Origin of the sequence: Pseudomonas sp. BTN1, assembly GCF_001907715.1 — a bacterium.
Taxonomy (GTDB): domain Bacteria; phylum Pseudomonadota; class Gammaproteobacteria; order Pseudomonadales; family Pseudomonadaceae; genus Aquipseudomonas; species Aquipseudomonas paracarnis.
The window spans coordinates 53,226-109,568 of sequence record NZ_MPBM01000024.1 but is presented as its reverse complement, the minus strand read 5'-3'; the positions used below and the strand labels follow the sequence as shown (position 1 = coordinate 109,568).

At 60.2% G+C, this 56,343-nt stretch carries 55 protein-coding genes and 1 pseudogene (2 of these 56 running past the window's edge); 34 read left to right on the top strand and 22 right to left on the bottom strand.

The annotated features are described in order from the left end of the window. The 3 genes in view from nirD to cobA are tightly spaced (at most 10 nt apart) and all read left to right on the top strand, a layout consistent with a single transcriptional unit that may run on beyond the window. A protein-coding gene (gene nirD, locus BMH52_RS11010) for a nitrite reductase small subunit NirD (protein ID WP_014719483.1) crosses the window boundary here: on the top strand, positions 1-206 show its 3' portion. 112 nt of this gene lie to the left of the window's left edge; 206 of the gene's 318 nt are visible here — the last part of the coding sequence; its start codon lies off the left edge, out of view; its stop codon occupies positions 204-206. Continuing rightward, positions 206-2,914: a nitrate reductase gene (locus tag BMH52_RS11005; RefSeq protein WP_073843700.1), complete on the top strand. Its 2,709-nt coding sequence runs from the start codon at positions 206-208 to the stop codon at positions 2,912-2,914. Before nirD ends, BMH52_RS11005 begins: the two co-directional genes overlap by 1 nt. A gap of 10 nt (positions 2,915-2,924) precedes the next feature. Next, positions 2,925-3,668 (top strand): uroporphyrinogen-III C-methyltransferase, encoded by a 744-nt coding sequence (cobA, locus tag BMH52_RS11000; protein WP_019820539.1) that lies wholly within the window; start codon positions 2,925-2,927, stop codon positions 3,666-3,668. A 60-nt stretch (positions 3,669-3,728) separates the two neighbouring features. Here the strand turns inward: cobA and BMH52_RS10995 are convergent, their stop codons facing one another. The 8 genes from BMH52_RS10995 to ppsA all read right to left on the bottom strand — a co-directional run bounded on the left by BMH52_RS10995 (position 3,729) and on the right by ppsA (position 11,867). Then, a complete protein-coding gene (locus tag BMH52_RS10995) occupies positions 3,729-4,709 on the bottom strand; it encodes an OmpA family protein (protein ID WP_019820540.1) in 981 nt (326 codons plus the stop codon). A 107-nt stretch (positions 4,710-4,816) separates the two neighbouring features. Beyond that, on the bottom strand, positions 4,817-5,407 hold the full coding sequence (gene sigX / locus BMH52_RS10990; RefSeq protein ID WP_003193286.1) for an RNA polymerase sigma factor SigX: 591 nt from the start codon (positions 5,405-5,407) through the stop codon (positions 4,817-4,819). A gap of 87 nt (positions 5,408-5,494) precedes the next feature. Beyond that, positions 5,495-6,319, bottom strand: a complete 825-nt coding sequence (locus tag BMH52_RS10985; RefSeq protein WP_003193288.1) for a mechanosensitive ion channel domain-containing protein — start codon at positions 6,317-6,319, stop codon at positions 5,495-5,497. Positions 6,320-6,321: 2 nt separating this feature from the next. Then, positions 6,322-6,567 carry a hypothetical protein gene (locus BMH52_RS10980; protein WP_014719486.1) on the bottom strand — a complete coding sequence of 82 codons (246 nt, stop codon included), beginning with the start codon at positions 6,565-6,567 and terminating at the stop codon, positions 6,322-6,324. A gap of 86 nt (positions 6,568-6,653) precedes the next feature. Further along, positions 6,654-7,649: a zinc transporter ZntB gene (locus tag BMH52_RS10975; protein ID WP_073843698.1), complete on the bottom strand. Its 996-nt coding sequence runs from the start codon at positions 7,647-7,649 to the stop codon at positions 6,654-6,656. Between the two features lie 25 nt (positions 7,650-7,674). Continuing rightward, the gene (gene rraA, locus BMH52_RS10970) at positions 7,675-8,166 is read right to left on the bottom strand and encodes a ribonuclease E activity regulator RraA (protein ID WP_019820544.1); all 492 of its coding nucleotides are present in this window, start codon (positions 8,164-8,166) and stop codon (positions 7,675-7,677) included. 229 nt (positions 8,167-8,395) lie between these two features. After that, positions 8,396-9,385 carry an alpha/beta fold hydrolase gene (locus tag BMH52_RS10965; protein WP_073843695.1) on the bottom strand — a complete coding sequence of 330 codons (990 nt, stop codon included), beginning with the start codon at positions 9,383-9,385 and terminating at the stop codon, positions 8,396-8,398. Between the two features lie 106 nt (positions 9,386-9,491). Then, complete coding sequence (gene ppsA, locus BMH52_RS10960) at positions 9,492-11,867, bottom strand: phosphoenolpyruvate synthase (protein ID WP_003193296.1); 2,376 nt, start codon at positions 11,865-11,867, stop codon at positions 9,492-9,494. Between the two features lie 178 nt (positions 11,868-12,045). On the opposite strand from ppsA, the gene BMH52_RS10955 reads away from it, so the two are divergent. After that, positions 12,046-12,864, top strand: coding sequence for a pyruvate, water dikinase regulatory protein (locus BMH52_RS10955; RefSeq protein WP_003193298.1), 819 nt, complete (start codon positions 12,046-12,048; stop codon positions 12,862-12,864). Between the two features lie 140 nt (positions 12,865-13,004). Here BMH52_RS10955 and BMH52_RS10950 read toward each other — a convergent pair whose 3' ends face one another. Beyond that, the gene (locus BMH52_RS10950) at positions 13,005-14,429 is read right to left on the bottom strand and encodes a PLP-dependent aminotransferase family protein (RefSeq protein WP_014719490.1); all 1,425 of its coding nucleotides are present in this window, start codon (positions 14,427-14,429) and stop codon (positions 13,005-13,007) included. A 109-nt stretch (positions 14,430-14,538) separates the two neighbouring features. Here BMH52_RS10950 and BMH52_RS10945 point away from each other — a divergent pair, with 109 nt between their 5' ends. From BMH52_RS10945 to BMH52_RS10925, 5 genes are read left to right on the top strand one after another with little or no spacing between them, the layout of a single operon-like run. Beyond that, positions 14,539-15,483: a DMT family transporter gene (locus BMH52_RS10945; protein WP_019820549.1), complete on the top strand. Its 945-nt coding sequence runs from the start codon at positions 14,539-14,541 to the stop codon at positions 15,481-15,483. 23 nt (positions 15,484-15,506) lie between these two features. Then, the gene (moeB, locus tag BMH52_RS10940) at positions 15,507-17,369 is read left to right on the top strand and encodes a molybdopterin-synthase adenylyltransferase MoeB (RefSeq protein WP_073843693.1); all 1,863 of its coding nucleotides are present in this window, start codon (positions 15,507-15,509) and stop codon (positions 17,367-17,369) included. A gap of 16 nt (positions 17,370-17,385) precedes the next feature. Next, positions 17,386-18,300: a PLP-dependent cysteine synthase family protein gene (locus BMH52_RS10935; protein WP_073843691.1), complete on the top strand. Its 915-nt coding sequence runs from the start codon at positions 17,386-17,388 to the stop codon at positions 18,298-18,300. Positions 18,301-18,337: 37 nt separating this feature from the next. Continuing rightward, entirely contained in the window at positions 18,338-19,330 is a 993-nt protein-coding gene (locus BMH52_RS10930) for a serine O-acetyltransferase (RefSeq protein WP_072433653.1), read from the top strand. A 2-nt stretch (positions 19,331-19,332) separates the two neighbouring features. Then, positions 19,333-20,061, top strand: a complete 729-nt coding sequence (locus tag BMH52_RS10925; RefSeq protein ID WP_014719495.1) for an alanyl-tRNA editing protein — start codon at positions 19,333-19,335, stop codon at positions 20,059-20,061. A 131-nt stretch (positions 20,062-20,192) separates the two neighbouring features. Here BMH52_RS10925 and prpD read toward each other — a convergent pair whose 3' ends face one another. The 6 genes from prpD to BMH52_RS10895 all read right to left on the bottom strand — a co-directional run bounded on the left by prpD (position 20,193) and on the right by BMH52_RS10895 (position 28,586). Next, positions 20,193-21,677 carry a 2-methylcitrate dehydratase gene (gene prpD / locus BMH52_RS10920; RefSeq protein WP_073843689.1) on the bottom strand — a complete coding sequence of 495 codons (1,485 nt, stop codon included), beginning with the start codon at positions 21,675-21,677 and terminating at the stop codon, positions 20,193-20,195. A 155-nt stretch (positions 21,678-21,832) separates the two neighbouring features. Then, the gene (prpF, locus tag BMH52_RS10915) at positions 21,833-23,023 is read right to left on the bottom strand and encodes a 2-methylaconitate cis-trans isomerase PrpF (RefSeq protein ID WP_020302624.1); all 1,191 of its coding nucleotides are present in this window, start codon (positions 23,021-23,023) and stop codon (positions 21,833-21,835) included. Between the two features lie 11 nt (positions 23,024-23,034). After that, positions 23,035-25,629, bottom strand: a complete 2,595-nt coding sequence (gene acnD, locus BMH52_RS10910) for a Fe/S-dependent 2-methylisocitrate dehydratase AcnD (RefSeq protein WP_019820558.1) — start codon at positions 25,627-25,629, stop codon at positions 23,035-23,037. A gap of 183 nt (positions 25,630-25,812) precedes the next feature. Continuing rightward, the gene (gene prpC, locus BMH52_RS10905; protein WP_014719499.1) at positions 25,813-26,940 is read right to left on the bottom strand and encodes a 2-methylcitrate synthase; all 1,128 of its coding nucleotides are present in this window, start codon (positions 26,938-26,940) and stop codon (positions 25,813-25,815) included. A gap of 42 nt (positions 26,941-26,982) precedes the next feature. Beyond that, positions 26,983-27,876 (bottom strand): methylisocitrate lyase, encoded by an 894-nt coding sequence (gene prpB / locus BMH52_RS10900; protein WP_003193320.1) that lies wholly within the window; start codon positions 27,874-27,876, stop codon positions 26,983-26,985. Further along, complete coding sequence (locus BMH52_RS10895; RefSeq protein WP_014719500.1) at positions 27,873-28,586, bottom strand: GntR family transcriptional regulator; 714 nt, start codon at positions 28,584-28,586, stop codon at positions 27,873-27,875. Before BMH52_RS10895 ends, prpB begins: the two co-directional genes overlap by 4 nt. 270 nt (positions 28,587-28,856) lie before the next feature. Between BMH52_RS10895 and BMH52_RS10890 the strand changes: the two genes are divergently transcribed. The 6 genes from BMH52_RS10890 (at position 28,857) to BMH52_RS10865 (ending at position 34,333) form a co-directional block, all read left to right on the top strand. Next, positions 28,857-29,381 (top strand): ATP-dependent zinc protease, encoded by a 525-nt coding sequence (locus BMH52_RS10890; RefSeq protein ID WP_014719501.1) that lies wholly within the window; start codon positions 28,857-28,859, stop codon positions 29,379-29,381. Positions 29,382-29,399: 18 nt separating this feature from the next. Continuing rightward, complete coding sequence (locus BMH52_RS10885) at positions 29,400-30,932, top strand: inactive transglutaminase family protein (RefSeq protein ID WP_014719502.1); 1,533 nt, start codon at positions 29,400-29,402, stop codon at positions 30,930-30,932. Then, a complete protein-coding gene (locus tag BMH52_RS10880) occupies positions 30,932-31,918 on the top strand; it encodes an alpha-L-glutamate ligase-like protein (protein ID WP_003193326.1) in 987 nt (328 codons plus the stop codon). The genes BMH52_RS10885 and BMH52_RS10880 overlap by 1 nt, the downstream gene beginning before the upstream one ends. A gap of 186 nt (positions 31,919-32,104) precedes the next feature. Continuing rightward, on the top strand, positions 32,105-33,448 hold the full coding sequence (gene pabB, locus BMH52_RS10875; RefSeq protein WP_073843687.1) for an aminodeoxychorismate synthase component I: 1,344 nt from the start codon (positions 32,105-32,107) through the stop codon (positions 33,446-33,448). A 226-nt stretch (positions 33,449-33,674) separates the two neighbouring features. Beyond that, the gene (locus tag BMH52_RS10870) at positions 33,675-33,977 is read left to right on the top strand and encodes a type II toxin-antitoxin system HigB family toxin (RefSeq protein ID WP_032903090.1); all 303 of its coding nucleotides are present in this window, start codon (positions 33,675-33,677) and stop codon (positions 33,975-33,977) included. Beyond that, complete coding sequence (locus BMH52_RS10865) at positions 33,977-34,333, top strand: type II toxin-antitoxin system HigA family antitoxin (protein WP_014719504.1); 357 nt, start codon at positions 33,977-33,979, stop codon at positions 34,331-34,333. Before BMH52_RS10870 ends, BMH52_RS10865 begins: the two co-directional genes overlap by 1 nt. Positions 34,334-34,460: 127 nt before the next feature. Here BMH52_RS10865 and thrH read toward each other — a convergent pair whose 3' ends face one another. Beyond that, on the bottom strand, positions 34,461-35,078 hold the full coding sequence (gene thrH / locus BMH52_RS10860; protein WP_073843685.1) for a bifunctional phosphoserine phosphatase/homoserine phosphotransferase ThrH: 618 nt from the start codon (positions 35,076-35,078) through the stop codon (positions 34,461-34,463). 151 nt (positions 35,079-35,229) lie between these two features. On the opposite strand from thrH, the gene BMH52_RS10855 reads away from it, so the two are divergent. From BMH52_RS10855 to BMH52_RS10845, 3 genes are all read left to right on the top strand, one after another. Continuing rightward, positions 35,230-35,964, top strand: a complete 735-nt coding sequence (locus BMH52_RS10855; RefSeq protein ID WP_014719506.1) for a phosphoadenylyl-sulfate reductase — start codon at positions 35,230-35,232, stop codon at positions 35,962-35,964. Between the two features lie 417 nt (positions 35,965-36,381). Then, entirely contained in the window at positions 36,382-37,911 is a 1,530-nt protein-coding gene (locus BMH52_RS10850; RefSeq protein WP_019820568.1) for an NCS1 family nucleobase:cation symporter-1, read from the top strand. Positions 37,912-37,924: 13 nt separating this feature from the next. Next, positions 37,925-38,653: an aspartate/glutamate racemase family protein gene (locus BMH52_RS10845; RefSeq protein ID WP_073843682.1), complete on the top strand. Its 729-nt coding sequence runs from the start codon at positions 37,925-37,927 to the stop codon at positions 38,651-38,653. A gap of 105 nt (positions 38,654-38,758) precedes the next feature. On the opposite strand, the gene BMH52_RS10840 is transcribed toward BMH52_RS10845, so the two are convergent. Beyond that, positions 38,759-39,682 (bottom strand): LysR family transcriptional regulator, encoded by a 924-nt coding sequence (locus BMH52_RS10840; RefSeq protein ID WP_073843680.1) that lies wholly within the window; start codon positions 39,680-39,682, stop codon positions 38,759-38,761. A 107-nt stretch (positions 39,683-39,789) separates the two neighbouring features. Here BMH52_RS10840 and BMH52_RS10835 point away from each other — a divergent pair, with 107 nt between their 5' ends. Further along, positions 39,790-40,536 carry a 3-oxoacyl-ACP reductase family protein gene (locus tag BMH52_RS10835; protein WP_073843678.1) on the top strand — a complete coding sequence of 249 codons (747 nt, stop codon included), beginning with the start codon at positions 39,790-39,792 and terminating at the stop codon, positions 40,534-40,536. 130 nt (positions 40,537-40,666) lie between these two features. On the opposite strand, the gene BMH52_RS10830 is transcribed toward BMH52_RS10835, so the two are convergent. Further along, positions 40,667-41,353: an HAD-IA family hydrolase gene (locus BMH52_RS10830; protein ID WP_019820575.1), complete on the bottom strand. Its 687-nt coding sequence runs from the start codon at positions 41,351-41,353 to the stop codon at positions 40,667-40,669. A gap of 224 nt (positions 41,354-41,577) precedes the next feature. Here BMH52_RS10830 and BMH52_RS10825 point away from each other — a divergent pair. From BMH52_RS10825 to BMH52_RS10815, 3 genes and pseudogenes are all read left to right on the top strand, one after another. After that, positions 41,578-41,829: pseudogene (locus tag BMH52_RS10825) on the top strand (type II toxin-antitoxin system RelE/ParE family toxin); the annotation flags it as partial. Continuing rightward, positions 41,813-42,139 (top strand): helix-turn-helix domain-containing protein, encoded by a 327-nt coding sequence (locus BMH52_RS10820; protein WP_073843676.1) that lies wholly within the window; start codon positions 41,813-41,815, stop codon positions 42,137-42,139. The pseudogene BMH52_RS10825 and the gene BMH52_RS10820, both read left to right, overlap by 17 nt. 51 nt (positions 42,140-42,190) lie before the next feature. Then, a complete protein-coding gene (locus tag BMH52_RS10815) occupies positions 42,191-42,547 on the top strand; it encodes a DUF2784 domain-containing protein (protein WP_073843674.1) in 357 nt (118 codons plus the stop codon). Here BMH52_RS10815 and BMH52_RS10810 read toward each other — a convergent pair. Beyond that, positions 42,534-43,502, bottom strand: a complete 969-nt coding sequence (locus BMH52_RS10810; protein WP_057976286.1) for an NAD-dependent epimerase/dehydratase family protein — start codon at positions 43,500-43,502, stop codon at positions 42,534-42,536. The two genes, BMH52_RS10815 and BMH52_RS10810, sit on opposite strands and share 14 nt — an antisense overlap. Before the next feature lie 94 nt (positions 43,503-43,596). Here BMH52_RS10810 and BMH52_RS10805 point away from each other — a divergent pair, with 94 nt between their 5' ends. From BMH52_RS10805 to BMH52_RS10780, 6 genes are all read left to right on the top strand, one after another. Next, positions 43,597-44,481, top strand: coding sequence for a LysR family transcriptional regulator (locus tag BMH52_RS10805; protein ID WP_073843672.1), 885 nt, complete (start codon positions 43,597-43,599; stop codon positions 44,479-44,481). Between the two features lie 53 nt (positions 44,482-44,534). After that, positions 44,535-45,113 (top strand): DUF4337 domain-containing protein, encoded by a 579-nt coding sequence (locus tag BMH52_RS10800; RefSeq protein ID WP_003193347.1) that lies wholly within the window; start codon positions 44,535-44,537, stop codon positions 45,111-45,113. Positions 45,114-45,291: 178 nt separating this feature from the next. Beyond that, the gene (locus BMH52_RS10795) at positions 45,292-45,627 is read left to right on the top strand and encodes a hypothetical protein (RefSeq protein ID WP_003193349.1); all 336 of its coding nucleotides are present in this window, start codon (positions 45,292-45,294) and stop codon (positions 45,625-45,627) included. A 69-nt stretch (positions 45,628-45,696) separates the two neighbouring features. After that, the gene (locus tag BMH52_RS10790; protein WP_073843670.1) at positions 45,697-46,737 is read left to right on the top strand and encodes a DMT family transporter; all 1,041 of its coding nucleotides are present in this window, start codon (positions 45,697-45,699) and stop codon (positions 46,735-46,737) included. Positions 46,738-47,922: 1,185 nt separating this feature from the next. Beyond that, positions 47,923-48,261, top strand: a complete 339-nt coding sequence (locus tag BMH52_RS10785) for a hypothetical protein (protein ID WP_057709724.1) — start codon at positions 47,923-47,925, stop codon at positions 48,259-48,261. A gap of 23 nt (positions 48,262-48,284) precedes the next feature. Then, entirely contained in the window at positions 48,285-48,965 is a 681-nt protein-coding gene (locus tag BMH52_RS10780; protein ID WP_057709723.1) for an SOS response-associated peptidase family protein, read from the top strand. Here the strand turns inward: BMH52_RS10780 and BMH52_RS10775 are convergent. The 3 genes from BMH52_RS10775 to BMH52_RS10765 form a co-directional block, all read right to left on the bottom strand. Continuing rightward, a complete protein-coding gene (locus tag BMH52_RS10775; RefSeq protein WP_057709722.1) occupies positions 48,962-49,756 on the bottom strand; it encodes a DNA adenine methylase in 795 nt (264 codons plus the stop codon). The genes BMH52_RS10780 and BMH52_RS10775 overlap by 4 nt on opposite strands. A 157-nt stretch (positions 49,757-49,913) precedes the next feature. Beyond that, entirely contained in the window at positions 49,914-50,936 is a 1,023-nt protein-coding gene (locus tag BMH52_RS10770; RefSeq protein ID WP_057709721.1) for a phage portal protein, read from the bottom strand. Beyond that, positions 50,936-52,696 (bottom strand): terminase ATPase subunit family protein, encoded by a 1,761-nt coding sequence (locus BMH52_RS10765; protein WP_057709720.1) that lies wholly within the window; start codon positions 52,694-52,696, stop codon positions 50,936-50,938. Before BMH52_RS10765 ends, BMH52_RS10770 begins: the two co-directional genes overlap by 1 nt. Before the next feature lie 153 nt (positions 52,697-52,849). Here BMH52_RS10765 and BMH52_RS10760 point away from each other — a divergent pair, with 153 nt between their 5' ends. From BMH52_RS10760 to BMH52_RS10735, 6 genes are all read left to right on the top strand, one after another. Next, on the top strand, positions 52,850-53,695 hold the full coding sequence (locus tag BMH52_RS10760; protein WP_057709719.1) for a GPO family capsid scaffolding protein: 846 nt from the start codon (positions 52,850-52,852) through the stop codon (positions 53,693-53,695). Positions 53,696-53,741: 46 nt separating this feature from the next. Next, positions 53,742-54,794 (top strand): phage major capsid protein, P2 family, encoded by a 1,053-nt coding sequence (locus tag BMH52_RS10755; RefSeq protein WP_073843668.1) that lies wholly within the window; start codon positions 53,742-53,744, stop codon positions 54,792-54,794. Positions 54,795-54,804: 10 nt separating this feature from the next. After that, a complete protein-coding gene (gene gpM, locus BMH52_RS10750) occupies positions 54,805-55,506 on the top strand; it encodes a phage terminase small subunit (protein ID WP_057709717.1) in 702 nt (233 codons plus the stop codon). 105 nt (positions 55,507-55,611) lie between these two features. Further along, positions 55,612-56,073, top strand: a complete 462-nt coding sequence (locus BMH52_RS10745) for a head completion/stabilization protein (protein ID WP_057709716.1) — start codon at positions 55,612-55,614, stop codon at positions 56,071-56,073. Then, entirely contained in the window at positions 56,073-56,285 is a 213-nt protein-coding gene (locus BMH52_RS10740) for a tail protein X (protein ID WP_057709715.1), read from the top strand. Before BMH52_RS10745 ends, BMH52_RS10740 begins: the two co-directional genes overlap by 1 nt. Positions 56,286-56,312: 27 nt before the next feature. Beyond that, positions 56,313-56,343 carry the beginning of a putative holin gene (locus BMH52_RS10735; protein WP_019818195.1) on the top strand. The gene runs 323 nt beyond the window's last position, so the window shows 31 of its 354 coding nt (coding positions 1-31); its start codon is at positions 56,313-56,315; the stop codon falls past the right edge of the window.

Here is a 56,343-nt window from a genome sequence, read left to right as displayed (position 1 = left end):
TTGCCCTCGACGACCGCTGCCCGCACAAGGGCGGGCCGCTGTCCCAAGGCTTGATCTACGGCAAGCGCGTGGCCTGCCCGCTGCACAACTGGCAGATTGACCTGGCGACTGGCCAAGCCCAGGCCCCGGATATCGGCTGCGCCCACCATCATCAGGCCCGGGTCGAAAACGGCCGGGTGATGCTGGCCCTGCGGGACGCGGGTTGATGAACCGCCAGACCACCGCGTCCACCTGCTGTTATTGCGGGGTGGGCTGCGGCGTGCTGATCGAGCATGACGGCGAACAGATCCTGGGGGTGCAAGGCGACCCCAGCCATCCGGCCAACTTCGGCAAGTTGTGCAGCAAAGGTGCCAGCCTGCACTTGACCGGCGACGTGAGCGCCCGCGCCCTGTACCCGCAATTACGCTTGGGCAAAGCACTGGCACGCACTCGCACCGACTGGGACACCGCCCTGGAACACGCGGCCAACGTGTTTGCCGAGACGATTGCCGAACACGGGCCCGACAGCGTGGCGTTCTATATCTCCGGGCAACTGTTGACCGAGGACTACTACAGCTTCAACAAGTTGGCGCGGGCGTTGGTGGGCACTAATAATATCGACAGTAACTCCCGGCTGTGCATGTCTTCGGCAGTGGTCGGCTACAAGCGCAGCCTGGGCGCCGATGCGCCGCCGTGCAGCTATGAAGACCTGGAAAACAGCGACTGCGTGATGATCGTCGGCAGCAATATGGCCTACGCCCATCCGGTATTGTTCCGGCGCCTGGAGCAAGCCAAGGCGCAACGCCCGCAGATGAAAGTGCTGGTGATTGACCCTCGGCGTACCGACACCTGCGACTTGGCCGACCTGCACCTAGCGATCTTGCCGGGCACGGATGTAGCGTTGTTCCACGGCATTTTGCATCTGTTGCTGTGGGAAGACTGGGTCGACCGCGCGTTTATCCAGGCCCACACCGACGGCTTGGCCGAACTCAAGCGCCTGGTGCATGACTACACGCCGCAGATGGTCACGCAGCTATGCGGCATCAGCGTCGAACAGTTGCGCCTGTGCGCGCAGTGGGTGGGCACCTCCAGCAGCTTTCTGTCGCTGTGGTGCATGGGGCTTAACCAATCCACCGCCGGCAGCGCCAAAAACAGTGCACTGATCAACCTGCATTTAGCCACGGGGACCATTGGCCGGCCGGGCTGCGGGCCGTTTTCCCTGACCGGCCAACCGAACGCCATGGGTGGGCGCGAAACCGGCAGCCTGTCCAATTTGCTGCCGGGCCACCGCGAAGCGGCCAACCCTGAACACCGCGCTGAAGTGGCGGCCTATTGGGGCGTGGAACAACTGCCCGCGACCACCGGCCTTACCGCCATCGAACTGTTTGAACAGGTGCAGGCGGGGAAGATCAAGGCGTTGTGGATCGCCTGTACCAACCCGGCCCAATCGCTGCCCGACCAGAACGCGGTGCGCGCCGCTTTGGCAGCGTGCCCGTTCGTGGTGTTGCAGGAAGCCTTTCGTACCACCGAAACCGCCGCCTATGCCGACCTGCTACTGCCCGCCGCCAGTTGGGGTGAAAAAGACGGCACGGTGACCAACTCCGAGCGACGTATTTCCCACGTGCGCCGCGCCATCAACCCACCGGGTGAAGCACGCGCGGATTGGGCGATCACCGTGGATTTCGCACAACGCCTGGACCGCCGTCTACGGCCGGGGTTGCCGAGCCTGTTCGCCTTTGAGCACGCGGCGCAGCTGTTTGATGAATTCAAGCCACTGACTCAAGGCCGTGACCTGGATATGTCCGGCATCAGCCACGCCCTGCTCGACCAGCTCGGCCCGCAGCAATGGCCGTTTCCCGAGGGTGCGCAAGCGGGTACGTCGCGCTTGTACACCGACGGCATTTTCCCCACTGACACTGGGCGGGCGCAGTTTGTCGCCGAGCCTTATCGCGCCGCCAAGGAACAGCGCGATGCGCGATTTCCCCTGACCCTGATCACCGGTCGCCTGCGTGATCAATGGCACGGCATGAGCCGCACCGGCACGGCAGCGCAGTTGTTCGGGCACGTCAGTGAAGCATTGTTGAGCCTGCATCCGGATGAGCTACGCCGCCACCGCTTCAAAGAGGGTGACCTGGTCAGCCTGAAAAGCCGTCGCGGCAGCGTGATCGTCGCCGTCGGCAGCGATGACAGCGTGCGTCCCGGCCAAGCGTTCCTGCCCATGCACTGGGGCGACCGCTTTCTCAAGGGCGGCGTCAATACCCTCACTCAACCGGCGTTCGACCCTTTGTCCAAGCAGCCGGAGCTCAAGCACAGCGGCGTGCGCCTGGAAGCCGTGCAACTGCCGTGGCAGCTGTTTGCGCTGATCGAAGGCGATGTACAGCAACACTTCGAAGCCTTGCGCCCACTGTGTGAAACCTTTGCCTACGTCAGCCTGAGCCTGGCTGGCCGTGAACGCCCCGCGCTGCTGGTGCGCGCCGCGCATACCGAGGCGCCCGACCTGCAACTCTTGACCCGTATCGACCACCTGCTGGGCCTCAACGACGGCCCGGTAATGGCCTATGACGACCCGCGCCGCTCAATCGGCAAGCGCGTGAAGATCGAGAAAGGCCGCATCACCGCCCTGCGCCTGGCCGGCGAAACCCTGGCCCGTCACTGGCTGCAAAGCCTGTGGCTGGAAGGCCGGGCCGACGAGCAACTGCGGCGCTGGTTGCTGGCGCCCTTGAGCGCGCCACCGGGCGGTACCACGGCCAGCAACAAGATTGTGTGCAACTGCAAGAACGTCAGCGAAAACGCCGTGTGTGCCGGTATCGGCAGCGGCCTGGACCTGGATGGCCTCAAACAGGCCTTGGGCTGCGGCACCCAATGCGGCTCCTGCGTGCCGGAAATCAAACGTCTTTTGGCCAGCAACCCGCAGCCAATCGCCATCAGTGTGTAAGGGGAACAACATGAGCGCAAAAGTGTGGCTGGTAGGCGCAGGTCCGGGTGACCCGGAGTTGCTGACCCTGAAAGCGGTCCGGGCCCTGCAGGCAGCGGACGTCGTGCTGATTGATGATCTGGTCAACCCGGCAGTACTGGAACACTGCACCAGCGCTCGGGTGATTACCGTCGGCAAGCGCGGGGGATGTCGTTCTACCCCGCAGGATTTCATTCACCGCCTGATGTTGCGTTATGCACGCCAGGGCAAGTGCGTAGTACGCCTTAAAGGCGGTGACCCGTGTATTTTTGGCCGCGGTGGCGAGGAGGCAACCTGGCTGCGCGAGCGTGGTGTCGAGGTGGAATTGGTCAATGGCATCACCTCAGGGCTGGCCGGAGCAACCCAGTGCGATATCCCGTTGACCTTGCGCGGGGTGAGCCGTGGAGTGACCTTGGTCACCGCGCATACCCAGGATGACAGTAGCTTGAACTGGCGTGCGCTGGCGGAGGGTGGAACCACGCTGGTGGTGTATATGGGTGTGGCGAAGCTGGAAGAAATCCGCGAACAGCTGCTCAACGGCGGCATGGCTGCGGATATGCCGGTGGCAATGATCGAAAACGCTTCATTGCCCCAGCAACGCGAATGCCGCAGCTCCCTGGCGGCCATGCATGAAGCGGCAAAAACCTTTGCGCTGAAGAGCCCGGCCATCCTGGTGATTGGCCAGGTTGCCGGCGCCGCACAGATGGCTAGCATCGCCGCTGCGGCAAGCGCCTGAGGCAAATCGCAGGCGAAAAAAAGCCCGGCCTGAGCCGGGCTTTTCTTTACTACTCAGTAATTACTGAGCGGTAGCTTCAACCGACGCTTCTACGCGACGGTTAACAGCGCGACCAGCTTCAGTTGCGTTGTCAGCAACTGGGCGGGATTCGCCGTAACCAACAGCAGTTACACGGCTAGGAGCAACGCCGTCTTTAACCAGGACTTGCTTAACAGCGTCAGCACGACGCTGGGACAGCTTCTGGTTGTAAGCGTCTGGACCTACGGAGTCAGTGTGACCAGCAACTTCTACGTTGGTAGCTGGGTACTGAGCCATGAAGTCGGCCAGGTTTTTAACGTCGCCGTAGCTGTTAGGCTTAACAACGGCCTTGTCGAAGTCGAACTTAACGTCCAGCTCAACACGAACAACCTGAGCAACCGGAGCTTCTGGCTCTGGAACTGGCTCTGGAGCTGGTGCTGGGGTAGGAGCTGGAGCAGCTGCGCCAGCGTTACCGCCGAAGTTCACGCCCAGGCCAACCAGTGCGGAGTAGTCCCACTTGCCGTTGTCCAGACCGTAGTCAGCTTCAACACCAGCACGAGCGTACAGGTTGTTGGTGAAGTAGTACTTCACGCCGGTACCGATGGTAGCGAAAGTGGTCTGGTCGCGACCGCTGTGGCCGTCAGCCTGAACGTTGGTACGGCTCTGGTGGCCGAAACCGCCTTCAACGTATGGACGCAGGCTATCAACGCCAGCCTGACCGAAGTGGTACTGAGCAACGAGGCTGCCAGTGTCACCTTTGATCTTCTGGTTGCCAGTGCCGTCGTTCGAACGGGTGTGGTTGGTCTTGTCGTACGACAGATTCAACGACAGATCGTCGGTCAGGAAGTAACCAATGCGAGCGCCTGGGTTGAAGCCGTCTTCGATGTGCTTAACGCTATCGTTGTACTGCTTCTTGTAGAACAGCTCGCCTTCAACTGCGCCTTGGCCTTGTGCCAGAACGCCGAAAGAAGTAGCGGCAATAAGAGAACCAATGGCCAAGCCCAAGGTGTTTTTCAGTTTCATCCGTTAAATCCCCATCTGGTGATTGTAAAGCAGTCCCACAAACCGGGGGACAACTCGGCGACAAGTCTAACAGAACTTGCCTACACGTAAGAGATATTTGCTACGCACTAAGTTTCAGTCTCGCCCGCAAATTTCTCACGTAATTTATCAAGAGCACGCTTGTACCGCATTTTTGTAGCACTCAAACCCATATGCATGATGTCAGCGATTTCCTGAAATTCCAGCTCTGCGACAAATCGAAGCACCAGAATTTCGCGGTCAATCGGGTTCACATGCACCAACCAGCGATCAAGTCCGCCCTTTTCCTCGGGTGCCGGCGCCTTCTCTTCAGACGCCTCCTCAAGGGGGTCCAGACTCAAAGCATCCATCAAGCGACGCTTTCGCCGTTCCTTCCGATACTGCGTGATGCACTCGTTGTACGTGATGCTGTACAGCCAGGTCTTGAACTTCGATTTGCCCTCGAAGTTCTTCAGGCCGTATAGCACCTTGAGCATCACTTCCTGACAGACATCATCCGCGTCTCTATCGTTCCCCAAATACCTTGAACAAACGTTGAACAGAGTGCGTTGATACCTGCGCATCAATTCTTCGTACGCGCGTGTTACGTGAAACAGCTCCGTGTGCGAGCGCGCGACCAACTCCTCATCAGAGAGCTCACGGGGGTCATAGCGCGTGGACAGCGTTTGGGCTTTATTCAAAACAAGTCGTGCCGACAGTCAGGTCAATGTCCGCTGCAACCCGGTCACCCGGGTTTGCGGCGGCGTACATTAGCAGGATTTGCCGGATTAGCGGCTACTGACCTGCTGCTCCAGGAGAATCCGGTTGGACAGCGACACCAGTTCCCCGTCATCGGTCAGCACGGTCGTCTTGACTGTGCCGATCTCCTCGATTTGCCCTTCGACCTCGCCCACACGCACCTGTTGCCCAACTTGATACAGCTCACGCACATAGATTCCCGCAAGAATCTGACCGGCAATTTCCCGGCTTCCCAACCCCATGGCCAGCGCAACTGCCAGACCAACGGTAATCAAAACAATCACAATCACGTGGTTGAGCAGGTCAGTTTTGACCTCCAGCTGGCTGATCGCGACGGAAATACTGATGATGATCACCAGCCCCTGGGCAATTCGTCCCAGGCCCGCTGCGTAGTCCAACCCCACGCCTTCGGCGGCCCCGCGCACCAGCCCGTTGGCCAGTTGCGCGAGTAGAACCCCCACCAGCAGCACCAGCGCGCCGCCGAAAACTTTCGGCAAATACAGTGCCAGCATGTCGAGCGTAGCTGAAACTCGCTCAAGTCCAAGGGACTGCGCTGCAGAAACCAGAAAAATAAGTAGAACGAACCAATAGACGATCTTGCCGATCAGAGTCGAAATCGGTACTTGCAACCCCGCGCGGCCGAGCAATTTGGTCAGGCCAGTGCCAGCCATCAGGCGATCGAGCCCCAGTTTGGCGAGCAATTTGGACAGCAGGGTATCGAGCAGCTTGGCCACGACAAAACCCAGCAATACCAGGACCAGGGCACCAAACAGGTTGGGAATGAAATTCGCCACCTTGGTCCACAATGCGGTCATCGCGGTGACCAGGCTCTGGGTCCAGAGATCAAGTTCCATATTCAATCAGCCTTATCAGCAGTGCTAGCAAGAGGTTTACGACGGGAAACCGGTGACACATGGGCCGAACCGTTGTTCAGGGCCATCATCAACGCCGGCAACCAACGCCCGAGCAGACCGAACAGGTCACCCGCCCCTACCTGACGGTTGGCGGTTTTCAGTACGCGGCCCAGGCAGGCATCGTCATCACGGTTGGATGGCGAAGCATTGAGCATGTCACGCAAAGACTGTTCGAACGGATCGTGCATAGAGACCTCTCGCAAGTGATTTAAAAGACGAGGGTAAAATTCATCGGGTCACATCGGCCCTTTCTTACGTTCAGGTCATATTCAGGTCAAACCCAGCGCAATCGTCGAAATAACCACCATTGCCCCAGTGCCACAGACACCATCAACAGGCACGCGATCATGAATCCATAAGGGCTGGCAGAGAATGGAATGCCGCCCACATTGATACCGAGCAAACCGGTAAGAAAACTCATCGGCAAGAAGATCCCGGTGATGATCCCGAAGCGGTACATGGTGTGGTTCATGCGCAGGCTCAAGCGCCGGTCTTCAGCCTCCAGCACAAGCCCCACGCGCTCTCTGGCCAATTCCAGCTCTTCCAGGTAACGGGTCAGGCTGTTGTGCAGTTCGTTCCAATAGTCGGCATCGTCGTCGCAGAACCACGCCAATTTGATTCGTGTCAGCTGGGCGAAAATATCCCGCTGGGGGGCCAGGAAGCGCTTGAGTCCGGCGGCTCTTCGACGGATCTGCAGAACGCTGCCGTGCTCCGGAGTATACCGTTCGTCGGCATCGAGTTTTTCTTCCTCGGAATCGACGATTTCAGACAAGCCGGCGACCAGATCCTGCACTTTGTTGGTCAGGTACTGAGCCATATAAAGGATGAGTTCAGACGCCGTCTTGGGGCCTTTGCCGTCTGCCAGTTGCACCAGCAACTCATCGGTAGCGCGCAAGGGGCGCAAACGCAGGGAAATCACTCGGTTGGCGGCGGCGAAAATGCGCACCGACACCATGTCTTCCGGCTCCGCGCCTGGGTTGAGATTGATTCCGCGCAGAAACAGCAGCAATTCGGCGTCCGGCAGCGGCAACAGCCGTGGACGGGTGTTTTCCTCCAGCAGCAGGTCACAGGCAAACTCGCTCAGGCCGCTGGATTTGCGCAGCCAGGTCTGGGTTTGAGGATGGCTGCGATCCCAGTGCAGCCACAGGCTTTCCTGGGGCTGCAACTGCAAATCGTCGAGCTCAGTCCGGGCAATCGAACGCGCACCGCCTTTACCGTCCAGCACCAGGGCATGCACCAGCCCCCATTGCGCGTTTTCTTCTTCGAACATCCTCACCCCGATCGGTTGCGGCAGTTTATTCAGGCATTTTCAGCGGGCTGGGTGACACGATCACCCCGTTGTTATCGGCATAAATGTACTCACCGGGGCGGAACGTCACGCCTGCGAATGTCACCGGGACGTTCAGGTCGCCAAGGCCGCGCTTGTCGGTTTTTTTCGGATGAGAGGCCAGGGCCTGTACACCCAGGTCGGTCTGGGCGATGACGTCGACGTCACGGATACACCCGTAGATCACCAGCCCTTCCCAACCATTTTTCGCGGCTTTCTCGGCAATCATGTCACCCAGCAACGCGCAGCGCAGGGAACCACCACCGTCGACCACCAGCACTTTGCCAACGCCCGGCAGGTCAGCCTGCGCCTTGACCAGGGAGTTATCCTCGAAGCATTTGAGGGTGACAATCTCGCCACCAAAGGAGTCTCGGCCACCGAAGTTGCTGAACATCGGCTCCACTACCTGCACCAGCTCCGGGTAGGCGTCACACAGGTCGGGGGTCACGTAATGGTTCATCGAGAAACTCCTGTCATCAAAGAAGAGGTCGAACATCCACGGTGTACATCAAGAAAACGCCCCGCGACAGGCATTCTTTAAATGCCTGGGCGTTGGCGGCGGCCATGATCAAACCCGGTTCAGCGTAACGCAATACACGTTGCGCGACTGAATATGACCAGAACCGCGTGGCGCGTCATATCTTAGCCGCAACCATTCAAGAGTGAAACGCCCTTGGTAGAGCGTTTCGTCAAACCGCTGCGGACACTTCGGATTGCGTACCGAATAAGGGTGTCAGCGGGTCGTTCAACCAGCGCTCGACCAAAGGCCACACTTGGGCCTGGGCCGCTTTACTGACCAGCATCTGCACATGGCCGAAATCCTCGCTGAAACCTTGCTGACGTCCCAGGCACAGGTACTGGCGATGCTCGCTGCCCACTTGCTCGAAGAGCTTGCGGCAGGCCCAGTCCGGGTCTTGCCGGTCGCCCGCTGCGCTCACCGCCAACAGCGGCACATCGACCTGCGCCAAGCCTTTCCACCAGTCATGCTCGGCATCGCCAAACCGGCCGAACAGGCCGTTCCAACGCATCGCTTCGATCATCACGCCGGCCGGCTCGTCCTCGGGCCCACGCTTGAAGCGCGGGCCCGACAGATGGGCAAGGCGCTTGAGGAAAAAGCGAGCGCCCCACTCCACCGGTGGAATTTTCAACGGCCAGTGGGTGCGACTGACCTGGCAGCCGAACAACGCCACCGACGCCACCGCTGATGCATCCAAGTGCTGCCCACCCAAGGCCGCAGCCAGGGTGGTGGCACCGAGGGAATGCCCGATCCAGTGCGGAATCTGCCCGCTTTGCTCACACACAAACGCCCCCACGGCCGGCAAATCGTAGCGCGCATAATCGGCGACGCGGTTACTGGCGTAGTCGTGATTGCGCTTGGACAAACCATGGCCGCGCATTTCCGGGATCCACACATCAAATCCGCGACGTGCGAGGTAAGCCCCCAGGCCAATTCCTTTTGGCGAATACCAGAAACGTCGATTGGAAAAACTGCCATGCAACAAAATAATCGGCGTGCCCCGGTTTTCCGGGACATCGGCCAGGCCCAAACGGGTAACCGCCAGCTCGACGGTGCCGTCCGGGCTGTTACCGGGTTTGAGTCGGTAGACGTCTTCACTCAGGTCGCCCCGACGTTCAGCGCTGATCAGGGCGACAGGAAACAGATGGCTGCTGCTTTGCATAATGCTCTTGCACAAAAAAGGGCGGCGTCCGCAAGGATTCCCGCCCTGTACAGATAAGAATGCCGGTCACCCGCAACGAGTGACCGGCACTTTTGACCACGCGATCTTAGGCGGACGCTTGGCCTTCAGCCAGGAAGAACCAGGTTTCCAGCACGGAATCGGGGTTCAGCGAGACGCTCTCGATCCCCTGCTCCATCAGCCATTTAGCCAGGTCCGGGTGGTCCGAAGGGCCTTGGCCGCAGATACCGATGTACTTGCCAGCCTTGTTACAGGCCTGGATGGCGTTGGCCAGCAGCTTCTTGACCGCTGGGTTACGCTCGTCGAACAGGTGGGCGATGATCCCCGAGTCGCGGTCCAGGCCCAGGGTCAACTGCGTCAGGTCGTTGGAGCCGATGGAGAAACCGTCGAAGAACTCCAGGAACTCTTCAGCCAGGATGGCGTTGGACGGCAATTCGCACATCATGATCACGCGCAGGCCGTTCTCGCCACGGGTCAGGCCGTTTTCTGCCAGCAGGTCCACGACCTGGCTCGCTTCGCCCAGGGTGCGCACGAAGGGCACCATGATCTCGACGTTGGTCAGGCCCATCTCGTTGCGCACGCGCTTGAGCGCACGGCATTCAAGCTCGAAGCAGTCACGGAAGGCTTCGCTGATGTAACGCGAGGCGCCGCGGAAACCCAGCATCGGGTTTTCTTCTTCCGGCTCGTAGAGCTTGCCGCCGATCAGGTTCGCGTATTCATTGGACTTGAAGTCCGACAGGCGCACGATGACCTTTTTCGGGTAGAACGCCGCAGCCAGGGTGCTGATGCCTTCGACCAGTTTCTCGACGTAGAAACCTACCGGGTCGTTGTAGCCGGCGATGCGCTTGTCGACGCTTTCCTTGATGTCCAGCGGCAGGCCGTCATAGTTCAGGAGTGCCTTGGGGTGCACGCCGATCATGCGGTTGATGATGAATTCCAGGCGGGCCAGGCCCACGCCGGCGTTCGGCAACTGGGCGAAATCAAAGGCACGGTCCGGGTTGCCGACGTTCATCATGATCTTGAACGGCAGGTCGGGCATGGCGTCGATGGAGTTTTGCTTGATATCGAAGCCCAGCTCACCTTCGAAGATAAAGCCGGTATCGCCTTCGGCGCAGGACACGGTCACACCCTGGCCATCCTTGAGCAGTTGGGTGGCGTTGCCGCAACCCACGACTGCCGGAATCCCCAGCTCACGGGCAATGATCGCCGCGTGACAGGTACGCCCGCCACGGTTGGTGACAATGGCACTGGCGCGCTTCATCACCGGTTCCCAATCCGGGTCGGTCATGTCGGAAACCAGCACGTCACCCGGCTGGACCTTGTCCATCTCGGACACGTCCTTGATGATCCGCACCTTGCCTGCGCCAATGCGCTGGCCAATGGCACGGCCTTCTACCAGCACGGTGCCGGTTTCCTTGAGCAGGTAGCGCTCCATGACGTTGGCCGAAGTGCGGCTCTTCACGGTTTCCGGGCGAGCCTGCACGATGTACAGCTTGCCGTCGTCACCGTCCTTGGCCCACTCGATGTCCATCGGGCACTTGTAGTGCTTTTCGATGATCATCGCTTGTTTGGCCAACTCGCTGACTTCAGCGTCGGTCAGGCAGAAACGCGCACGCTCGGCCTTGTCGACTTCAACGGTTTTGACCGAGCGACCGGCCTTGGCCTCGTCGCCGTAGATCATCTTGATGGCCTTGCTGCCCAAGTTACGGCGCAGGATGGCCGGGCGGCCCGCTTCGAGGGTGCCCTTGTGTACGTAGAATTCGTCCGGGTTGACCGCGCCTTGTACGACGGTTTCGCCCAGGCCGTAGGCGCCGGTGATAAACACCACGTCACGGAAACCGGATTCGGTATCCAGGGTGAACATCACACCGGCAGTGCCGGTTTCCGAACGCACCATGCGCTGCACGCCGGCAGACAGGGCCACCAGCTTGTGGTCGAAACCCTGGTGTACGCGGTAGGAGATCGCACGGTCGTTAAAGAGGGAGGCAAACACTTCCTTGGCCGCGCGGATCACGTTTTCGACGCCGCGAATGTTGAGGAAGGTTTCCTGCTGGCCGGCAAAGGAGGCGTCCGGCAAGTCTTCGGCGGTGGCCGAGGAACGCACGGCGACGGCCATGTCCGGGTTACCGGCCGACAGGGTGGCGAAGGCGGTGCGAATTTCTTCGTTGAGCTTCTCGGGGAACTCGGCTTCCATGATCCACTGGCGGATCTGGGCGCCGGTCTTGGCCAGGGCGTTGACGTCATCGACGTCCAGGGCGTCCAGCGCGGCGTGGATCTGGGCGTTGAGGCCGCTCAGCTCTAGGAAGTCGCGGTAAGCCTGGGCCGTGGTGGCGAAACCACCGGGCACCGAGACACCAGCGCCTGCAAGATTACTGATCATCTCGCCGAGGGATGCGTTCTTGCCCCCCACATGCTCTACATCATGGACGCCGAGCTTATCGAGGGAAACTACGTACTCTACCAAGGTGATCTCTCCACTTTCTGTGTTGGAAAAGCTCAGGACGCGGGTTGCTCAGTAGGAGCTAACGCCAGCGCTTGTGGCCTGGACCTGGAAAATAAGTGAGAATGCGGCCCACTGCGGGACGGCAAAATCGCGCCTATCATATCCAAGATTCGCCATCAGCTTAAGGCCCAGGGCTCAAATGAAACGATCTGCTTTCTTTATTTCCGACGGCACCGGCATCACAGCCGAAACATTGGGCCAGAGCCTGCTCGCGCAGTTCGAAAACATTACCTTCGCCAAATTCACCCGGCCTTATATAGACAGCGTGGATAAAGCGCGGGCCATGGTACAACAAATCAATCTGGCGGCTGAAAAAGACGGTTTTCGCCCGATCATTTTCGACACCATCGTCAATCAAGACATTCGTGAGATTCTCGCAACGTCGAATGGTTTCATGATCGACATTTTCTCTACCTTCCTGGCGCCGTTGGAACAGGAGCTGAGTGAACACTCCTCCTATTCCGTCGGAAAGTCCCATTCCATCGGGCATAACTCCAACTATATGGAGCGCATCGAGGCGGTGAACTTCGCCCTCGACAACGACGACGGCGCCCGCACCCACTACTACGACAAGGCCGACCTGATCCTGGTGGGCGTGTCGCGTTGCGGCAAGACCCCCACCTGCCTGTACATGGCCATGCAATTCGGTATTCGTGCGGCCAACTATCCGCTGACCGAAGATGACATGGAACACCTGACCCTGCCCGCCGCCTTGCGCGCGCACTCACACAAACTGTTCGGCCTGACCATCGACCCGGACCGGCTGACCGCCATCCGCAACGAACGCAAGCCCAACAGCCGCTACTCCAGCTATGCCCAGTGCGAATTTGAAGTGCGGGAAGTAGAAAATCTGTTCCGTCGCGAAAATATTGCGCACATCAATTCCACGCATTTTTCGGTGGAAGAGATTTCGGCGAAGATTCTGGTGGAGAAGGGTGTGGAGCGGCGCTTCAAGTGATCTCTGTCGCCTGATCTGATCGTTCCCACGCTCTGCGTGGGAACGCCGCCTGGGACGCTCCGCGTCCCGCAATAGCGACGCAGAGCGTCGCAAGATGCATTCCCACGCAGAGCGTGGGAACGAGCAACGGTAACGCGGATTTACAGATGAAACCGCCCGCCCCCCTGCCCCAGCGCCGTCGCCAGCGCGTCAAACCCCTCGCGCAATAACTGATCATCGCCCGACGTGTTGCAGATACTCGCCCGAATAAACTGCGGCACCGCCGTCTGCCCCACGGCAAAAGCCTCGGCGGTGGCGATCAGGTAATTGTTCTGTTTGAGCTCCGCCTCGATTTCCGAGGCCCGCCAGGGCTCCGGTACTTCGATCCAGAAGTGCGGGCTGTTGAGGTGGGTGCGATAGGCCAAGCCGTTCAATAAATCTTCGACTAACGTCTTGCGGCGGCTGATCTCGTTGATCTGCTGACGCAACAAATATTCCGCCGTGCCGTTTTCAATCCACTGGGTCGCCAACTCCAGAGTCACAGGTGTGGCCATCCAGCAGGTCGAACGTAGCGCCGCCGAGATGCGACTGACCAGCGCCGGCGGCGCATGCACGTAGCCCACCCGCAAACCAGCCGACACCGCCTTGCTCAGGCTGCTGATCAAGATCGTACGCTCAGGCGCGAAGTAGCTGAGGGGCGGCGGACGGTCCTCCACCAGCACACCGTGGGCTTCGTCCTCCAGAATCAGCAGGTTATGTTCGCGACACACCCTGGCCAAGGCTTCGCGGCGCGCCACCGACAACACGGCGGTGGTCGGATTCTGGATAGTCGGCGTGCAATACAACGCCGAAATCCGGTGATTGCGACAGACCTCATCCAGCGCCGTGGGCAGCACACCTTCCTCGTCCATCTCCAGGCCGATCAGCCGCACCCCCAGCATACGCGCAGCGGTAATCAGCCCGGGATAAGTCAACTGCTCGGTGACCACCGTATCGCCAGCACGCAGCAGCGCCATCATCGCGCACAGCAAGCCATGCTGACCGCCGTTGACGCAGATGACCTGCTCGGGAATCGGATGAAACTCGCGCTGCACCAGCCACTGCGCGCCCGCTTCACGGTAACGCGGCAGGCCGGCGTCGGGGGTGTAGGCGCTGATGTCCTGGAGGAACTTGGCATTATTCGACAGGGTTTGAAAGCTCTGGGCGAGAAACACCGTCTCTTGCCCGGGAATGTGCATGTTGCGGCTCATGTCGAAGTACTGGCGCGGCTCCTCGCTGAAATTACGAAAGCCCTCATCACGCTGGCGCTCCATCCCACGTTTGCGCACGAAGGTGCCGTCACCCACCCGTGCAACCACCAGGCCCAGGCGCTCCAATTCACCGTAAGCCCGGCTGATGGTGCCGATGGTCACGCCTAAATTGTCGGAAAGCACCCGATGGGGCGGCAGTTTTCGTCCCGGTTCAATCAAGCCTTCGAGGATGCCCCGTTCCATCACATCGGACAGGCGCTTGTACTTCACGCCCTGCCCGTTGGACAAGCCCTCACGCATAATTGACACCATGTCAATATTTGTTTTGACAGCCATCTTTCGCCCTAATAGTGTGCTTTTACGGGTTCAATCGCCGATAAACATAACTCATTACAAGTTCAATATAGAGTTCAATTCCGGCTCAGGGAAGCAATAAACGATGCCAATGTCCGCCGTTCTCGAAAACACTGCAAAAACAAAAACGCAAAAACAGTGGCTCGCCGGGCTGGTGACCAGCGTGATGTTCCTGATCGTGTGCCTGAGTTGGGGCACCACGTGGCTGGGCATCAAGATCGCCGTCGAGAGCGTGCCGCCGCTGACATCCGCCGGCCTGCGCTTTCTCATCGCGTTTCCGCTGTTCCTGTGTTTTGCCATGGTGCGCCGTGAGCCGATCCTGTTTCCCCGGGAAAGCCGCTGGTTCTTCGTGTTTGTGACCCTGTCTTACTTCAGCGTTCCCTACTATTTGCTCAACTACGGCGAAATGCATGTGTCGTCGGGCCTCACCGCCCTGCTGTTCAGTTGCATGCCGGTATTCATCCTGATCTTCTCGGCGCTGTTCCTGCGCGAGCGCATCTATTTTTCCCAGGTGGTCGGCATCGGCATCGGTTTCGGCAGCCTTTACATGATCATCAAGAGCCAGGGCCTGCACCTGGACCACGCCGAGTTCTTCGGGGTACTGGCCATTCTGAGCGCCGCGATCATGCACGCCTTGTGCTATGTCATTACCAAGCAAAAAGGCAGCGCCATCAGCGTCATCACCTACAACACCCTGCCCATCGGCATTGCCGGGCTGATGCTGTTCCTGGCCGGCCTGTGGTTTGAAACACCGACGTTCGACGCCATTACCCTGCGCTCCTGGAGCGCGCTGTTCTACCTGGGGCTGGTGGCCTCGGTGGGCGGGTTCATTGTGTATTTCATGCTGCTCAAGCGCCTGAGCCCGATCATCCTGTCGTTCGTGTTCATCATCTTCCCGGTGTTCGCGGTCATCATCGGTGCCTGGTACGAAGGCGTGGAAATTTCCCGCGACCTGATGCTGTACTCGGCGATCCTGCTGGCCGGCTTTGCGATCACCAAGTTGCCGATTGAAAAACTCATGGCCAAGAAAAAGTGACCCTCAATCAACGCGAGAGAAACATGGACGTCCTCCGCCCCACCGCCCTGGAACAGATCTACGCCCACGCCAGCCGCAGCTACCCCGAGGAGTGCTGTGGTTTCGTCTTCGCCGACGGCAGCGTGTACCTGGGCAGCAATATCCAGAATGAACTGCACCGCAAGAACCCCGAGATGTACCCACGCAGCGCGGCCAATGGCTACACCTTTTCGGTGGCCGACACCCTGCTGATGAACAAGGCGTTTCGCAGTGACAACCCGGTGGTAGTGATTTACCACTCACACCCGGATGTGGGCGCCTATTTCAGTGACGAAGACCAGGACAAGGCACTGTTCCTGGGCGAGCCGATCTTCCCCGTCAGCTACTTGGTGGTGGATGTCCGCCAGGGCCAGGCCCTGGGCTCCAAGCTGTTTGCCTGGGATGGCAAGCATTTCTCCCTTCAACCTTTCAACGACCTGCACACGGAGTTGTCCATGAACGCTGTCTCTTTCCCCGACATTCTGGTTCGCGTGGCCAAGCTGCCGGAATCGACCCTTGAGGGCGCCGGATCGACATTGCGCGAAGTCATTGAAAATCTCTGCACCCATCACCCCCAATTGCGTCAGCACCTGTTCCATGAAAAGAACGACCAGCTCAAGGAACACTTCCTGTTTACCGCCGAGGAGGCGTTGATCGACGCCGATGAACCCCTGCCAGCAAAAGCCCGGATCGAAGTGTTGCTCGCCACTTCAGGTGGCATGGACATCGATGCCCTGAGCAACGAAGAAGTGCAGCGCTATGTGCGCCACATCACCCTGCCAGGCGTCGGCCGCGAAGGCCAATTGAACCTGAAGAAAGCCAAGGTGCTGATCATCGGTACCGGCGGCCTGGGCTCGCCCATCAGCCTGTACCTGGCGGCGGCCGGCATCGGCACCCTGGGGCTGGTGGACTTTGATGTGGTGGAAAGCAGCAACCTGCAACGCCAGATCGTGCATGGCAACAGCACCCTGGGCATGCCCAAGGTCGAGTCCGCCAAGCAGCGCCTGCTGGACCTCAATCCGCATATCCAGATCAACGCGTACAACACCGCGCTCAACAGCGACAACGCCCTGGCACTGGTGGGCGCCTATGACCTGGTGATCGACGGCACCGACAATTTCGACACCCGCTACCTGGTCAACGACGCCTGTGTGCAGCTGGGTAAACCCTTGGTGTACGGCGCCATCTACCGTTTCGACGGGCAGATCAGCGTGCTCAATTATAAAGGTGGGCCGTGCTATCGCTGCCTGTTCCCCAAGGCCCCACCCGCAGAGCTGGCGCCCAATTGCAGCGCGGGCGGTGTGATCGGCGTGTTGCCGGGCGTGGTCGGTATGATCCAGGCCACCGAGGCGATCAAATTACTGATCGGCATTGGCGAACCCTTGTCCGGCCGCTTGATGCGCTTCGACGCGCTGGCGATGAAGTTCAGCGAGATCCGCTTCAAGCGCCGCGCTGACTGCCCCTGCTGCTCGGACCTGCGCCACAGCGAAACCGTCGCGCCGGCCACCTGCGCCGATGCCTTACCGAGCCAGCCCTCCCTGGCCGCGGAACGCTACATCAAGCCCCAGGTACTCAAGCAAGTGCTCGAACACCCTAGCAGCGCCGATGTATTGCTGGACGTGCGTGACGCCAGCGAACTGGAAGTGTGCAAATTACCGGGCGTGGTGCATATCCCGCTGGCAGAACTGGATGGGCAGCTCGCCAGTCTGAGCCGCGACAACACCCACTACCTGATCTGCTACGCAGGCACCCGCGCCGAGCAAGCCGCCAGCACCCTGTTGGCCGCTGGCTTTGCCAACACCAAAGTCCTGCAGGGCGGCATGAAACATTGGGTTCGCGACGTCGAACCTGACATGCCGCTGTACTGAGAGTGGGGACGTACTGATGCTGCATAACTCCATTCTCGACGTGATCGGCCAGACGCCGATCGTGCGTCTGGCCCAGTTTTCCGAAGACCTCGGCATCGAGGTCTACGCCAAGCTGGAGTCGCTCAACCCCGGTGGCAGCCACAAGGCGCGCATCGCCCTGGGCATGATCCTGGATGCCGAGCGCCGCGGTGTGCTGATCCGTGATTCCGGGCAGACCATCATCGAACCCAGTGGCGGCAACACCGGCATTGGCCTGGTGATGGCCGGCAATGTGCTGGGCTACAAAGTGGTGCTGGTGATCCCTGACAACTACAGCCCGGAAAAACAGAAGCTGCTGCGTCTGTACGGTGCGAGGGTAGTGCTGTCCGATAGCCGCCTGGGCAATAACTCCCACGGCGAAAAGTGCATGGAGCTGCAGTTGGAAAACCCCAACTACGTGATGCTCAACCAGCAACGCAATGGCGCCAACCCCCAAACCCACCGCGACACCACCGCTCCGGAAATCCTTCGCGCCTTCGGTGAACAGCACGTGGACTACTTCGTCAGCGGCATTGGCACCGGGGGCCATATCACCGGTATCGGCGAAACCCTCAAGGCCGCCTGGCCCGCGCTGCGAGTGATGGGCGTAGAACCGGAAGAATGCGACCTGCTCAAAGACCGGCACGCGGCGCACGGGATCCAGGGCCTGTCGATCGGCCTGATCCCCAGCATCCTCAACCTGGACGTGATCGACGGCATGCTCAAGGTGTCGCACGCCGATTGCCTGGACATGATCAAACGCATCATGCGCACCGATGCCATCAGCCTGGGGCTGTCTTCGGCCGCTAACATGGTCGCCATCGCCCAACTCGCCCCCGAACTGCCGCCTGAAACGGTGGTGTTGACCATGGTCTACGACAATGCCGACAGCTACCTGCCCAGTTTCGAGTAACCGGGTTTTTAACCATCCAACATACGGGGGTGTCTCCATGGGGGGCTTTATCGACATGCAACAGCTGCACGATGAGTTGCTCACCCACCTCATCACCACCCTCACGCCCAGACAGATGAAGCAGCTGGAGCCGCACCTGGCGCCGTTGATTCAGAACGCCGCCCAGGCGGTGGCCGAGGACCTGATTGCCTATGCCTATCGCGACCCCGCGTCCCGTGGGCGCGGTGAGTTGATCCTGGAATCCTACGCCTCGTTCAAGGCCGTGCTGTTCTACCGCCTTGCGCACCTGGTCTGGCATTTCCAGGGCGCAGACAACGGCGATTTTTCGCGCATGGCCCTCAAGCTGAGTAACCAGGGCAAGATCCTCTCCGGTGCCGAGATTCACCCGGCAGCGCGCATCGGCCGCCGCTTTGTGCTGGACCATGGCTACGGCACCGTCATCGGCGAAACCTGCGTGATCGGCAACGACTGCTACATCCTCTGCGGCGTGACCCTGGGTGCGCGCGGTATTGCCAACAACCCGGACGGCAAACGCCACCCGCGCCTGGGCAACAACGTCGAAGTCGGCGCCGGCGCCCGGGTGCTGGGCTATGTTTCGATCGGCGATAACGTGTTTATCAGCCCCTCCTGCGTGATTACCCAAGACGTGCCGGCAGGCACCAAGGTCAAGGTGGTCAACCAGATCCAACTGCAAAAAAACGATGAATCGGACCACAGCAACTACCTCGGCGCCTTTGCCCTGGATGAGCGCTTGCACGTGGTGGGCGAAGTGAGTGTCGGCCACAAGGTCACCGTGCTGGACGCCGACTTTCATCCGCTGCAAGGGCTGATGCTTGAACCCACGGTGAAAGAGCGGCATCACCTGCAGTTTCGTCTGCGTCGCCTCGACACCGGCGAACAACTGCCACGCCTGCCGCTGAACCTGAAGGTATGCGGGCCGGAATTTGAAATCACCCTGCTCTCTCCCCCTGGCTTGAGCGCACTGGTGCGCCACCTCTTGCAAGCCACCCCATTGATCGTCGGAGGTTGAACATGTCCGTGCATACCATGGAAACCCTGGCGCTGTTTGACAGCGCGCCCTACCAGAACGCCTTCAGCGCCCGGGTGATTGCCATCAGCGAACAGGGTATCGCCCTGGAGCACACCCTGTTCTACCCCACCGGCGGCGGGCAACCAGGCGATACCGGTCACCTCACTCTGGCCGATGGCACACGGGTGCAAGTGACCGGCACCGTGCGCGACCCGGTGTTGCGCTCGATCATCTGGCACCAGGTGGACCACTACCCCGAACAGTTGGCCGCTGGCGTCCAGGTCGACGCTGGGCTGGATTGGGAGCGGCGCTACCAGCACATGAAGATGCACACTTGCCTGCACTTGCTGTGTTCGCTCATCGACGCGCCCGTGACCGGTTGCAGCATCAGCGCAGATAAAGGCCGCCTGGATTTCGACCTGCCAGAAATGACCTTGGACAAAGACCGCCTCACCCAAGACCTCAACGCCCTTATCGAACAAGCCCACGCGGTCAAAACTCTGTCGATGCCCGCCACCGAGTACGCGACCCTGCTGCAGATCACCCGCACCCAGGCGGTTGCGCCGCCGGTGGTCTCCGGTTCGGTCCGGGTGATTGAAATCCCCGGCATCGATATCCAGCCCTGCGGCGGCACCCATGTGCTCAATACCGAGGAAATCGGCCGGGTGTTCTGCGAAAAGATCGAGAAAAAGAGCAAGCACAACCGCCGGGTGATACTGCGGTTTGAATAGATTCTGAAGCAGAAACTTCAGTCAACTGTGGGAGCTGGCTTGCCTGCGATAGCTGACATCCAGTCAATTCATGTGGGGCTGACACACCGCTATCGCAGGCAAGCCAGCTCCCACAGCGACCGTGCTGTTTTTCAGATCGTGAACAGGTCCATGAAACGGTTCACAGGTGTCGCCTCAAGCCGCGCCTGGTCCTTGCACAGGGCGACAATCTCAGCGCTGCGTTGCGCGGTGAACCGCGTGGCCAGGTTGGCCTTGAACTTGTCTTCCAGCAGTGGAATGCCGTCCACCCGACGGCGGCGATGGCCAATCGGGTACTCCACCACCACCTGCTCGGTGCAGGTGCCATCCGTGAAAAACACCTGCACCGCGTTGGCAATCGAGCGCTTGTCGGCCTCCAGGTATTCGCGGCTGTAGCGCGGGTCTTCGATGACGACCATCTTGTCGCGCAGCTCATCGATGATCGGGTGGGCCGCGTGGAAATCATCTTCATACTGCTCGGCCACCAGATTGCCGAACGCCAAGGGCACGGCGGTCATGTATTGCAGGCAGTGGTCGCGATCGGCGGCGTTGGCCAATGGGCCGACCTTGGAAATAATGCGAATCGCCGACTCGTGAGTAGTGATCACGATGCGGTCGATTTCATGCAGGCGATGCTTGACCAGCGGGTGCAGGGCGACTGCCGCTTCACAGGCAGTTTGCGCGTGAAACTCGGCCGGGAAGCTGATCTTGAACAGCACGTTCTCCATCACGTAGGTGCCGTAGGGTTGGGGCAGGCTGAACGCGCGCTTATCCTCGGGCTTGAGCGCCAAGTCCTTGTTGGTGTGGCTGAACAGCACGTCGTAGAAGCCCCACTGCGGCGCACTCAATACACCGGGGATGCCCATTTCGCCACGCAAGGCGATGTCTGCCAGGCGTAAGCCGCGGCTCGATGCATCGCCTGCGGCCCAGGATTTGCGCGAGCCGGCATTCGGTGCATGGCGATAGGTGCGCAGCGCCTGGCCATCGACAAAAGCGTGTGACAACGCCGATAGCAGTTGCTCGCGGTTGGCGCCCATCAGCTTGGCGGTGACCGCCGTGGTAGCGACTTTCACCAGCAACACATGGTCGAGGCCTACCCGGTTGAAGGAGTTTTCCAAGGCAATCACACCTTGGATTTCGTGGGCCATGATCATCGCTTCCAGCACTGCACGCACGGTCAACGGCGCGTCGCCATTGGCCAGGCGCTTTTGCGACAGGTGATCGGCCACGGCGAGGATGCCGCCCAGGTTGTCCGAAGGGTGGCCCCATTCAGCAGCGAGCCAGGTGTCGTTGTAGTCGAGCCAGCGCACGATGCAACCGATATCCCAGGCGGCCTTGACCGGGTCCAGGCGGAACGAAGTGCCCGGCACCCGTGCGCCAAACGGCACCACGGTACCCTCTACCATCGGCCCCAGGTGCTTGGTGCACTCGGGGAAGCGCAGGGCCAGCAGGCCACAGCCGAGGGTGTCCATCAGGCAGTTGCGGGCGGTATCCAGGGCGTCCTGGGAGTCGATGCGGTAGTTGAGGACGTAGTCGGCGATGTCCTGCAACACCGGGTCGTAGTCGGGACGGTTGTTCTGGTCGACGTTGGCGCTCATGGCGGTTCTCCTAAAAGTTGGTTGTTCCATCCTCAGGGTCAGGGTTTGATCGTTCCCACGCTCCGCGTGGGAATGCATCCCGTGACGCTCTGCGTCACAGCAGGACGCAGAGCGTCCCAGGCGGCGTTCCCACGCGGAGCGTGGGAACGATCAAGCTAGAAAGCGTCGCCGGGGATGCGCACATAGCCTTCCATTAACACCCGTGCGCTGCGGCTCATGATGGCTTTCTTCACCACCCATTCACCGTCCACCTGGCTGGCCTCGGCGCCTACGCGCAAAGTGCCGGACGGGTGCCCGAAGCGCACGGCATTGCGCTCTACGCCGCCCGCCGCCAGGTTGACCAAGGTGCCGGAAATCGCCGCGGCGGTGCCAATCGCTACCGCCGCGGTGCCCATCATCGCGTGGTGAAGTTTGCCCATCGACAAGGCGCGCACCAGCAGGTCCACATCGCCGGCCTTGATCGCCTTGCCGCTGGAGGCCACGTAATCGGCAGGTTTGGCCACGAATGCCACCTTGGGCGTGTGCTGGCGCTGGGCGGCTTCGTCCAGGTGTTTGATCAGGCCCATGCGCAACGCGCCATACGCCCGCACGGTCTCGAACATCGCCAGGGCCTTGGGGTCGCTGTTGATCGCGCCTTGCAGCTCGGTACCGGTGTAGCCCAAGTCCTGGGCGTTGATGAAAATCGTCGGGATACCGGCGTTGATCAACGTGGCCTTGAAGGTACCGACGCCGGGTACCTCCAGGTCGTCGACGAGGTTGCCAGTGGGGAACATCGAGCCACCACCGCCCTCTTCTTCCGCCGCGGGGTCCATGAATTCCAACTGCACTTCGGCAGCCGGGAAGGTCACGCCGTCCAGTTCAAAGTCGCCGGTTTCCTGCACCGCGCCGTCAGTGATTGGCACGTGGGCGATGATGGTCTTGCCGATATTGGCCTGCCACACCCGCACCACGGCCACGCCGTTATGGGGTACGCGGGCCGCATCGACCAGGCCAGCACTGATGGCGAACGAACCCACCGCCGCCGACAGGTTGCCGCAGTTGCCGCTCCAATCGACAAATGGCTTGTCGATGGAGACCTGGCCGAACAGGTAATCCACGTCGTGATCGGCGCGGCTGCTTTTGGCCAGGATCACGGTCTTGCTGGTGCTCGAGGTGGCACCCCCCATGCCGTCGATCTGCTTGTCATAGGGGTCGGGGCTGCCAATCACCCGCAGCAACAAGGCGTCGCGTGCAGGGCCCGGCACCTGCGCCGCGGCGGGCAGGTCCTGGAGGCTGAAGAACACGCCCTTGCTGGTGCCGCCACGCATGTAGGTGGCGGGGATTTTGATTTGCGCTACGTGTGCCATGGTTATCCTCTTCAGGCGGTCGCCTTTGATTCCAGGAAGTCCTGGGCGAAACGTTGCAACACGCCACCGGCTTCGTAGATCGACACTTCTTCGGCGGTGTCCAGGCGGCAGGTCACTGGCACCTCGACACGTTCGCCATTCTTGCGGTTGATCACCAGGGTCAGTTGCGCACGCGGGGTGCGCTCGCCGACCACGTCATAGGTTTCACTGCCGTCGATTTGCAGGGTGTGGCGGTCGGTGCCTGGCAGGAACTCCAGGGGCAACACGCCCATGCCCACCAGGTTGGTGCGGTGGATGCGCTCGAAGCCTTCGGCGGCAATCGCTTCCACACCGGCCAGGCGTACGCCCTTGGCCGCCCAGTCGCGGGACGAACCTTGGCCATAGTCGGCGCCGGCGATGATGATCAGCGGTTGCTTGCGCTCCATGTAAGTCTCGATGGCTTCCCACATCCGCGTGACCTTGCCTTCCGGCTCGATACGCGCAAGAGAGCCCTGCTTGACCTTGCCGTTTTCCTGCACCATTTCGTTGAACAGTTTCGGGTTGGCGAAGGTGGCGCGCTGCGCCGTCAAATGGTCGCCCCTGTGGGTGGCGTAGGAGTTGAAGTCGACCTCGGGCAAGCCCATTTTCGCCAGGTATTCACCGGCGGCGCTGTCCAGCATGATCGCGTTGGACGGCGACAAGTGGTCGGTGGTGATGTTGTCCGGCAGCACCGCCAGCGGGCGCATGCCCTTGAGCGGTCGTGCACCGGCCAGCGCGCCTTCCCAGTACGGCGGGCGGCGGATATAGGTGCTTTGTGGGCGCCAGTCGTACAGCGGCGTGACCTTGGGCCCGGTGTCTTCGTGAATGGCGAACATCGGGATATACACCGCACGGAATTGCTCGGGTTTTACCGAAGCCTTGACCACCGCGTCGATCTCTTCATCGCTCGGCCAGATGTCTTGCAGGCGGATTTCCTTGCCGTCGGCATCCAGGCCGAGCACGTCCTTCTCGATGTCGAAACGGATGGTGCCGGCAATCGCATAGGCCACCACCAGCGGCGGCGACGCCAGGAAGGCTTGCTTGGCGTAAGGGTGAATGCGCCCGTCAAAGTTGCGGTTACCCGACAACACTGCGGTGGCGTACAGGTCGCGGTCGATGATCTCTTGCTGGATCACCGGGTCGAGCGCGCCGGACATGCCGTTGCAGGTGGTGCAGGCAAAGGCCACCACGCCAAAACCGAGTTTTTCCAGCTCATGGCCCAGGCCGGCTTCTTCCAGGTACATGGCCACGGTTTTCGAGCCCGGCGCCAAAGACGACTTGACCCACGGCTTGCGGGTCAGCCCCAGCTTGTTGGCGTTGCGTGCCAACAGGCCGGCGGCGATCACGTTGCGCGGGTTGCTGGTGTTGGTGCAGCTGGTGATGGCGGCGATGATCACCGCGCCGTCGGGCATTTGCCCCGGCACGTCATCCCATTGGCCAGCGATGCCTTTTGACGCCAGGTCGCGGGTGGCCAGGCGGGCATGGGGGTTGCTCGGGCCGGCCATGTTGCGCACGACGCTGGAGAGGTCGAAGCTCAGGCTGCGCTCGTACTGCGCGCCTTTCAGGTCGTCCGCCCACAGGCCGGTGTGACGTGCGTATTGCTCGACCAAGGCGACTTGTTCGTCTTCGCGGCCGGTGAGTTTGAGGTAAGCGATGGTTTGCGCGTCGATGTAGAACATCGCGGCGGTGGCGCCGTACTCCGGGGCCATGTTGGAGATGGTGGCACGGTCACCCAAAGTGAGTGCCGACGCCCCTTCGCCGAAGAACTCCAGCCAGGCGCCGACCACCTTCTGCTGGCGCAGGAATTCGGTGAGCGCCAGCACCATATCGGTGGCGGTGATGCCCGGTTGCAGCTTGCCGGTCAATTCCACGCCCACGCTTTCCGGCAGGCGCATCCACGACGCGCGGCCGAGCATCACGCTCTCGGCTTCCAGGCCACCGACGCCGATGGCGATCACCCCCAGGGCGTCTACGTGAGGCGTATGGCTGTCGGTGCCGACACAGGTATCCGGGAAGGCCACGCCGTCACGCACTTGAATCACCGGGGACATTTTCTCCAGATTGATCTGGTGCATGATGCCGTTGCCCGGCGGGATCACATCAACGTTCTTGAAGGCCTTTTTGGTCCACTCGATAAAGTGGAAGCGGTCTTCGTTGCGACGGTCTTCAATGGCGCGGTTTTTTTCGAAGGCTTGCGGGTCAAAGCCACCGGCCTCGACGGCCAGTGAATGGTCGACGATCAGCTGGGTGGGCACCACCGGGTTGACCTGCGCCGGGTCGCCGCCTTGCTGGGCGATGGCATCGCGCAGGCCGGCGAGGTCGACCAGAGCGGTCTGGCCGAGGATGTCATGGCACACCACGCGGGCGGGGAACCACGGGAAGTCGAGGTCGCGCTTGCGCTCGATCAGTTGGCTCAGGGACGCGTCGAGGGTGGCCGGGTCGCAACGGCGCACCAGGTTCTCGGCGAGCACGCGCGAAGTGTAGGGCAGCGTGGCGTAGGCGCCGGGGGTGATTGCCTCGACAGCCGCACGGGCGTCGAAGAAATCCAGGCGGCTGCCGGGGAGCGGTTTGCGAAATTCAGTGTTCATCGTCAGGACTCGGTCACGGTAAGTTCGAAAGGTGAACTGTCGACACTGGCTTTGTTTCCTGTGGGAGCTGGCTTGCCTGCGATGGCATCACTGTGGTGTGACAGGTACACCGAGGTGATGCCATCGCAGGCAAGCCAGCTCCCACAAAAAAGCACATGAGCCAGCGGGCACAGCCCATCCCATTCAGCGACGTTCGATTGGCACGAACTTGCGCTGCTCAACGCCGGTGTACTCGGCGCTTGGACGGATGATGCGGTTGTTGGCGCGCTGCTCGAACACGTGCGCAGCCCAGCCAGTCAGGCGCGAGCATACGAAAATCGGCGTGAACAGCTTGGTCGGGATGCCCATGAAGTGGTACGCCGAGGCATGGTAGAAATCGGCGTTAGGAAACAGCTTCTTCTGTTCCCACATGGTCTTGTCGATGGCTTCGGAGACCGGGAACAACACGGTGTCGCCCACTTCGTCAGCGAGCTTTTTCGACCAGCCCTTGATCACTTCATTGCGCGGATCGCTGTCTTTATAGATCGCGTGGCCAAAGCCCATGATCTTGTCTTTGCGCGCCAACATGCCAAGGGTGCCTTCAACCGCTTCCTGGGCCGAGGAGAAACGTTCGATCATTTCCATCGCCGCTTCGTTGGCACCGCCGTGCAGCGGGCCGCGCAGGGAGCCGATGGCAGCGGTGACGCAGGAATACAGGTCGGACAATGTCGATGCACACACCCGTGCGGTGAAGGTCGAAGCGTTGAATTCGTGTTCAGCGTAGAGGATCAGCGACACGTTCATCACTTTGACGTGCAGCTCGCTCGGTTTCTTGCCATGCAGCAGGTGCAGGAAGTGGCCACCGATGCTCGGCTCGTCGGTCACGCAGTCGATGCGCTGGCCGTCGTGGCTGAAGCGATACCAGTAGCACATGATCGCCGGGAACGCGGCGAGCAGGCGGTCGGTGACATCGCGCTGCACGCTGAAATCTTTCTCCGGCTCGATATTGCCAAGGAACGAGCACCCGGTGCGCATCACGTCCATCGGATGGGCGTCGGCGGGGATGCGTTCGAGCACTTCTTTCAGGGCCTGGGGCAGGTCACGCAGTTTGCTCAGCTTGTTGCTGTAAGCGGCCAGTTCGGCCTGGGTTGGCAGTTCACCGTACAGCAGCAAGTAGGCGACTTCTTCAAACTGGGCGTCGGCGGCCAGTTCGCGTACGTCGTAGCCACGGTAGGTCAGGCCGGCGCCGGCCTGGCCCACGGTGGACAGTGCCGTCTGCCCGGCGACCTGGCCACGCAGGCCAGCACCACTCAATACTTTTGCTTCAGCCATGTTCGTTCTCCAATTTTGTAGTTGTTCAGGGAACCACAGGGTTTATTTTTTCGCGGCGAACAGCGCGTCGAGCTTCTGCTCGAAGGTGTGGTAGTCGATGCGATCGTAAAGCTCCATGCGCGTTTGCATGGTGTCGATCACATTCTGCTGGGTACCGTCGCGACGAATCGCGGTGTAGACATTCTCGGCGGCCTTGTTCATGGCACGGAAAGCCGAGAGCGGGTACAGCACAATGGAAACATCCGCAGATTTCAACTGTTCGGTGGTGTACAGCGGTGTGGCGCCGAACTCGGTGATGTTCGCCAGGATCGGCGCCTTCACGCGGGAGGCGAACAGCTTGTACATCTCCAGTTCAGTGATGGCTTCCGGGAACACCATGTCGGCACCGGCCTCGATGCACGCGGCGGCACGCTCCAGCGCGGACTCCAGGCCCTCGACCGCCAGGGCGTCGGTGCGCGCCATGATCACGAAGCTGTCATCGGTGCGCGCATCCACGGCGGCCTTGATGCGGTCGACCATTTCCTGCTGGGACACGATTTCTTTGTTGGGGCGATGACCGCAGCGCTTGGCGCCCACCTGGTCTTCGATATGGATGGCGGCGGCGCCGAACTTGATCATCGACTTGACGGTACGTGCCACGTTGAACGCCGAGGAGCCGAAACCGGTGTCCACGTCCACCAGCAGCGGCAGGTCGCACACGTCGGTAATGCGGCGCACGTCGGTGAGCACGTCATCCAGGCCGGTGATGCCCAAGTCCGGCACGCCCAGGGAGCCGGCGGCTACACCGCCACCTGACAGGTAAATCGCCTTGAAGCCGGCGCGCTTGGCCAAGAGCGCATGGTTGGCATTGATGGCGCCCACCACTTGCAAGGGCTGTTCGCTGGCGACGGCGTCACGGAAACGCTGGCCGGGAGTGCTGTTGTTGTTGGAACTCATGACTCACCTCGTGATGAAGGCGCACCGTCCGGGAAGTGACGGGCAATGTTGCGTTTGGAGGCGCCGATATGCCGGCGCATCAACAGTTCGGCCAGTTCACCGTCGCGATCGGCAATAGCGTCGAGAATGCGGTGATGCTCGGCAAAGGCCTGGCGTGGACGATTGGGGGTGGCGGAGAACTGGATGCGGTACATGCGCACCAGTTGATACAGCTCGCCGCAGAGCATTTGGGTGAGGGTGCGGTTACCGGCACCTTGAATGATGCGGTAGTGAAAATCGAAGTCGCCTTCCTGCTGGTAATAGCCGACACCGGCCTGGAACGCCGCATCCCGTTCGTGGGTGTGCAACACCTGGCGCAGCTCCTCGATCTCTGCGTCAGTCATGCGCTCGGCGGCCAGACGACAGGCCATGCCCTCTAAGGACTCGCGAATCTCATACAGCTCGACCAGCTCGGCGTGACTCAAAGACACCACGCGTGCGCCGACATGAGGCACCCGCACCAGCAGGCGCTGGCCTTCCAGGCGATGGATCGCTTCGCGCAGCGGGCCGCGACTGATGCCGTAGGTGCGCGCCAGCTCCGGCTCGGAAATCTTGCTACCGGGGGCGATTTCGCCTTTGACGATGGCGGCCTGGATACGCCGGAAGACGTTCTCTGACATGGTCTGGGAATCGTCTGGTGCCACCGATGGTTTTTCCAGTTGCTCCAGCATATTGTCGACACCTTTAAAATCAATGCCGCAAAAACTAGCCAATAAGCCTCTCATAGTCAAAGAATAAATACACATTGTCGACAATCGTCTAATAACCCCATCAATCGCCCGCCCAGGCATGGCCGCCTGCCAGCGCTGGCGCCAAAAAAGCATCATGTTAGAATGCCCGCCGCTTTTGCCTGACATCAGATGATGAAAGGGCGCACCCGAGATTGCGCAGCAATGCCAGTCCCCATGAAATGAACAGTGCACTGCCCTGCCTCAGGATTTATGAGACTCAAGCCTTACCTACTAGTGATGTGCCTGCTGTGCATACCGAGCCTTGGCGCTGGCGCCGAGAAGACCGTGTACGGCCTGAATGAATACGCCAAGCTTGCGGGTATCGACCTGGAAGTGGCGGCCAAACTCGACACCGGCGCCAAGACCGCCTCGTTGAGTGCCCGCGATATCAAGCGCTTCAAGCGTAATGGCGAATCCTGGGTACGCTTCTACCTGGCCATCGACACCGCCCATTCCCACCCCATCGAACTGCCCCTGGCGCGTGTCAGCAAAATCAAGCGCCGCGCCGGCGACTACGACCCCGATGAGGACAAGAACTACACCGCCCGCCCAGTGATTGCGTTGGATATTTGCATGGGCAGTGCTTTACGCAGCATCGAAGTGAACTTGACTGACCGCAGCGCATTCCAATACCCGCTGCTGATTGGCTCCGAAGCCTTGAAACGCTTTGATGCGCTGGTCGACCCCAGTCTTAAATATGCAGCAGGCAAACCCGCCTGCGCCGCCGACGCTTAATACCGCCGAGTAAACCGAATGCGCTCTCTGACCCTGCACCTGAAAATCCTGATCACCTTGCTGGTGGTGCTGGGCATTTCGGTCACCGCCTATCAGATCTTCGTGCTGGGAATTCCCGTCACCGAAGATGCCACCGACGACTTGTGGAACATCGACGCCAAGGTCGAGTTCGTCGCCAACCCGAAAGACCCGGTCAAGATCCAGATGTTCGTGCCGCCCTTGAGCCGCGACTTCGTCAGCCTCAATGAGAGCTTTATCTCGAACAACTACGGGGTGAGCGTCAACCGCATCGACGGCAACCGCAAGGTCACCTGGTCGGCGCGCCGGGCCAAGGGCAACCAGACCCTCTATTACCGCCTGGTGCTGACCAAGCGCTACAGCGGCGAAAAGATCAAGATCAAAGGCCCGACCTTCCGCGACAGCATCGCCGTGGAAGGCCCGGAAAAGATCGCCGCCGAAGCCTTGCTGGCCCCGATCCGCCAGCACTCGGCCGACGTCGAAACCTTTATCAGTGAAGCCATCAAGCGCACCAACAACCTCAACGACGACAATGTGAAGTTGCTGCTGGCCGGCGACCCCTCGACGCCGCACAAAGCCAAGATCGTCGAACTGCTGCTGTCCATCGCCCACGTGCCGGTAGAGAAAGTCCACACCATCCGCCTGGTGGCCGACCAGCCGCAAACCCCGGAACTGTGGCTGCGCAGTTTCAACGGCAACGACTGGCTGTACTTCAACCCGGAAACTGGCGAACAGGGCCTGCCCGCCGACCGCCTGCTATGGTGGACCGGCGATGAAAACCTGATCACCGTCGATGGCGGCAAGAAAGCCATGGTGACCTTCAGCCTGAACAACAGCGAGATGAATGCCATCCGCCTGGCCAAGCTGACGGACGAAAACACCGACGCCAACTTCCTCGAATACTCACTGTACGGCCTGCCGCTGCAAACCCAGCAGACCTTCATGATCATGGTGATGATCCCGATTGGCGTGCTGGTGATTCTGATCCTGCGCAACCTGATTGGCCTGCAAACCCTGGGTACCTTCACACCGGTGCTGATCGCCCTGGCGTTCCGCGAGACGCAACTGGGCTTCGGGATTGTGCTGTTCACAATTATCACAGCACTGGGGTTATCACTCAGGTCCTACCTGGAACACTTGAAACTGCAGATGTTGCCGAGGCTGTCGGTGGTGCTGACCTTTGTGGTGGTGCTGATTGCCGCCATCAGCCTGTTCAGCCACAAGCTGGGGCTGGAACGCGGCTTGTCGGTGGCGCTGTTCCCGATGGTGATCCTGACCATGACCATCGAACGCCTGTCGATTACCTGGGAGGAGCGTGGCGCCAACCATGCGCTGAAAGTGGCGATTGGCACGCTGTTCGCTGCGTCCCTGGCGCACCTGATCATGAGCGTGCCGGAGTTGGTCTACTTCGTGTTCACCTTCCCGGCGATCCTGTTGATCCTGGTGGGCTTCATGCTGGCCATGGGTCGCTACCGCGGCTATCGCCTCACCGAGCTGGTGCGTTTCAAGGCGTTCCTGAAGGCTGACTCTTGATGTTCGGCTTCTGGAAGACCTGGAAGGCCCTGGAAGCGCGGGGGATCATGGGCATTAACCGGCGTAATGCCGACTACGTGCTCAAGTACAACAAGCGCAGCCTGTACCCGATAGTGGATGACAAGATCATTACCAAGGAACGGGCGCTGGCCGCCGGTATCCATGTACCGGAAATGTACGGGGTGATCTCCACCGAAAAGGAAATCGACAAGCTCGACGAGATCATCGGCGGGCGCAGCGACTTCGTGATCAAGCCCGCCCAGGGCGCCGGTGGCGACGGCATCCTGGTGGTTGCAGACCGTTTTGAAGGGCGCTATCGCACGGTGTCCGGCAAGATCATCAGCCATGAAGAGATCGAGCACCAGATTTCCAGCATCCTCACCGGCCTGTACTCCCTCGGCGGCCACCGCGACCGCGCGTTGATCGAGTACCGCGTGGTGCCCGACCAGATCTTCAAGAGCATCAGCTATGAAGGCGTGCCGGACATCCGCATCATCGTGCTGATGGGTTACCCGGTGATGGCGATGCTGCGCTTGCCCACCCGCCAGTCCGGCGGCAAGGCCAACCTGCACCAGGGCGCGATCGGCGTGGGTGTAGACCTGGCCACCGGCCTGACCCTGCGCGGCACCTGGCTGAACAACATCATCACCAAGCACCCCGACACCACCAACGCGGTGGATGGCGTGCAACTGCCCAACTGGGACGGTTTCATGAAACTCGCAGCCGGCTGCTATGAGCTGTGCGGGCTGGGTTATATCGGCGTGGACATGGTGCTGGATCAGGAAAAAGGCCCGCTGATCCTTGAGCTGAACGCACGGCCAGGGCTGAACATCCAGATTGCCAACGACTGCGGCTTGACCTTGCGCACCCATGCGGTGGAGGCGCGGCTGGAAGAACTCAAGGCGGCCGGGGTGACAGAAACCCCAGAAGAACGGGTGAAGTTCGTGCAGGAGATGTTCGGGCATATTCCGCCGGTTGAAGGTTAAGCAGCGCATCGCAGGCAAGCCCGGGCTCGCTAGGTGGGAGCTGGCTTGCCTGCGATAGCTTTCTGACAAGCCATCCATCCCCCAGGCTATGCCCTCTATCGAGCTATCACCGACATCCCCCCTAGGAGCAAGTCCTACAGAGGACTACAATCCCCTCCCCCACGCCACTGGCTGATTCACCCTCGCATGTCGACCTGTTCCGTTTACCCCTTACCCTACCGGGCCAACCCCGCCGAGTACTTTGCGGCTATTCGCCATGCGCCTGGCGCGGTGCTGCTCGACAGCGGCCGCCCGGCTGCCGAGCGGGGGCGCTATGACCTGCTCAGCGCCTGGCCTGAAGCAACCTTGACGGTTGGGCCGGATGAAAGCGGCGGCGATTTCCTGCAACGCTTGCGAGAGAACCTGGCGCAGTTGGGTGAGGCCGCCCTGCCTGCTGGGGTTGAATTGCCCTTTGCCGGCGGTTTGATCGGTTACTTGAGCTATGACTTCGGCCGGCACCTGGAACAGGTTGCACGCCTGGCCGTGGACGACCTGCACCTGCCGGATGCGCGCCTGGGGTTGTATGCCTGGGCGCTGGTCAGCGATCACCAGGCGCGCACCAGCCAGCTGGTGTTTCACCCGGTGCTGGCCGATAGCGAGCGGCAACGGCTGATCGCTCTGTTCAGTCATGCAACGGGCAGCGCGCCCACCGCCTTCAAGCTTCAGGGCCCCATGGCGCCGGACCTCAGCCTGGAGGCATATCAGCAGGCCATCCTGCGTATTCAGGATTACATTCAGGCCGGCGACTGCTACCAGGTCAACTTTACCCAACGCTTTCGCGCACCTTGTAGCGGCGACCCGTGGGCGGCCTACTGCGCCCTGCGCGAGGCCTGCCCGACACCGTTTTCCGGGTTCCAGAGCCTGCCGGATGACGGCGCGGTGCTGAGCCTGTCGCCGGAACGATTTGTGCGCATCAGCGAACGCCAGGTCGAGACTCGCCCGATCAAGGGCACCCGCCCTCGCGGCCTGACGCCAGAAGAGGATGCCGCCAACGCCGCCGAACTGCTGGCCAGCCCCAAGGACCGCGCAGAAAACCTGATGATCGTCGACCTGCTGCGCAACGACCTTGGCCGCAGCTGCCGCATCGGCTCGGTGAACGTGCCGGAATTGTTCAGCCTGGAAAGCTACCCCAACGTGCACCACCTGGTGAGCAGCGTCACTGGCATATTGGCCGACGACAAAGACGCCCTCGACCTGATCGCCGGCAGCTTCCCTGGCGGCTCCATCACCGGCGCGCCGAAGATTCGCGCCATGCAGATCATCGACGAGCTTGAACCCACCCGCCGCGGGTTGTATTGCGGCTCGCTGGTGTACCTGGACGTGCGCGGCGAGATGGACAGTTCCATCGCGATTCGCAGCTTGCTGGTCAAGGATGGGCAGGTGTGTTGCTGGGGTGGCGGCGGGATTGTGGCGGATTCGCAGTGGCAGGCGGAGTATCAGGAGTCTCTGACGAAGGTGCGGGTGTTGTTACAAACGTTGGAAAACCTGTAGGGCACAGCCCCTGCCTAGCGTTCGAGTAGAACGCCATGCGATAGAAAAAGCCTGAATCAGAACCGCTGTGGACGGAATAGACGCTTGCAGATAGCGTCCGGATCGACCGTCCACCGCCACCTGTGAAGGATCACATGAAGCGACTGCCTCCTCGTCTGGAAATATTTCCGAGATTGCCTAACCGCGCAATCGCACCTATGATCTCCCAAAACGGGAGGTTGAAGCGATGCGGATAATCGCTCTCTCTACCCTACGAATATTCTGGGAAAGCCATTCAGCTTATAGCGACGCCAGAACACCGCTGGTCGAGTGGTATCGGCACATGGAAAAGGCCAATTATCCAACACCGCAAGCACTCAAGGCCGAGCTCAGAACAGCGAGCATTCTTAAGGGCGGCAGGGTCGTGTTCAACGTCGGCGGCAACAAGTATCGAGTGATCATGGCCATCGACTACCAGCGACAACTAGGGTTTATACGGTTCGTGGGGACCCACGCTCAGTACGACCAGATCAACGCGGAGACTGCGTGATGAACATCAAACCTATTCACTCCCAGGAAGACCTGACTGCGGCACTCGTACGAGTCGAGCAGATATGGGGAGCACTACCCGGCTCGCCTGAAGGTGATGAGCTGGAAATCCTGGCAATCCTCATCGAGAAGTACGAAGCCGAGCATTACCCCATGCCCCCTTCGGATCCGGTAGAAGCTATCAAGTTTCGCATGGAGCAATTGGGCATGACCGCCCGCGATCTGGAGCCGTTTATCGGCACCAGTGGGCGGGTGTCAGAGGTGCTGAACCACAAGCGCAAGCTGAGCCTGGCGATGATCAAACGCCTGCATGAAGGCTTGCGTATTCCTTATGAGCGCTTGCTGGCCGAGGGTTAGGCGGTGACGGAGCCGACGCCATCGCGGGCAACCCCGGCTCCCTCAGTTGACCGCGTCGTTTGACGTTACAGGGTCGAAGCTGGGAGCTGGCTTGCCTGCGATGGGGCAATCAGCCGCGCCGCATAACTTACAGGCTCATCTGCCGATTCGACGCCTTGATAAACTCTTTCTTCAAGTCTTCAAACGTATGCACCGCCGGGAACTGCGGGAATTCGCGAATCACATTGTCCGGCGCATGGAACAGAATCCCACGGTCAGCTTCACCCAGCATGCTGGTGTCGTTGTAGGAATCACCGGCAGCGATCACGCGGTAGTAGAGGGTCTTGAATGCCAGCACTGATTGGCGCTTGGGGTCTTTCTGGCGCAGTTGGTAGCTGACTACCCGGTCGTTTTCATCGGTGATCAAGCGGTGGCAAAGCAAGGTCGGGAACCCCAGCTGACGCATCAGCGGCTGGGAGAACTCATAGAAGGTGTCGGACAGGATCACCACCTGAAAGCGCTCGCGCAGCCAGTTGACGAACTCGATCGCGCCGTCCAGCGGCTTGAGTGTGGCGATCACGGCCTGGATATCGGCCAACTTGAGCCCATGCTCGTCGAGGATACGCAGGCGCTGTTGCATCAGCACGTCGTAGTCGGGGATGTCACGGGTGGTGGCCCGCAGGGACTCAATGCCGGTTTTCTCGGCAAAGGCGATCCAGATTTCCGGAACCAGTACCCCTTCCAGGTCAAGGCAGGCAATTTCCACACGACACTCCTATTAGATGTTGTTAGTTGAGCGAGCAAAAGGACTGCCGAACTCTAGCGACTCAAGCCAGCCGCCGCAACGCGGGACAGTTTTTGATACCATCGCCCTCCTAGAGAGCGCTCAGCGCCACTGACCTGTAGGAACCGTCCTGATGAACCAAGCCTTCGACGTCGTTGAACTCGCCACGACTTATGCCAACAAGTCTGCCCAGGACATTCTCAAGCTGGCATTCAGCCAGTTCGGCGATGACCTGTGGATTTCCTTCAGCGGTGCCGAGGATGTGGTGCTGGTGGACATGGCCTGGAAGCTGAACAAGAACGTCAAGGTGTTCAGCCTCGACACCGGCCGCCTGCATCCGGAGACCTACCGGTTTATCGAGCAGGTGCGTGAGTTCTACAAGATCGACATCGAGCTGATCTCGCCAGACCCGAGCAAGCTGGAGCCCTTCGTCAAAGAGAAAGGCCTGTTCAGCTTCTATAAGGACGGCCATGGCGAATGCTGCGGCATCCGCAAGATCGAACCGCTGCGCCGCAAACTCGCAGGTGTCAGCGCCTGGGCCACCGGCCAGCGCCGCGACCAGAGCCCCGGCACTCGCAGCCAGGTGGCGGCGCTGGAAATCGACACGGCGTTCTCCACGCCGGAACGCACCCTGTACAAGTTCAACCCGCTGGCGCAGATGACCAGCGAAGAGGTGTGGGGCTACATCCGCATGCTGGAGCTGCCGTACAACAGCCTGCATGAGCGCGGCTTCATCAGCATCGGCTGCGAGCCCTGCACCCGGCCGGTACTGCCCCGCCAGCATGAGCGCGAAGGCCGCTGGTGGTGGGAAGAAGCCACGCAGAAGGAATGCGGGCTGCATGCGGGGAATATCATCAGCAAGGCTTGAGCCTCTCATGCCACCGCCTCTGTAGGAGCGAACTTGCTCGCTCCTACAGAAAGCGAGATTTCCTTTCGGCCGGGTAAATCTTGTACACAACCTTGTAACCATAAGTGCCATTTTTGTGTGCAACTTAATATACAACGCACCAAAACGTAACATCTCTCTGCGCCAATGGCGCCGTCTATAAATAGCCCTCCAATTAACAAAAAAATAAATACCTGTTCAAACGGTCAACTTATAGTGTCCGTAATTCAGTGAGTTATTCTCAACCTATATAAAAACGAAATTAGCCAAGATTTTCATATATCGAGAACTGGCACGCATATGGCTTAGGCAGAAGTGCGCTTTGTATACAATCAATACAAAACCTACATACACTTTGCCATCCGCCGCTTTGCTGCAGATGCGCTGGAGCCTGCCGGAATGCGTACAAGTCTCTCGAACACCCTCGCACTGGATCTGCCCTCCTCCCCGTTAAACCCTGCGGCCGCCGGCCCCGGTCCGCTGGTACTCAGCCCGCGCCTGCACAACAAGGACCTGGCGCCCACCAAGGTCGAAGGCCGACGCTGGGGGCGCTATAGCATCTTCGCGTTGTGGACCAATGACGTGCACAACATCGCCAACTACTCATTCGCCATCGGCCTCTATGCATTAGGCCTGGGCGGCTGGCAAATATTGCTGTCCCTGGGGATCGGCGCGGCGCTGGTGTACTTCTTTATGAACTTGTCGGGCTACATGGGGCAGAAGACCGGTGTGCCGTTTCCGGTTATCAGCCGTATCAGCTTCGGCATTCATGGGGCGCAGATTCCGGCGTTGATTCGGGCGGTAATTGCGATTGCCTGGTTTGGGATCCAGACCTACCTGGCCTCGGTAGTTTTCCGCGTGCTGCTGACCGCCATTCATCCAGGCTTTGCCGATTATGACCACGACTCGATTCTGGGGCTGTCGACCCTGGGTTGGGCGTGCTTTGTGGCGATCTGGCTGGTGCAGTTGGTGATTCTCGCCTATGGCATGGAAATGGTACGTCGCTATGAAGGCTTCGCCGGGCCGGTGATTCTGCTGACCGTGGCCGCACTGGCCGGCTGGATGTACTTCCAGGCGAACGGGCAAATTGCCTGGTCGATCCGCGAGCCCCTGAGTGGCGGCGAGATGTGGCGCAATATCTTTGCCGGCGGCGCGCTGTGGCTGGCCATCTACGGCACCTTGATCCTCAACTTCTGCGACTTCGCCCGTTCCTCACCCTGCCGCAGGACTATCCAGGTCGGCAACTTCTGGGGCCTGCCGGTGAATATCCTGGTGTTCGCCGCCATCACCGTGCTGCTGTGCGGCGGGCAGTTCCAGCTCAATGGCCGCGTGATCGAAAGCCCGACCGAAATCATCGCGGCGATCCCCAACACCTTCTTTCTCGTGCTCGGCTGCCTGGCCTTCCTGATCGTCACCGTGGCGGTGAACATCATGGCCAACTTCGTCGCCCCGGCCTTTGTATTAAGCAACCTGGCGCCCAAGTACCTGAACTTTCGCCGCGCCGGACTGATCAGCGCCTTCGTTGCCGTGCTGATCCTGCCGTGGAACCTCTATAACAGCCCACTGGTGATCGTGTATTTCCTCTCTGGCCTCGGCGCGCTGCTGGGGCCGTTGTACGGGGTGATCATGGTCGATTACTGGCTGATCCGTAAAAGCCAGGTGGATGTGCCGCAGCTGTACAGCGAAGACCCCCAAGGCATTTATTACTACAGCCGGGGGGTGAATATGCGTGCGGTGGCGGCGTTCATTCCGGCGGCGGTGATCGCCATCCTGCTGGCGCTGTTGCCGGGGTTTGCCAGCGTCTCGCCGTTTTCCTGGTTGTTTGGCGCCGGCATTGCAGGGTTGCTGTACCTGCTGATTGCCAAGCGTCAACCGCACTACGCCGATGTCAGCGGCGAAAGCATTGCCGTCGATAACGTCAGTCATTAAACAAGGACTTTCCATGCGTATCCTCGTGGTCAACGTCAACACCACCGAATCCATCACCGACACCATTGCCCAGCAAGCACGGGCCGTGGCTTCACCGGGCACCGAGATTGACGGGCTCACCCCGTACTTCGGCGCAGAATCGGTGGAAGGCAATTTTGAAAGCTATCTGGCAGCCATCGCCGTGATGGATCGGGTAATGGCCTACGACCAGCCCTTTGATGCGGTGATCCAGGCCGGCTATGGCGAACATGGCCGTGAAGGCCTGCAGGAACTGCTCAATGTGCCGGTGGTGGATATCACCGAAGCGGCGGCCAGCACCGCGATGTTCCTGGGGCACGCCTACTCGGTGGTGACCACCCTGGACCGCACTGTGCCGCTGATTGAAGACCGGCTGAAACTCGCCGGCCTCTACCAGCGTTGTGCTTCGGTGCGCGCCAGCGGCATGGCGGTGCTGGAACTGGAAGAAGACCCGCTGGGCGCCATGGAGGCCATCGTGCGCCAGGCCGAACTGGCCATCCGCGACGACAAGGCCGAGGTGATCTGCCTGGGCTGCGGCGGCATGGCCGGGCTGGATGAGCAGATCCGCCAGCGCACCGGGGTGCCAGTGGTGGACGGAGTGACGGCGGCGGTGATGGTGGCCGAGTCGTTGGTGCGGTTGGGGTTGTCGACCTCGAAGATCAGGACGTATGCGGCGCCGCGGCCGAAGAAAGTCATTGGATGGCCGGGCAAGTTCGGGCGGTAGACCGATGCGCCTGCATCGCGGGCAAGCCCGACTCCCACATTGGATTGCGATTACTGTGGGAGCCGGGCTTGCCCGCGATGGCCACGACTCGATGCAAGGCCCTGCTCAGATGGCACTGAATCGTTGAGCCAGTTTCTGCTCGGCGAACTGCTCAATAATGAAATCCACAAACGCCCGCGTCTTGCCCGGCAGCAACTTATGCTCGGCGTAGTAGATGGAAATATTGCCGTCGTCCACATACCAATCGGGTAACACTCGCACCAACGCACCGCTGACCAGGAACGGCACGGCCATTGGCATGCTCACCAGCGCGATGCCAAGGCCCTGGGCACTGGCGCAGCAGGCGGCTTCGGAGTCGCTCATGGTCATGGCTGGCTTCAGTACCAGTGGGCTGTGCTCGCGCTCACGGTGGGTCAGTTGCCATGAACGCACCCGGCCAGTCTGCGGCGAGCGAATCAAGATGCCAAGGCAGTGCGACAGGTCATCGGGCGCCAGCACCGGCAGGCGGCGCGCCAGGTAATCCGGCGACGCCACCAGCACCCGGTGCGCCGGGGTCAACTTGCGCGCCACCACGCCTTGGGGCAGATCAAACCCGCCACCGATGGCCGCATCGAAGCCTTGCCCGATCAGGTCGACCTGGCGGTTATCAAAATGCCAATCCGGGCTGATATCCGGACAGCGCTGCATGAATTCGCCCAACAACGGCACCACATACCGATTGCCGAACACTGGCCCCATGCTGACCTTGAGCGTGCCCACCGGCCGCCCTTCGGCACTGGCCAGGTTGGCGACCGCATTCTGAATGGTGGTGAGGCTGCCGCTGACTTCCGCCAGGAACACCTTGCCGGCTTCGGTCAGCGCCAGACGCCGAGTGCTGCGCTGGAACAGCCGCACCCCGAGGCGCGCCTCCAACTTGGCGACGCTTTTACCCACCGCTGCGGGAGTGAGGCTCAGGTGCCGTGCAGCCTCGGCAAAGCTGCCACCCTCGGCGCTGCGCACAAAGCATTCGATACTGCCAAAGCTTTCCATATCGCTCCACTCTAAACTTTTGGTTTACACAGACTATAGCAACCACGGGCTACCGAGCAGCGCGGGCGAGGTCGATACTCGCTCCATCAACTACCTCGGAGATCGACATGACCACACACAACCTCACCGGCAAAGTCGCCTTGATTCAAGGCGGTTCCCGCGGCATCGGCGCCGCCATCGTCAAGCGCCTCGCCGCCCAGGGGGCAGCGGTTGCCTTTACCTACGCCAGCTCGGCCGCCAAGGCTGAAACACTGCAGAACGAGGTGATCGGCGCAGGGGGGCAGGCTCTGGCGATTCACGCCGACAGCGCCGATGCCACGGCGATTCGCGCGGCGGTCAACACCACGGTCGAGGCGTTTGGACGCCTGGATATCCTGGTGAATAACGCTGGCGTGCTGGCCATCGCGCCGCTGGACGAATTCAAGCTGGAAGACTTCGACCAGACCTTGGCGATCAATGTACGCAGCGTGTTTATCGCCACCCAGGAAGCCGCCAAGCACATGGGCGAAGGTGGCCGCGTGATCAATATCGGCAGCACCAACGCCGAACGCATGCCCTTTGGCGGTGGCGGGCCCTACGCCATGAGCAAGGCGGCGCTGGTGGGGTTGACCAAGGGATTGGCGCGGGACCTGGGGCCACGGGGCATCACCATCAACAACGTGCAGCCTGGGCCGGTGGACACCGATATGAACCCGGCGAACAGTGATTTTGCCGAAAGCCTGATCGGGTTGATGGCGGTAGGACGGTATGGGCATGTGGAGGAGATTGCCAGTTTTGTGGCCTATCTGGCCGGGCCGGAGGCCGGCTATATCACGGGCGCCAGCCTGACCATCGATGGTGGTTTCAGCGCCTGATTTTTGCAGAACCGCAACCCAAATGTGGGAGCGGGCTTGCTCGCGAATACGGTGAGTCAGTTGATAAATCTACTGACTGACACCCTGCATTCGCGAGCAAGCCAGCTCCCACATTTTTGACCGCGCGGGGTCAGGCCATGGGGGGCAAGCCGTAGGCGGCCAAATCAAAGTCGGCGAGCTTGCGAATAATCTGGTCAGCATGCTGGTACTTGCTGTCAGCCATCGCCTCATCGGGCACCGCAATAGCGGTCATGTGCGCAGCCTTCGCCGCCGTCACGCCGAACGGCGAATCTTCGAACACCAGACAATCCTCAGGCGCTACACCCAACCGGCGCGCGGCGGTGAGGAAGATATCCGGCGCGGGCTTGGCAGCGCCTACTTCCGGGTCGTCAGCGGTGACGATGGTGTCGAACAGGCCAAACCATTCACGGTGCAGGGTGGTCTTGTGGCCAAACGAGTTACGCGATGAACTGGTGCCCACCGCAATCGGAATATTGTGCGCCTTCAAGTGCCGCACCAACGCCTCGGCACCGGGCATACCCAAGGCCTTGGGAAAGCGCTCGCTCATCAGCGGTTCGCGTATTTCCAGAAACTCGGCGGGCGTGATCGGCAGGTCCAGGGCCTTGACCACGTAATCGGCCAAATCCTGGGCACCCCGCCCGATGATGTGCTGCTTGATGCCCCAGTCGTAGGTACGACCATAGCGTTCGGCAATGATCTGCGTGACTTCGGTGTAGATGCCTTCGGTATCCAGCAACAACCCGTCCATATCGAAAATCACGGCTTTGATCGGGACAGCGGTACGCGGTGCATTCATCACAACACAACCTTGGGGCGAGGACTAAAAGGATTCAGCACAATAACGGCCCTCGTTGCCTGCAAGCAACCTTCGTGGGCCTTCCGTTGATTCATACCACGCAACAGTTTTACCCGTCGGCGCTGACGGCGGCCGTCTAGGGTTTGAGAGGAAAACGTCATGACCCGTTGACGCGGATCTGAAAATACCGATTGCAAACCTTATAAAAGACTTATTAACCTCCCATGAATTCAATCCAATGGACGCGAAAAGCCGTCAAACAATTGCTTCGGTTGCATTCGTATCATCAGCAACAGGTACGCGATGCCGTGTCCGCTCTTGAACACATGCCCGATGCAATCAACGTCAAGGCACTGGTTAACCATCCTCACAGCTATCGCTTGCGGGTAGGTCATTACCGGGTCCTTTTCGACTGGGACGGCAGCATCCAGGTCGTCAGCATCCAAGAGGTTAAAAAACGTGACGAGCGAACCTACTGCCGTACAGATCATCCACAATACGCAGGGCGAGCCAGCCTATGTGGTGATTCCCTATGAACACTATGTGGCGCAGCAAAACGATCCAAACCTGATCCCCCATGCGGTAGTCAGCAGCCTGGTGGATGGCGCAACACCTATTCGCGCGTGGCGCGAGCACCTGAGCCTGACCCAGGAAGAAGTCGCCAAACGCCTGGGTATTTCACAATCGGCATTTGCCCAGCAGGAAGCGGTCAGCAAACCCCGCCGCACCACGCGGGAAAAGATAGCCAAAGCGTTCGGTATCAATGCCAGTCAACTGGAGCTATAACGGCGCGCTGCAAAAATTCACGTACCCCTTCACCTCACATCGAGCTCAAACATGCTCTACCGCCTAGCCGCCGACGGCCTCGTGCTGTTCCACCTGGCCTTTATCCTGTTCGTGCTGTTCGGCGGCCTGCTCACCCTGAAGTGGCCCAGGGTAATGTGGCTGCACCTGCCCGCCGTTGCCTGGGGCATCGCGGTGGAGGTGCTGCACCTGCCCTGCCCACTCACCCGTTGGGAAAACCTGTTTCGCCACTTGGCCGGGCAGGATGGTTATGGCGGTGGGTTTATCGAGCATTACATTCTGACGCTGATCTACCCCGCCGGGCTGACTGCGAATACTCAATTAGTGCTGGGGGCCGTGGTGGTGGTGGTCAACCTCGCCGTGTATGCACACCTGATCAAACGCAAGTAGGCAGGCAACCCAGGCCAACCAGGGTGGCCTCCACCGCCTGTTCCAGCGGTGTGTGGGGCTCATGGCCGAGCGTCGCGAGCAGGCGCTGGTTATCCAGGCGCAACGGTGTTTGCCACAGGTAGCGCATCTCCTGCATCTCACGCACGGTGACGACAAAAGGCGCCGCCCAGTTCAACAACCACCAGGGAAACGCGCCGACCCTGGATTGCTGGCCCGTCCTGCGCAGCACCACACGCTGGATCGTCTTAGCCATCTGCGTACCGTCCGCATCCATGTACCCAGCCATATGAAAGCAGGCGAAGGCGCCAAGACTGGCACGACGCTCAATCAACTCAAGCATTGTACGCGCTACGTCCGGCAGATAAGCCCATTGATGGGCCACGCCGTAATCGCCTGGGTAGCGGATGGTGTGCACCGGTTTGCCGGGTTTGACCAAGCCTTGGGCAAACCAGTTATTGGCCACCCTGGCGCCGAAAAAATCCCCAGCGCGCACAATCACCACCCGGGCGCCCTGAGTGGAAGCGGCTCGCAAGCGCTGCTCCATCTGCACACGGATCGCGCCCTTGCGAGTCAGCGGGTGCTGGGGTGAGTCTTCGTGCAACACAGGGAATGCATCCGGCCCGAAGTTGTAGACCGTGCCGGGCAGCACGACTGTCGCGCCTTCGCAGATGGCCGCCGCAATGGAGTTGTCGATCATCGGCAACACCCACTCGGCCCATTTGCGATAACCCGGCGGATTGACGCCGTGCACGATTACCGCGCAGCCCCGGGCGGCCGCGATCACGTCGTCGCGATTCAGGGCATCGCCTTTTAGCCACGTAAAAACAGGATTTTGGCTGCGAGCCTTGATCAGATCCCGAGTCAACGCCCGCACCTCCCAGCCCGCCGCGCTCAACTGCCGCGCCACTTCGCCACCAATGCCACCGGTTGCACCCAAAACCAGAACCTTGCTCATCACCCTCTCCCACTGTTGGTTGATGAGGGTATGTTGGATGCGGAACAGCTATAGAGAAATTGCCCAAGAGTATCGAGCCGCTATACATTTATGTATGGCTACGAATATCGGTTGGGAGCTTTACCGGTCATTTCTCGGTGTACTCAAGGAAGGATCGCTTTCGGGGGCCGCACGGCAGCTCGGCATCACCCAACCCACGGTAGGGCGGCACATCGCCGCGCTGGAAACGGCGCTGGGCGTCGTGTTGTTCACCCGCTCGCCCTCAGGCTTATTACCCACTACGGTCGCCCACACACTGCGGGCGCATGCAGAAACCATGGCGCGTACCGCCGCCGCCCTTGAACGCGCCGCCTCGTCCCAAGGCGATGAGGTGCGCGGCGTGGTACGAGTATCGGCCAGTGAAGTGGTGGGTGTGGAGGTACTGCCGCCGATCATCACGCAATTGCGCCGGGAACACCCGCACCTGAAGGTGGAACTGGTGCTGACCAACCGCTTGAGCGACCTGCTGCAGCTGGAAGCCGACATTGCCGTGCGCATGGTGCGCCCCAGCCAGGAGCAGCTGGTGGCGCGGCGTATCGGCCTGATCGAAGTCGGCCTGCATGCCCGTGACGATTACCTGCAGCAACACGGCATCCCCCAACACATGCACGACCTGGCCAGCCACTCCGTCATCGGCTTTGATCAAGCCACTGCATTTATCCGCAGCCTGGCAATCAAGGGTTTTGAGCGCAACGCCTTCGCCATCAGTAGCGACAGCGACCTGGCGCAACTGGCAATGATCCGCGCCGGTGCCGGCATCGGTGGGTGCCAGGTACAACTGGCCCAGCGCGACCCACGTCTGCGCCGAGTGCTGCCTGACGGCTTCGCGTTTAAAATGGACACTTGGGTCAGCATGCACGAAGACCTGCGCAACAGCCCACGCTGCCGGGTGACATTCGATGCACTGGTGGCAGGTTTGCAGCGTTACGTACAGGCGTGAGACAGCTGCGCTGGTGAACAATCAGCGCACCTCAATCCGTTCGCGGTCGCCCCATGTCCGAAGCCTTCGAAGTTCCCAGCCCCCACGAAAAACACCTTGAACACACCACCGAGCATGCTCACGGCCGCGGCGATAGCTTTGCCAGTCGTATCGCCGTGATGACCGCGATCATGGCGACCGTCGGTGCCATGCTCAGCTATCAGGCCGGCTCCAGCGAAAGTGAAGCTGCGATGGACAAGAACAACGCCGCCATCATCAAGACCGAAGCCGCTAACCAGTGGAACTACTACCAGGCCAAATCCAGCCGCCAGAACCTGGCAGAACTGGCCAGCCATATTCCCGGCGTGGATGCGGCGCATTACCAGGCGGAGATCGAGCGCTACAAGCGCCAGAAGGAAGAAGTGCGTAAACAGGCCGAAACGCTTGAGGCCACTTCACGGGACTGGGACCACAAATCCGAGGAAGCGCTGCACCAGCACCATCGCTGGGCCCAGGCGATGACGGCGATTCAGATCGCGATTTCATTGGCGGCGATTACCCTGCTCACGCGCAAGGAATGGCTCAAACGCATGTCGTACACCGCCGGCGGGGTGGCGGTGATGTTGGGTGGCCTGGCGTGGCTGCATCTCTGACACGCCGAAGAATAAATGTGGGCGCTGTCGAGCCCCAACCAGGCTGCAATGGGATCACCGCGCAGTACCCGCCAGACTGCGACCCAGCCTCGCTGATTGATTTCAATCTGCCAACTGAGCGCTTAGAGTGTCGCCCCCCCGAGAATTGAATCTCGAGATTGAACCTATGGAGTTATGAGTGAAATACGTCAGTAAAGTCGTTGCAGCAGCCGTACTTGGTTTCACCCTGGCAGGTTGCACCGGCACCGCCATGAAAACCCAGCAATACGACGCCAGCCAATACACCGTCCTCGGCCACAGCGAAGCCAGCGCCACCGGCATCATGCTGCTGGGCGTCATCCCCATCGGCCAGAACAACCGCTTCGTACGCGCCCAGGATGCAGCCATCAAGGCCAAGGGCGGCGACGCGTTGATCAACACACAAGTGCAGGAAAAGTGGTTCTGGGCTTGGGTATTGAACGGTTACACCACCAAAATCTCCGGTGATGTGATCAAGCTGAAAACCGCGCAATAAAGTACGAAATTGCCAGGGCGCTGACCCCGGCAAGCGACGTATCATGGGCCTGACTTTCGAGGATGGCCCATGAACCTCAGCATCATTTACGCCCTCGCGGCCGCCGCCCTGTTCGGCGCCAGCACCCCGCTCGCCAAAAGTCTTGGCCTGGGCCTCTCGCCCATCCTGCTCGCCGGCCTGCTCTACCTCGGCAGCGGCATTGGCCTTGCCGGTGTGCGCTTGATCCGTGATCGCGGCTGGAAACCTACCGGGCTAACCCCATCGGAATGGCCCTGGCTACTTGGCGCCATCGCCTTCGGCGGCCTCCTCGGCCCCGTTGCACTGATGTTCGGCCTGACCCGCACCACCAGCGCCAGCGCCTCCCTGATGCTCAACCTTGAATCGGTACTGACCGCCGTGATCGCCTGGGTCGTGTTCCGCGAAAACGCCGACCGACGCATCGTCCTCGGCATGCTCGCCATTGTGCTGGGCGGCGTGGTGTTGTCAGGGTCCGGTGCTGACGGCAGCCGCCAAGACTGGACCGGACCGCTTGCCGTTGCGCTAGCGTGTTTGTGCTGGGGCATTGATAACAACCTGACGCGCAAGGTGTCGGCGTCTGACGCGCTCTTTATCGCTGGCGCCAAGGGTTTGATTGCGGGGTTGGTGAATTGCAGCCTGGGGCTTTACCTGGGGGCGCAGATTCCGGGCGTGGCGCAATTGGCGCCGATCCTGGTGGTGGGGTTCCTCGGCTATGGCATCAGCCTGGTGATGTTCGTGCTGGCCCTCCGCGGGCTGGGCAGCGCGCGCACCGGCGCTTACTTCTCCACGGCACCCTTTCTCGGTGCCGCAGTGGCGTTGCTGGTATTTGGCGAGTCGGTGACCGTGGCGTTCTGGATTGCTTCGGCGCTGATGGCCGTAGGCGTGTGGCTGCACCTGACGGAGCGGCATGCCCATGAGCATGTGCATGAGGCAACGCAACATGGGCACTGGCATGTGCATGATGAGCATCATCAACATGAGCATGGGTTTGAGTGGGACTCGAAGGTGCCTCATAGCCATGAGCATGCACATGAAGTGATGAGGCATAGCCATGCGCATTTTCCGGATGTGCATCATCGGCATAGGCATTGAGGGCGGGCTTAGGCATAGGGTGTGACGTCATGGGGCCGCAGACTGAAAGGCCAGACAACTGAGCTGATAAAAGTTGTACCTTTCAAACCCCAGAAATCACAAAACCCCTGGGTTCTTTCGAAACCAGGGGTTTTGTTTACATCGAATTTGGCGGTGAAGGAGAGATTCGAAAGTACCCGCACCCTGAATCTCTCGGTCGAGGCCCCGGAATACAAGGGCTCCAGCGGTGCCAGGTGCGCAAATTCATTCCCATGCCATTCCCACGGCCGACAACTGACACCTGCTTACGCGTGCGCATTACACGCGTTAGGGCATCAAACCTGAAATCTAGAGGGGGGCAAAAAAAGAGTAACATAAGTAATCTTGACCGTTTTTCGCTCTCAAGCCATTGAAATTAAAGGGTTTTATGTTTTCGGCAAAAGGTAATATTTAGGTAATATTTAAGTAATCTGATTACTCTTTATAAATGTAATTTTGACCTTTATAAAAACCCTTTAAAAACAATAGGTTGCTTAAAAATTACCTTTTCAATTACTTCTCTGTTACTCCTTTTTGTAATACCAAACCCAACGGAATACGTGGCCTCCAGCCCGATCCCTTGGGGTGGTTACTGAAATTACTCTTTTTGAGATGCCCCCCCTCCAGCTGTACGACAGCCGCTACAGACCGCTCAAAGAATTCACCCCTCGGTGCAGGGTTCCGCAGGCTTTTGACCTCCCCACAATGCCAACCAAGCGCCCAGCCTGCGCCGCCGAGAGTGGTCCGCAGGTGTGCAGAAAAAAAGACCCATTTAGCCCGCAGGCGAGGTGGGGGGACGACGGCGCGCGCCGAGTGATGAAGCACGTCACAGCCCCATTTGTGGCACGTCACTACCCCACTTGTGGCACGCCAACTCCCCGCCTTGGCAGCCGCGAGCCGGGCCTGTCCTGGCTGCGACTGCGCGGTAGGCCAAAACATGCTGAAAGCCCCGTATTTATTGGCCCACGCAGCTCCCTACGCTTGCCGTGACAGCCAGCAAATGCTATGTTGAAATGGGTTTTTTCATGCTGCTGTAGGGCAAAATTTCATCTATCTCAGCTGACATTTCCCTGCCAAAACCCTCTCTCCCCTACAGCTCGTCGCCTCAAATCGCGCCAGAGTCAAACCTCAATTACTGTATGCGCATACAGTATTGGATTCGCACTCATGAACAATGACGACGACACCTTCGGATGGCTGGGCCTTCCTACCCCGTTGGAAATGTACCGACAGCACTGCCGCCTGCTGGAGAACGAGATCCAGGAACTGAACGCGCAGCTACGCAAAGCGCGGGCGGATGTTTTCGGTATCAGCCAGATGCTGTTGGACGCCCAGGCAAAGAACGCAGAGTTTGCTGGCTACCTTCGTCAGAAGGGTGGTGAAGCGGCTGAGATGCGGCAGCAGATCTCAAAGCTGACAACGTCCGACAACTTAAGCAGGCAAAAAGCAGATTGTTTGCAACAGATCATCAATGAAATGAGGCTTGGACCGATCACGATTGTCTAAGATCAAACGGAGAGGGCCTGACTATGTGCGGAAGACTGTCGCAGTACAGAGGAATCCACGACTTTGTTGCGGCACTGAGCATGCCCAATGCCTTGGCAAACTCGGTGGGTGATCAGCCGATCGAGCGATACAACGTAGCCCCAACCACCCAGGTGGCGTTACTGCACCTGCAGGGTGACCTGCTGCACGCTGATGCGGTTCGGTGGGGATGGAGGCCACACTGGGCGAAAGACCGTGCCGCGCCCATCAATGCACGCGTCGAGAAAGTCGCCCACGGGCCGTTCTTCCGGGCGATCTGGCCGCACCGGGCGATCACGCCTATCGACAACTGGTTCGAGTGGGTAGATGAAGGTGGGCCAAAGAAACAGCCTTATCTGATCCGTAGGCGGGACAGCGCGCCTATCTTGTGCGCGGCCATCGGCCAACTACCTGACGCCGTTGCAGGCCCAGGCGAGCATGACGGCTTTGTGATCATCACCGCTGACAGTGCCGGCGGCATGGTGGACATTCACGACCGGAGGCCCGTGGTTCTGGCGCCTGACCTTGCCCGGGAATGGCTTAACCCGGCAACGCCGAAAGAGCGTGCCGAGCAGATGGTGTTGCACCAGGGCGAGCCGGCCGAGGCCTTTGAATGGTTCAAGGTCAGCGCCGCCGTGGGCAACGTGAGAAACAAGGAAGCCAGTTTGATTCAGCCAGAGCCCTAGAACAGCCCCCCCAGTGCCGCCGGCTCCCAGTTCATGATGACGAGCTCGCCGCTGACCTCGGCTTTTCCCTGCCGCTGATTGGTAGTGCTGTATCGAATATCCACCGTCTCGAAGTGGAACCCGTCAAACACACGTCGGATATCAGGGTGGTCGTTGATACTCACCATCACCTTGCCCTTGCACCGCCGCATGAAGTTGGCCATCCGCTCATAGTTCTCAAATGGAAAGTCCACCCCATAACCAGCGGTCTGCCAGTACGGCGGGTCCATGTAATGAAAGGTGTGCGGCCGGTCGTAGCGTTCCGCACACTCCAGCCAGCCCAGATTCTCGACGTACGTACCCGACAGCCGTTGCCAGGCAGCAGACAGGTTCTCCTCGATCCGCAGCAGGTTGATGGCAGGGCCAGTGGTGGCGGTACCGAAGGTCTGCCCGCTGACCTTGCCGGCGAAGGCATGGTGCTGCAGGTAGAAAAACCGCGCAGCCCGCTGGATGTCGGTGAGTGTTTCCGGCCTGGTCATCTTCTGCCATTCGAACACCTGGCGGGAGCTGAGCGCCCACTTGAACTGGCGCACAAACTCCTCCAGGTGGTTCTGCACCACGCGGTACAGCGTCACCAGATCGCCATTGATGTCATTGAGGACTTCAACCGGCGCGGCCTGGGGCCGCATAAAGTAAAGCGCGGCGCCGCCGGCAAAGACCTCGACGTAACATTCGTGAGGTGGAAACAGCGGGATAAGGCGATCTGCCAGGCGACGCTTGCCGCCCATCCACGGGATAATTGGTGTGCTCATTAAGTGATCCTTGTTTCAACAATTGGATTCGCTTAGGCTTCGCACCCCCTGCGCAGTGGGGCGAGGCCTTGGTTGGAGCACTCGGCGTGTTCGAGTGATTCAGCGTCGAGCGGGTGTTAGCGCACCAACTCGTCGCCTCGTTTACTGCGCGGGGGTACTATTTCTCCCCCGCTCCAAGTTCAAAGGGCTTGAAGCGCACGACCTCCTCGCCGACCCAGTCATTGAGAAGGGCCAGGCGTGTCTGAATCGGCTCAAGCTCAAGGGTGGCCCAGACTTCCCCGGCTTCTTTCGGCGAGCCAAAGCCCCCGGCGTTTTTCGGCACGATGCCCATCAGTTGGGGATAAACCCGCAAAGCTGCGAGTACATCGCCCTGAGTCTGGTCCTTGATCGAGTTGAATTCGTCCTTGGCCGAAACTTCGCTGACCGGTATTAGTTGTATGCCTTCTTTCTTCCCGTTCGGCGCGTACACAAACAGGTTGCGGAAGTTGCCCGGCCCCTTGGAATTTTTCAAAGCGGTGCGCAAGTCGTCGATGTCGGATTCGTTCTGCGCCGCGTCCGTCATGTAAAGGATGAAACCCGCATGACTGCCGTTCTCGTAGTACTTGCGGCGAAACAACGTCGCCGATTGGTTCAACAGCGCCGATTGCAGCGCACAGAGCCACTCGGGCAACCCGTAAATTTCCTGGTGCAGATCCAGCTCCCGCAAATGGAACACGCTGCCCTGGTCAAACTCGTGCTCACTCTTCCACCCCTGCACCTGAAAATAACGCCCGTCCTTACCTGCCCGCATGTACTTCGCCAGCACGGGCTTGAGCGTCACAGGCGTACCCAGCAACGACCGCCGCGCCTCAACGTACCCGTTGCCCAATGCCAAATAGTCCTGGGCGTACTGGTCAAATGCCTCGCGGGTCAGCAGCTTGTGCGGGATGAACGTGCGGGTCAGTTGGTTGCGCTTGAAGCGCAGCCCCGAGTCGAGGTGAACGCTGGCCTTTACCGACCGGGCAAGTCCATCCAGCGACAATGGAGGCTCATACCAGCGCCCGTTAAACCAGCACTCCAGCGAGTCGAATATCTCCCTGGCCGACAACACCGACTCCGGCTCGCCGAACGTGAACGCCACCGACTTGTGCTCACTCACTGCCTGCTCCGTGGCAACTGCCACCTCATTTTTTGTACTCATCAAAAAAGCTCCATCCGCCCGGTATTGGCAGCCGTCTGCCCTTCGAGCGGTTCGTGGTGTAGTGCATGGAAAAGAGCCCAGGCCAGGTCGGCATGGCCGGTTGATTCGCTACGTCCTGCGGTATAGGTGAACTGCCGGCCGCTGGCGGTGATGGTTTTGCGAATGGCCATCAGTGATTGCGCGAAGTCCGTCCAGCCTGCGTCGAACTCCAGCCGGCCCTTGTGGATCACGTCATAGGCCTTCATTACCAGGCGCGACTTCACCTCTGGCGAATAGCTGAACGTTGTAAGACCGGGGAAGAACTGCCGCACCAACTGCGCCACGCCCGAGCCCATGCCCGTCGTGTCGATGCCGATATAGGTCACCCAATAACGCTGGGTCACCATGCGGATGGACTCGGCCTGCGCCGCGAAGTCCATCCCCCTGAACTGATGCCGCTCGATCACCCGGAACTTACCGCCTGGCACCATCGGCGGCGCCACAACCACCAGACCAGAGCTATCGCCGGTTTCTGCCGGGTCATAGCCCAACCACACCTGGCGGTCGGCCAGCGGGCGCGGTGCCAGAGGTTTGTAGTCCTCAACCCACTCAACCCAGCTGTCCACCATGCACGACTGCAACATCGACAAAGGGAAGATGCTCGCCCCGTCATCCACAAACTGGCACATCAGCAAGTTTTGGAACGCCTCGGCGTCGTACTCCTGGCGCAGTTCCTCAAGATCAAACAGTTCACAGCCGCGCTGCTCGGCGTCCAGAATCGTGACGATCTGCCGCCACACCTTGTCCTCGCACAACCGCCCCTGTTGGAGGGAATCGTGGGACACATCCACGGAAATGCGGTTGGCGGCAGGCTTGCCCTTGTTGAAGCGCTCCCCCGTCCAGAACGTGTAGGCCTCATGAGCCATGCTCGACGGCGTGCTGAAGTAGGTGCGGCGGTATTGCTTCTGCATCGCCATACCCGAGGCGACCTTGTTGAGTTCCTTGAACTTGAACGTCCAGAAGAATTCGTCGAAGTAGAAATTGCCGTGGTAGCCCTGGGCGGTTCGTGCGTTGGTGCCTAGGAAGTGCAGCTCCGCGCCGTTCGCGAGCGTGATGGGATCGCCAGTCAGCTCGACGCCGACAACTTCCCTGGCAAAAGACTGAATATACGACTTGAAAATGTGAGCCTGATTCTTCGACGCCGACAGGAAAATCTGGTTGCGCCCCGTAGTCAGAGCGTCAATCAACGCCTCCCGAGCGAAGTAGAAGGTCGCTCCGATCTGCCGGCTTTTAAGGATGGCCCTGGTGCGCTGATTGCCAGCCTTGTACCAATCCAACTGATAGCCGAAGCACCCATCGACAAACGCCTGAGTGAGCAGCTCGATATGCTCCTCGCTGAACTCATTTCGGCTCGGCTTTTTCTTCGGTCCACTGTTGCGGTCATTCAGTTTCGGGTTGAGCTCAGACTCGGTACCGCCGCCTTGGAACCGCTCAATACGGGCCTGGCGCTCCAACTGCCGGTGGAGCAGATCAATTTCCTTGAAGTCGCCTCCGGTCTTGCCGTCCTTCAGGATCAGCTGCACCAACCGCGCCTCCAGCGCCCCGCCGATGCGTTCGACGTTATCAGCCCGGTCCCACTCGTCACGGGCCTTCCAGCTGTGGACGGTCTTCTCTTTTTCGTCCAGGTACTCGGCAATTTCGGTGATGCGCCAACCCGTCCAGTACAAAAATTTGGCCTGGCGACGGTTATCACGGACGGGAATTTCAGCGAGAGCATTCATGGCGCAGATGCTGCCTCCCGCGCGCGTGGCACACCCGCTCTGCTCCCTGTAAAGCCTTGCTCTACAAGTGCGGCTCGTTGCCCGCGAGGCCGCAGCTGCCGACCATGCCCACATCGCAACGGCAGTTCGCCGCCACCGCACTGAGGACTCCCCATGGCCAGCAGCACCAAACAGAAATTCCGCTCCAAGTGGACCCGCATTGCCGTAGAAGGCGCGACTACCGATGGCCGCATCATCGAGCGGAGCTGGATTGACGACATGGCCTCGCAGTACAGCCAGAACACCTATGGCGCTCGCATCAACTGCGAACACATCAAGGGTTACTGGCCCGGCGGCGAGTTCGGCGCTTATGGCGACGTAGTGGCGCTCAAGGCTGAAGAAGTCGAGATTGCCGGAATCAAGAAATTGGCGTTGTTCGCCCAACTCGAACCGAACGACGCATTGCTGGCCTTGAACAAGGCCGGTCAGAAGGTCTACACCTCGGTCGAGATCCAGCCCAAGTTTGCCGATAGCGGAAAGGCATACCTGGTCGGCCTCGCCATCACTGATACCCCTGCCAGCCTGGGCACCGAAGCCCTGAGCTTCAGCGCTACACACGGCACCTTGGCCGGACGCAAACAGGACAAAGACAACCTGTTCAGCGCTGCTGAGGAAGCATTACTTGAATTCGAAGAAGTCACCGACCAGCCGAGTGCTTTTGCAGCAATCAAGGCCAGGCTCGGTGAGTTCATCAAACTGAGCAAGGACAAGGATGGCAAGGACGCCAACACTTTCTCCGACATCGGTGAAGCGCTGGAAAGCCTGGTAACCCTCGCCACCCAGCAGGCTGAGCAAGCCGACGCTTCAAGCAAGGCCTTGGTCGATCTGAAAAAGCAGTTCACCAGCCTGGATACCGAGCTTAAAGAGCTCAAAACCAAGCTCGGGCAAACCGCTGACCTCAGCCAGCCACAGCGCCCGCATAGCACAGGCGGTGCAGGCACCGTCCTGACTGCTTACTGAACCCACGGCCCAACACCGACAAGCCTATTCACCGGAGAACACCCCCATGCGTAAAGAAACACGCTTCGCCTTCGCCGCCCTGGCCGTGCAGATCGCCCTGCTCAATGGCGTAGCCAGTGCCCACGAAAAATTCAGCGTCGACCCCAGCATCCAGCAAAAACTGGAAGTTGCTGTGCAGGAATCCGATGGTTTCCTGAAACAGATCAACATCATTGGCGTAGACGAACAGTCAGGCGAGGCCTTGCTGCTGGGTGTTAACGGCCCAGTTGCAAGTCGCACGGATACCTCCACAGGTACCCCCCGCAGCCCGTTAGGCCGCAGCACGCTGAGCAAAGATTCCTACACCTGCAAGCAGACGAACTTCGACAGCGCGTTCCCCTACGCCCTGCTGGATGCCTGGGCCAAGTTCCCCGACTTCCAAGTCAAGCTAAGCAACGCGATCATCCTGCGCCAAGCGCTGGACCGCATCATGATCGGTTTCAACGGCACCAGCGCCGCTGCGACCACCAACCGCGCCGCTAACCCACTGTTGCAAGACGTCAACATCGGCTGGCTGCAAAAAATCCGCCTCAGCGCCGACGACCGCGTGCTCGATGCTGCCACCATCGGCCCCCGCAAAGTCATCAAGGTTGCGGGTGTCGACACCGTATTCGAGGGCGATTACGCCAACCTCGACGGCCTGGTGTTCGACGCCATCCAGATGCTCGACCCGTGGCACCGCACCCGCCCGGATCTGCGCGTCATGGTTTCCCGCAACCTGATGCACAGCAAGCTGCTGGCAGCCGTGGAAAAGGGTGCCGACTCCAACCAGGAAGAAAACGCCGCTCAAGAGATTGTCAGCCGCGCCCGTTTGGGTGGCCTGCCGGTCGTCGACGCCCCGTTCTTCCCGGATAACACCGTCCTGGTCACCACCCTCAGCAACCTGTCGATCTACTACCAAAACGGTGCCCGCCGTCGCCACTTGAAAGACGAGCCCGAGCTGGATCGTGTCGCCGACTACCAGTCCTCCAACGAAGCCTATGTCATCGAAGACTTCGGCCTGGTCGCACTGGTGGAAGGCATCACGGCCGTCAACTATCCAGCACCGACCGAGGCCTAAGAGGCGCGCCATGCATCAGACACCAGCCCAACGTAACCAGCTGCGCAAACGCGCAGCCATTGAGGCCGCCGCAACTGCGCCGGCCACTTCAATGGAAGGCGCTACTGCCTACGAGCACCAGTTGGCCCAACTGGCTCAGCACCGCGCGCGCCTCAAGCAGGTGCAGTCCAACCAGGGCAAAGCTGAACTCAAGGCGCTGCTGATCCCTGAGTACGAACCATACGTGCAAGGCGTGCTGGCCGCTGGCAACGGTGCCCAGGACGAAGTCCTGACCACGATCATGCTCTGGTGCATTGACGCGGGCGGCTACGGCGGCGCGCTGACGATTGCTGACTACGCCATCAAGCACGGTCTGAAAATGCCGGACCGCTTCGAACGTACCACCGGCACCTTGATCGCCGAGGAAATCGCCGAAGCCGCCCTCAAAGCGCAAAAGGCTGGCGATCGTTTTCCACTGGAGTTCCTACAGGAAGCCCAGCGCATCACTGCTGAACAGGACATGCCGGACCAGGCTCGCGCCAAGCTGCACCTGGCGCTCGGCAAAGCACTCGCAGCCATTCCTGATGATTCGGCTGCCGACAACCTGGTAGCCCTGGCAGAGGCTAAGCAGCACCTGGCCAAAGCCATCGACCTGCACAGCAACTGCGGTGGCAAAAAAGATCTGGAGCGCGTCGAGCGTCTCCTCAAGAAACACACTGCCCCAAGCAGTTAACCGAGCGTCCCCACGCACCCCGCCGGCTCGGGGCGGATCGGCCAGGCCGCTCCTCCTGAACGTGAAGCCCCGACCACCGGCGACCCATTTTCTGAGTGCTGTTCCATGAGCGCATTTGTAGCCAGCGGCCCAGTCACCGGCGGTCACATCAACACCGACCCGTTCTGGCCCTCAATCGACCTTGAGCAGCTCCGCGCCACTCTACGCATCGACAACAGCGTCACCCCCGCTCGCCTGGAAACTGCCGTAATCGCTGCAGCGATCAACCTCAATCGTGAGCTGAAGTTGTGGAAGGCCCAGCAACTGGCCGCCGGCTACACCACGCTGGCCGACGTCCCTGACGACAAGATCAACGATGTATCGGTGCAGGCCCACCTATACCGGCGTGCGATCGAGGCCGGTACCGGCGCCGAAGTCTGCGAGCGGTACCGCGACTACAGCGCAACCAACACCGGCACCGATAAAGCAGAAGAAACAGCCCCGACCATCGACGACTACCGCCGCGATCTGCGCTGGGCCGTGCGCGACTTCCTCGGTTTAAGCCGCACCACCGTGGAGTTGATCTGATGCCCGTCGCTGTCCGCACGAACCAAAACGACACCGTTGACGCCCTCTGCTGGCGGTTCTACGGCCGCACTGCTGGCGTCACCGAGGCCGTGCTTGAAGCCAACCCCGGCCTGGCTGACTACGGGCCCATCCTGCCGCACGGCCTTGTCGTCAACATGCCCGAAGCCCAAACCAGCGCGCCCCAGCGGCAGATGGTGCAGCTATGGAACTGACCCTCTGCAACCAAGGAAACCCACACCATGGCTGATCCGACTTCCAGCGTTGTGTCTG

Coding starts and splice junctions, on each gene's coding strand:
- BMH52_RS10930 (WP_072433653.1), top strand. CDS start 18,338: ATGGGGGGCTTTATCGACATGCAACAGCTGCACGATGAGTTGCTCACC.
- BMH52_RS10955 (WP_003193298.1), top strand. CDS start 12,046: ATGAAACGATCTGCTTTCTTTATTTCCGACGGCACCGGCATCACAGCC.
- BMH52_RS10770 (WP_057709721.1), bottom strand. CDS start 50,936: ATGAGTACAAAAAATGAGGTGGCAGTTGCCACGGAGCAGGCAGTGAGT.
- BMH52_RS10995 (WP_019820540.1), bottom strand. CDS start 4,709: ATGAAACTGAAAAACACCTTGGGCTTGGCCATTGGTTCTCTTATTGCC.
- BMH52_RS10950 (WP_014719490.1), bottom strand. CDS start 14,429: ATGGCTGTCAAAACAAATATTGACATGGTGTCAATTATGCGTGAGGGC.
- BMH52_RS10800 (WP_003193347.1), top strand. CDS start 44,535: ATGTCCGAAGCCTTCGAAGTTCCCAGCCCCCACGAAAAACACCTTGAA.
- BMH52_RS10895 (WP_014719500.1), bottom strand. CDS start 28,586: ATGCTGGAGCAACTGGAAAAACCATCGGTGGCACCAGACGATTCCCAG.
- BMH52_RS11005 (WP_073843700.1), top strand. CDS start 206: ATGAACCGCCAGACCACCGCGTCCACCTGCTGTTATTGCGGGGTGGGC.
- BMH52_RS10855 (WP_014719506.1), top strand. CDS start 35,230: ATGAACCAAGCCTTCGACGTCGTTGAACTCGCCACGACTTATGCCAAC.
- prpB (WP_003193320.1), bottom strand. CDS start 27,876: ATGAGTTCCAACAACAACAGCACTCCCGGCCAGCGTTTCCGTGACGCC.
- BMH52_RS10850 (WP_019820568.1), top strand. CDS start 36,382: ATGCGTACAAGTCTCTCGAACACCCTCGCACTGGATCTGCCCTCCTCC.
- prpC (WP_014719499.1), bottom strand. CDS start 26,940: ATGGCTGAAGCAAAAGTATTGAGTGGTGCTGGCCTGCGTGGCCAGGTC.
- BMH52_RS10790 (WP_073843670.1), top strand. CDS start 45,697: ATGAACCTCAGCATCATTTACGCCCTCGCGGCCGCCGCCCTGTTCGGC.
- BMH52_RS10785 (WP_057709724.1), top strand. CDS start 47,923: ATGAACAATGACGACGACACCTTCGGATGGCTGGGCCTTCCTACCCCG.
- cobA (WP_019820539.1), top strand. CDS start 2,925: ATGAGCGCAAAAGTGTGGCTGGTAGGCGCAGGTCCGGGTGACCCGGAG.
- BMH52_RS10830 (WP_019820575.1), bottom strand. CDS start 41,353: ATGAATGCACCGCGTACCGCTGTCCCGATCAAAGCCGTGATTTTCGAT.
- rraA (WP_019820544.1), bottom strand. CDS start 8,166: ATGAACCATTACGTGACCCCCGACCTGTGTGACGCCTACCCGGAGCTG.
- BMH52_RS10865 (WP_014719504.1), top strand. CDS start 33,977: ATGAACATCAAACCTATTCACTCCCAGGAAGACCTGACTGCGGCACTC.
- BMH52_RS10840 (WP_073843680.1), bottom strand. CDS start 39,682: ATGGAAAGCTTTGGCAGTATCGAATGCTTTGTGCGCAGCGCCGAGGGT.
- BMH52_RS10755 (WP_073843668.1), top strand. CDS start 53,742: ATGCGTAAAGAAACACGCTTCGCCTTCGCCGCCCTGGCCGTGCAGATC.
- acnD (WP_019820558.1), bottom strand. CDS start 25,629: ATGAACACTGAATTTCGCAAACCGCTCCCCGGCAGCCGCCTGGATTTC.
- BMH52_RS10815 (WP_073843674.1), top strand. CDS start 42,191: ATGCTCTACCGCCTAGCCGCCGACGGCCTCGTGCTGTTCCACCTGGCC.
- BMH52_RS10805 (WP_073843672.1), top strand. CDS start 43,597: ATGGCTACGAATATCGGTTGGGAGCTTTACCGGTCATTTCTCGGTGTA.
- BMH52_RS10925 (WP_014719495.1), top strand. CDS start 19,333: ATGTCCGTGCATACCATGGAAACCCTGGCGCTGTTTGACAGCGCGCCC.
- BMH52_RS10985 (WP_003193288.1), bottom strand. CDS start 6,319: ATGGAACTTGATCTCTGGACCCAGAGCCTGGTCACCGCGATGACCGCA.
- prpF (WP_020302624.1), bottom strand. CDS start 23,023: ATGGCACACGTAGCGCAAATCAAAATCCCCGCCACCTACATGCGTGGC.
- BMH52_RS10775 (WP_057709722.1), bottom strand. CDS start 49,756: ATGAGCACACCAATTATCCCGTGGATGGGCGGCAAGCGTCGCCTGGCA.
- BMH52_RS10780 (WP_057709723.1), top strand. CDS start 48,285: ATGTGCGGAAGACTGTCGCAGTACAGAGGAATCCACGACTTTGTTGCG.
- BMH52_RS10945 (WP_019820549.1), top strand. CDS start 14,539: ATGTCCGCCGTTCTCGAAAACACTGCAAAAACAAAAACGCAAAAACAG.
- BMH52_RS10765 (WP_057709720.1), bottom strand. CDS start 52,696: ATGAATGCTCTCGCTGAAATTCCCGTCCGTGATAACCGTCGCCAGGCC.
- BMH52_RS10965 (WP_073843695.1), bottom strand. CDS start 9,385: ATGCAAAGCAGCAGCCATCTGTTTCCTGTCGCCCTGATCAGCGCTGAA.
- BMH52_RS10810 (WP_057976286.1), bottom strand. CDS start 43,502: ATGAGCAAGGTTCTGGTTTTGGGTGCAACCGGTGGCATTGGTGGCGAA.
- BMH52_RS10835 (WP_073843678.1), top strand. CDS start 39,790: ATGACCACACACAACCTCACCGGCAAAGTCGCCTTGATTCAAGGCGGT.
- BMH52_RS10745 (WP_057709716.1), top strand. CDS start 55,612: ATGAGCGCATTTGTAGCCAGCGGCCCAGTCACCGGCGGTCACATCAAC.
- BMH52_RS10740 (WP_057709715.1), top strand. CDS start 56,073: ATGCCCGTCGCTGTCCGCACGAACCAAAACGACACCGTTGACGCCCTC.
- BMH52_RS10880 (WP_003193326.1), top strand. CDS start 30,932: ATGTTCGGCTTCTGGAAGACCTGGAAGGCCCTGGAAGCGCGGGGGATC.
- BMH52_RS10870 (WP_032903090.1), top strand. CDS start 33,675: ATGCGGATAATCGCTCTCTCTACCCTACGAATATTCTGGGAAAGCCAT.
- BMH52_RS10885 (WP_014719502.1), top strand. CDS start 29,400: ATGCGCTCTCTGACCCTGCACCTGAAAATCCTGATCACCTTGCTGGTG.
- BMH52_RS10935 (WP_073843691.1), top strand. CDS start 17,386: ATGCTGCATAACTCCATTCTCGACGTGATCGGCCAGACGCCGATCGTG.
- BMH52_RS10975 (WP_073843698.1), bottom strand. CDS start 7,649: ATGTTCGAAGAAGAAAACGCGCAATGGGGGCTGGTGCATGCCCTGGTG.
- BMH52_RS10760 (WP_057709719.1), top strand. CDS start 52,850: ATGGCCAGCAGCACCAAACAGAAATTCCGCTCCAAGTGGACCCGCATT.
- moeB (WP_073843693.1), top strand. CDS start 15,507: ATGGACGTCCTCCGCCCCACCGCCCTGGAACAGATCTACGCCCACGCC.
- BMH52_RS10845 (WP_073843682.1), top strand. CDS start 37,925: ATGCGTATCCTCGTGGTCAACGTCAACACCACCGAATCCATCACCGAC.
- BMH52_RS10890 (WP_014719501.1), top strand. CDS start 28,857: ATGAGACTCAAGCCTTACCTACTAGTGATGTGCCTGCTGTGCATACCG.
- gpM (WP_057709717.1), top strand. CDS start 54,805: ATGCATCAGACACCAGCCCAACGTAACCAGCTGCGCAAACGCGCAGCC.
- pabB (WP_073843687.1), top strand. CDS start 32,105: ATGTCGACCTGTTCCGTTTACCCCTTACCCTACCGGGCCAACCCCGCC.
- BMH52_RS10980 (WP_014719486.1), bottom strand. CDS start 6,567: ATGCACGATCCGTTCGAACAGTCTTTGCGTGACATGCTCAATGCTTCG.
- prpD (WP_073843689.1), bottom strand. CDS start 21,677: ATGAGCGCCAACGTCGACCAGAACAACCGTCCCGACTACGACCCGGTG.